The organism is Candidatus Binatia bacterium, assembly GCA_029243485.1.
Classification (GTDB): Bacteria; Desulfobacterota; Binatia; order UBA12015; family UBA12015; genus VGTG01.
The window spans coordinates 1-57,671 of sequence record JAQWRY010000003.1 but is presented as its reverse complement, the minus strand read 5'-3'; the positions used below and the strand labels follow the sequence as shown (position 1 = coordinate 57,671).

Below are 57,671 nucleotides of genomic sequence, written 5' to 3'. Positions count from 1 at the left end.
GTGGATGAAGCTCGCGGCGGCCGCGCAACCCGACCGCTACGCGGTCGGCGGATCTGCGATGCCGATCGGCTCCGCGCCCGTGTCCGACGAGATCCTCGACCTCTTGCGCGTGTGGATCTTCGGCGGCGCACCGGAAGTCGGAACCGTCGATCAGACCGAGCGATTCATCGACGGCTGTCTACCGGACCCCACGCCTCTGAACATTGCGCCCCTGGATCCTCCCGCACCTGGTGAGGGCGTTCAGTTCGTCATGCCAACCTTCCCTCTGGGCCCCGGACGCGAACGGGAGGTCTGCTTCGCCGCCTACTACGATTTCAGCGATCAAGTTCCGGCCGAAGCGCTGGACGAGACGGGCACCCGCTTCCGTTGGCAGAAGGTCGTCGCCGGACAGGACCCGCAGAGTCATCACCTCCAACTCCTGTTCTCGGGCCTGATCGACGCCGAAGTCACGGACTCCGTGTTTGGCGAGTGGACCTGCAAGGGCGGCCCCCGCGCGGGCTATACCTGTGATCCGCTCGACATCAGCAGCTGCGGCGACGGAATATGCGGATCCGTCGTGGAGGACTCGATCGCGTGCGCCGGATTCGGACCTCCCACCCGCCAACTCGACGGCCAAAGCGGCCAGTTCGTCGTGGCAAATGCCGGCCAGCCCCGCGAGGAACGCGCCTTCCCCGACGGCCTGTACTCCGAGATTCCGCTGGCCGGCGTCTACTTCTGGAACTCGCACTCGTTCAATCTCACGACTCAAGTCACGTCGATGGATGCGCGCATCAACTTCCACTTCGCGCAGCAACAAGACTTCGAGATGATCCGCATCCGCGCGATCGACAACATCTTCATGCCGAACAACCTCCCATACACCCGAGAGCGGTTTTGCGCGGACTACGTCGCCCCCCGCGGCGCCCGTCTGTTCATGCTGAGCTCCCACACCCACGGTCGCGGCGAGCACTTCACGATCGAGCACAACGACGGCACCCTTCTCTACGAGAACTTCATCTACAACGAGCCGACGGAGCGCTACTTCAATCCGGCTCTCAAGTTCGATTCCGCAGATCCCGCCGAGCGAACTCTCCGCTACTGCGGCGTGTTCAACAACGGACTGGGCCCAGGCGACGAGCCCGACCCGACGCTCGTCACGCGTCGATCGAAGACGCCGGAGAACGCATTCGCCCCGTGTGTCGTCGTAGCCTGCGCCGAGGGGCGGTTCGGGGAGCCCTGCGCGGGTGTCGGAGACGACGCGACGTGCGACTCCTCACCCGGATCGGGCGACGGCAGCTGCGACGCGTGTCGGATCTCCGGCGGCGTCAGCACCGAGAACGAGATGTTCATCATGACCGGCCAGTACTACCTGGTCGTCGTCGATTAACCCGCCCAGTTCTGCCGGCCGACCGGGTCGGTCGACCGAGCGTGCTCAGCGCCGACGAATGGAAAGCCGGCGGGAATTGCTTACCCGGAACGGGGCCGAAGTCTGTTCGCCCCTCTGCACCTCTCCATCGCGCGCAACGACGCGCACGCGAGCCCGCGCCGTCGCGGCTCCGGGCGGTATGGTCCAAACGTACCAGCGCTGATCCCCTTCGAGGTCTCCCACCAGCTGTTCCCAGGTCTCCCCGTCGTCGAGCGAGAACCACACCTCTTGAGAGATGATCGCGACGTCGTCTTTCGCAGACCACTGGATGAACATCGCGCGCCCGGTCGCGTACGACGCAAAGCCGCTCGGGCGCCAGATCCGCGACACTTCGGGCGCCTCACTCACGGGCGCCTCTAGAGTTACGGCCACCAACCCTTCGTTGTTCGTCATGTCGTCGTCTTCGAGAAGCCCCTGCGGGTTCCAGTGGACCCTGAGCGTGTAGTCACCGGGCGGCACGTCGGTGACGTCGATCCACTGGCAGTCGATCTCCCGCGGGTAGTGGTCGGCCCAACCCACCTGCAGGCCCTGGTTCTCACAGTAATAACGGCGTCCCATCCGGGTGCTCCGACTCGATGGCGTCGTGTCTTCGAGGCAGAACCCCTGCTTCCGTCCCGGCGCGACGAGCATACCGTCATCATCGAGCAGCTCGTAGATCGAGGCCTGCGCGAAGTGGAAGTGACCGTGGCACTCGCTGAACTCGAACAACTCTGGGAGATCCTCCGGGTTTCCGAGGACGAGATCCTCGTCGCCTCGGTTATGAATCAACGCATCGAAACGCAGCAACCTTCGGATGCCGGGCCCACCGACGCATGCCTCACTCGGATCGAGGACACAGTTGCCGGAGACCGGCGCGAACTCGTCGCGTCGAATGTGTTCCTGCGGAGGATGAAACACGCGGTTCTCGATGAGGACCGAGCTCTCGATCCGCTCGACGTCCAGCTCCAACTCCGGACCGGCCCATGCGTGCACGGGTGCGAGGAGAGTCGACAGAGTGCCGGCGAGCACCAGGGCGTGGCGCATCGGAATCATCGCCATCTATAGAACATACAGCTCGCAGAGCCGTCAACGGACGACGTTCACCGGGGCTCCGGCGAGAAACGCACGCACGTTGTCGACGGTCGTTTTCATCAGCCGCCGACGCGCCGCCAGCGTTGCCCATGCGATGTGCGGGGTCACGATACACCGAGGAGCCGAGAGCAGGGGATTGTCCGACGCTATCGGTTCGCTCGAAGCGACGTCGACCGCCGCACCTCGCAGGACGCCGCGCTCGAGAGCGTCAGCAAGCGCGTGCTCATCGACGAGGGGGCCGCGCGCCGTATTGATGAGGAACGCCCCCGGCTTCATTCGCGCGAGTCGGCCTCGACTGACGAGTCCTGCGTTGTCGGCCGTGAGCGGGCAATGCAGACTCACGACGTCGGCGCGAGAGAACAGTTCGTCGACGTCGCACCATTCGAACGGTTCGTACCCGGGCTCTTCGCGACCACCGCCGGGGCGTCCACTCGCCAGCACCGGCATGCCAAAGGCATGTGCCAGCCCGCCGACCCGCCGACCAATCGCACCGAACCCCACGACACCCATCGTGAGACCACTCAGCTCGACGGGAGAGGTGCTCCAGAAGCAGAAATCGGGAGAGGCATTCCAAGCGCCTTCCTGGACCGCTCGGTCGTGCTCCCCGACGCGAGAAGCGAGTTCCAGGACCAGCGCGAGCGTGAACTGTGCGACCGACTCGGTCCCGTACGATGGGACGTTCGAGACCGGGATCCGCCGTGCCGCCGCGGCACCAACGTCGACGACGTTGAATCCGGTCGCGGTCACGGCGATGAAGCGCAGCTCCGCCAATACGCCGATCATCTCAGCCGACAACGGGGCCTTGTTGGTTACGACGATGTCGGCGCCACGCGCGCGCTCCTCGATCTCGCCCAGTGTCGACCGGTCGTGCACTTCGAGGTCTCCGACGCGCGCGAGGTCGTCCCACGGGTTGTCCCCCGGATTCAGCGTGTAGCCATCGAGAACGACGATGCGGGCCATCAGTCTCCTCCCACGTTCACGACCACCGTCTCTTCGAGGAGGATCGGAGAAGGGAGCGGCTCGTAGGGCCAAGGAACGGCTCCCGCGTCGGCGAGCAGCGCGGTGACAAACGCATTCTGCCGCCGTCGCGCCTCGGCCACGGGCACGTCGCGATTGAGAATTGCGAACGTGACCTTTCCGAACCGCCTGGTGCGAGCTACCCCCGCGAGCGACGACGCGCCGAGCGAGCCGTACGTCCCGGTTTTCCCGACGACAGAGCCCCGCAACTCCGGCGACGAGAAGCGCCGCTGCAGCGTCCCACGATCGCGCCCCGCGACCGGCAGAACGTCTGTCAGCACCAGCCCGTGCTCGCGGAGTTCACGCTCCAGAGCCTGGTACAAGGCGACCGCCGCGCGCGGGCTCAGCCGATTGGTCTTGCCCGCCCCCGCCGCGTTCGTGATCACGATTTCGTCCGCCATCGCCTTTGGCACGCTCGCGCGCGCGACACGCTGAACCGCTGCCGGCCCTCCGACTCGATCGGAGAGCGGATGGAAGATGTTGTTCGAATACCCGTTCAGTTCCTTCAAGATGCGTGGCAGCGGGGGCGACAAGTGGACGAGAATTGTCTCCGTCGCCGGAGCGGAAGCCGCCTTATTGTGTTCGAACACGACGGAAGGCTTGCCGTCCGAACCGCGCCGCTCGTTCGCCTCGCGCCGAGCCGCCGAGGAGATCTTGCCGCGGAGCACCGCGCCGAATCGCTTCCCGGCCGGGTCGGGCTTCCAGTCATAGTACAGCGGCCCTTCGACGCGGAGCCTCCCGGCGACCCGACGGACCCCGATGTCCCCGAGTTCGCCGAGGATGTACGCCGCACCCTGTGGAAGGAGAAAGGGATCCCCCGCCGATTCGACGACCAGATCTCCCGGGATCACACCCGCCTCGGGCGCCGCCCCGCGGAGTTTCGTCACAAATCGGTAGTCGGGTCCGAGGGTCCGCAGAAGAGCCAGCGTCGAGGGCACCTTGCTCACGGACGCCGGATGCACGGCGCGGTCCGCCGCCACCGACGCCAAGACCGTTCCATCTTCGGCGACCGCAAACACGCCCTGCCCAGTGCCCACGAGGCCCTCGGCGAGCGCCTGATACCGAGGTGCCTCCGCCGACACCCCGGCCCGTGCAGAAGCCGGCGCCCCGCCGGACACGACAATCAACGCGGCGAGCGCACACCAGAGGAACGTAGTTCGAGTCACGCGTCCAATTCTCAGGGGATCAGTCCGGCACGGCGACCGGCCGCGATCGACGCGACCGCTTCGATGCGCCGAACGGCGCGCTGCGCCTCTTCGGCGAACGCGGCACGACGCGCCGCCAGGTCCTCACCACCTACGTCCACGAGTCCCCGATTCTTCGCAAGCTTGAGTGCGGTCTCGAACGAGACGCGGGAGACCGACTCCGCACTATGAATGCGGCGCTGCAAGACGTACTGCTTTCCGAGACCCACGCAGCTCGTGAGAAACGCGCCCTCATCGAGTTCCTTGTCCGTAGGCTGTTGCTCGAGCGCATCGGCGACGACTTGATACGCCTCGACGTACGGGCGTAACACGCGATGCGAAAGGAGCGGCCGCATCCGACGGGCCAACGCGTGGATTTCATCCGGGCCGAGCCCCATGGCGCGGCTCCATCCGTCCGCCCGCAGGTCGAGATCGGCACCGAGTTCGGCGCGAAAATCTTCCTTCTCGGGAAAGAAGAACTCGAACTTGAGCAGATCGCGCAGCCGAAGAGCCTCTTCCAAGAACTCCGTCCGTGCATCCTCGACCTCCGGCTCGGCCGCCCGAAGAAGGGCCAACTCGGCAATGGCGCCCGCGAGGAAGAAGTGGATGATCGTGTTGCGATAGTACGCAGCCGTCAGGTGTTGATTGGTCCCGATCGCGTAGACCGGCTCCGGGCCCTCGGCGAAGCAAGAAACCACCCCGGAATCGACGAGCGCTTCGAGCGCCCGCTGCAAGCCGTCGTCGGAGCCCAGTTCGAATTCGTCGGTGACGGGGACGTCGCACTTTTCAACGTACTCGAGCATTGGATCGAGTACGAGCCTCGTTTCCCCCAACGAGAGGGCCCGGTCGCCGACGCCGAGCAGGCCCAGCGTGACGAGAGACGTGGCCGTAACCGGAGTCACGCGGTCGATTCGGACCGCCACCTCGAAGGCCAGCTTCTGAATTGCGAGGTTCTGTTCCTCCACGGGCGGCTCGCAGGCCACATCGGGCGCCCCGAGCGTTTCGCGCAACGACACCGGATCGCCGAAGCTGATGTAGATCTGGCCGTAGCGACTCCGAAGAGAACGAATCATCTTTAGGAGCCAGCCGAAGCTCTCCTTCTCCTTCTTCGCGCCGCGCTGCTCGGCGACGTAGTCGCCCACGTCCTGAATCTGGTCGTAGGCAATCGAGACGGGGATCAAGTAAACGTCCTCGGCCTTCCCGCGCTTGTAAGCCTCGGCGACGTACGCCATGAGTCCCATCCGCGGCGGCAGGAGTTTCCCCGAACGAGAGCGTCCTCCCTCAATGTACCACTCGAGGGAGAACCGCTTCTCGATCAAGTAGTCGACGTACTGCCGCAGCACGAACTTGTAGACCGGGTTGTCCTTAAACGCCCGGCGGATGAAGAACACGCCGCTGCGGCGAACGAGCGGCCCGATCGGAAAAAAATTCATGTTGATGCCACCGGCCGTGTGGTTCGGCGGATGGCCGTTCTCGTGCAGCGCGTACTGCAACACCAGGTGATCTAGGTTCGACTTGTGTGAGGGGAGGAACACGAGCGGGTAGCGCTGCGTCAGTTCGTAGATCTGCTCGAGTCGCTCCCGATCGTAGTGAAGCGCATCTCCGTACCCCTGCGTGTAGAGCGAATGGATCAGGTGGGCGCAGAGGTCGATGACGTGCGGGCTGTGCGTCGCCGCGATCTCGCGGAGATAGCCCCCCGCCCGTTGTCCGACCTTCTTCTCCGTCTGTCCGATCTCGCGCGCGAGCTTCGCGACGCCCACACGGAATCCGGCTCGGGCGAGGATGTCCTCGCGGACGAGCTTCGGCACCTTGTACTTCTGGCCGCGCAATCGCCGCTCGGCCCGCTCGAGCGCCAGTGCGGCCTGACGCTCGACGAACTCGGCGAGGCTGGTCGTGTGCGAGACGTCGGCTCCGCTCTGATGACGCCACCGATCCCGAAGGTCCGACACGGTGGCCGGCTCGCCGCACACGACATGGCAGAGGTGAGGCGATCGGTTCCGGATCCAGCGTTGGCGTAAAGGCCCGGGGTCCCGCGGATCGCCGACCGTCAGGAGCTCCCTCACCGGGTTTTCGCGCTTGCCCTCGACCTTCTCCCGGTCCCACGCGACGCGCAGGGGCGCGAGCAGAGCTTCGTCTCCGGAAGCCAGCACGGCTTCGAGCGCACCGTCTCCACCGTGGCGCGCTCCCCGCCTGCGGGACGGCGGCAGATGCACCGTCTCCACGGGCGGGCTGGAGCCGTTTTCGGGTCGGTGCTCCGCGATCCAGTCCGCGAGCACCTGGCGCTCGAGACCGCTGCACGCATCGAGGAGGAACACGACCCGCTGCCCCGGCTCCCCGGACCACCCGCGGGACTCCGAATGCGAAATTTTGCCGCCTCCGGTCGACCCGGAGCGGACCTCACCCGTCGTGCTCATGCCCCCCTCTTGGAACAACCTCGGGCTTTAGTCCAGGCTGGAAGCCTTTCCTCATCCGAGCGACCGCGATAGCGTCCCGCAGACGGCTTTGGCGACGAGAACTGCATGTCGGCGTACCCCGAACTCACACGCGAGATCGAACAAAGTGAAGAAGGCCCCGAGATCGCGGCTTTCTTCGATCTCGATCGAACCCTGATCCAGGGATTCTCCGCTCTCACCTTCGTGCGCGACGGGGCGATGCACGGCCAGTACGGCCCGATCGACCTCGCCGAGCTCGCGATGGCGGCCGCGAGTTTCGAACTCGGTACGATCGACTTCTCGTCGTTCCTCACCGGCTTCGCTCGACTGCTGCGTGGGATGTCCGAATCGGAGTTCGAGAAGGTCGGGCGCCGCGTCTTCGAAGAAGACCTCGGTTCCCGCATTCACCCCGAGGCGCGCGCGATCGTCGATGCGCACCGGCGCAGAGGGCACACCATTGCCGTCGTCTCGTCAGCCACGCGCTTCCAGGTGGAGCCCGTCGCGGACGACCTCGGAATCGAGCACGTGCTGGCCTCGCGCCTCGAGGTCCGAGACGGCCTCCTCACCGGCGAGATCATGAGCCCGAGTTGTTACGGCGAAGGCAAGGCGATTGCGGCGCGCTCTCTCGCCGAAACTATCCCGATCGATCTCGAACGAAGCTATTTCTACACGGACTCGGACGAAGACCTGCCCCTGCTCGACATCGTAGGAAACCCGCGCCCGACAAACCCCAACGGCAATCTCGCGAAGATCGCCGCGCGACGCGATTGGCCGGCGATGCAGTTCACGCACCGAAGCCGGCCAGGGATGGCAGAGGTCGTTCGGACCGGCCTCGCCGCCGGAAGCCTCATCCCTTCGCTCCTCCTCGGCCTACCGGCAGCCTACCTCACGGGAGATTGGCAGCGCGCGGTCAACATCACCGCGTCGACGTGGGGCGAACTCGCTACGACATTCGCCGGTGTCGAAGTCCGGGTGAGCGGAGAAGAACATCTCTGGTCTCATCGCCCCGCCGTGTTCATCTTCAACCACCAGAGCGGGCTCGACATGCTGCTCATCTGCAAGCTCCTGCGACGTGACTTCGTCGGCATCGGGAAGAAGGAGCTGCAATCGAACCCGATCCTCGGTCCCCTCATGTCGTTTGCCGGCACCGTGTTCGTGGATCGGACGAATCATGACAAGGCGATCGAGGCGCTCGGCCCCGCGGTCGACGCGCTCCGACAGGGGATCTCACTCGCGATCGCACCCGAAGGAGCACGAACGACGACGCCGCACCCCACGCGGTTCAAGAAGGGTGCGTTCCGCATGGCGATGGAGGCGGGCGTTCCCATCGTGCCGATTGTGCTGAAGAACACGCTCGACGCGCTGCCGAAGCACTGGTTCTTCGTGCGGCCCACGACGATCGACGTGGAAGTCCTACCGCCGGTCGATACGAGCGACTGGAAGCACGAAGATCTCGCCGAACGCATCGCCGAGATCCACCAGAGCTACGTCGACGTCCTCGGCTGAGGAACACGGAGGAATCGGCGTCAGCTCGTCGTGAGCCATCTTGGGCCAAGCTCCTAGCGACGACCGGCGTCGAGCAGCTTGCCGACCTCGCGGATGGCGACCTGGCGCTCGAAGTACGACGCCGCCATCACGCGGCTCCGAAGCTGGTCCGGCGCGATCTCGAGGGTGTCGCAGACGTTCATGTAGGAGAGCGGCCAGCTCTCGTCCTTCGAGGTCATCCAGCAGCGAGCTTTCCGGTACATCCGCTGCTCCTGCTCGCGACACGCGCCCCGATACTTCAGGAAGTCCACGACGGCGAGTTGCAGGACGGCCAAGGCGAGGCGCGGTCCGGGGGGCAATCGGGGGCTCCGGGCCCAGAGGTCCTGGAACTGGGACGGAAGGGCGGTGTCCGGCTGGAAAAGCTCGGCGTGACGGTCTTCGATCAGGACGGCAGCGGCTGGGGGCATCACGTAGTCCTCATGATTGTCGAGTCGAGTGGGGGAGTCTCTCTCGCTACCGGATTCGATGCCTGACCGTCTGCTTTGGGAAAATCGTTGCGGTGCGCTTTATGCCCCTCGGGACGAGAAACTTGACTGCCGCCATAAAATCTTGAGAAAGCTGGAGAAATGAGAGCCGGAAAGAACTTTCTCCTCTCCGCCTGCCTCCTCGGATTGGCCGCCTGCGGCGATACGAAGGTGGCGGGCATCGCCCCCGCCGTAACGCTCGCGAATCTGAACCTGATCCATGGGATCTTCTGCCCGCCGGACAGCGACGCCTGTCGGCTGCCGGACCGCGTCGATCTGATGTTCGAGTTCGTCCGCGGCAGCGGCTGCCCGGACGTCGTCACGCTGCAGGAGATCTGGCCGCCGAGCGTTGCGTTGATCGAAGAGGGCGCGGGCGACGTCTGTCCGTTCCCCTACGAGGTGATCCTCGGCGCGACCCAGAGCGGCGTGGACGACGAGCTCGTGCTCTCCCGGTACCCGGCCGAAATCGTGGAGCAGCAGGAGCTCTACCTCGGCTTCCGGCGGGTCCTGCTCACCCGAATCGATCATCCCAACGGCCCCCTCGACGTGTACTCGACACACCTGGCTTCCGGAGCGGACGGTGGACCGAACCCGTGCGGGGTCGATTGTCCTCCCGAGTGCGTCCGCGCCGGCGCCCCGACCGTACGGGATTGCCAGGCCGTGCAGATGGCCCGGTTCATCGAACGGACCCACGATGTGCCCGAAGCCGCCCTCGCCGCGGGCGACATGAACGCCCCGCCGGGGTCATTCACCTACCATCAGTTCGTCGATCGAGGGTGGATCGACACCTACATCGCCGCCGGGAACGCCGAATGCGACCCCGAAACGGGTATCGGCTGTACCTCGGGGCGCGACGGCGACACCCTACCCGAGCTCGAGTCTCCGGAGCTGAACGTGAACCGCCGGATCGACTACGTCTTTCTGATTCCGGCCGCCGACGACGCCGCGTGCCAACCGGTTCTGTTGCCGGCGAACGGCCTGGGTCCAGGGACGCAGCTCTGGGCCGAGGTACCGAATGCGTTTTCGCCCTCCTGCGGCCCGTTGCCCGACCCCATCTGCTGGGCCTCCGACCATACGGGGGTCCAGGTCGCGTACGGCTGCTGAACTGACTCGACGGGGTTTGCGGCGGGGTTCGGAGGTGCCCACCTTCTTTCGGCCCGCGAAATCCGGCAGGATGAACGCGCGTCACCAAGGCCAGGAGAGAGAATGATGCGGAGCGGTTGGGCACTCATTGCAGTGATCGGGTTGGTCGTAGGCAGCGCGCCCTACGCGGCGGCACAGTCGCAGGGCTGCACGTACGAAGGCCAGCGCTACGAGGAAGGCATGACCATCTGCCAAGCCGGCCTGAAGCAGAACTGCGTAAACGGCACCTGGCAGAGCCTCGACGGGGCTCGGTGCGGCGCCGGGGACGATCAGCAGGTCGAGCCGTCGGAGGGTCTGCAAGTGCTCCCGCAGGGCGGGTTCGCCGAGGATTAGCCGGGGGCCTGCGTGCCGGCTCAGGCCGGTTGCCGCGGCTCTTCGCGATTCAAGACGAGCAGCAGGGCGGCCGCGACCAGCGCGAGCGTGAGCCCGCCGAAGGCGAGCGCGTCGAGCAAGGGATCTCCGCCCAACTCCATGTGCATGGCGGCCGGTACCGAGCCCACACCCTCGAATGCTCCCACTGCGATATCACCGTTCATCTCGTCCACTCCCGTTGCGTCGCCGTCGATCACGCTACGACGGGACTGCAACTCCGGGGCCAGCCGTCGCTGCCGGAACTCGGGGAGAACGAGGGTCCTCTAGCGCCTTGGACGTCACAGACGTGACGGAGCGCCACAGCGGGTAACGCACCCCAACCCCGACGGCGGTCCGATTGACGGCGCGTCGCTCCGCGGACTATCGATCGGCAGTGCCGGACGAACGCAACGTGGCGCCGATGCCGCCCCGGGTCGACTCGCGTCTGCCCTGGGTCGGTGCGGGCATCCCGCTCCTCCAGAACCCGACCCGGTTCTTCGAGGAGCAGCGTCGCAAGCTTGGGGAGACGTATCTCGTGGACGCCTTCGGAAACCGGCTGTTCTGCGTCTTTTCCCCCGAGGGCGTGCGGCGGCTGTACGAGCTGCCGGAGGACGAGGCGAGCTTCGGCATCGCCACCTTCAACCTGCTGAAGGCGAAGGTGCCGATCGAGATCTTTCTCGGCCGCCGTAACCGGCCGCACGACCTCTTCGGAAACCAGGAGGTCGAGCGGTACGTCGACGTGCTCGAGGAGGCCGTCGACCTAGAGCTCGAGGAGCTCGGCGACAGCGGGCGCTTCGAAGTCTTCGACGAGATGCGACGCCTGGGCCACCGACTCGGGCTTGGGGCCTGGGCGGGTACGGAGGCCGCGTCGCCCCGCTACCTCGACCGGCTGATTCCCCTTTTCAACCGTCTCGACAGCGCCGACTCCTTCGTCCAGCCCATCCAGGGCTTGATCGCGCAGGCGACGAAGCAGGCGCGGGAGCGACGTGCGCAGCACGGGATCGAGGCCATCCTCGGCGAGATCCTCGCCGAGAGATGCCTGCGGGAGAAGAGGCACGGCGACTTCCTGGATCAGATCTGGGACTCGTTTGCAGACGTGCCGGAAGACGAACGGCCGGTGCAGGTCGCTCGCGACGTAATGGTGCTCCACATGGGCGCGCAATCGAACCTCTACGCCGCGCTTGCTTGGACCTTCGTAAACGTCATCTTGCGACCGACGTTCCTCGAGCGCATTCGCGACGGAGACGACGTCCTCCTCGAGAAGTGCGCCAACGAGTCGATTCGCATGGCGCAGCGATCCATCACCCTTCGGCACGTGCTAGAGCCGGTCGAGATCGACGACGGGCGGCAAACCTATCGCGTCGGCCCGGGCGTGTTGATCGCAACCATGCTGTCCGTCACGAACGTGTCCTGCGCCGCCGGCCTCGAAACGTTCGAACCCGATCACTACCAGGGCCGCCGCCTCGCCCCCTCGGTCGACGTGCCCACGAAAGAACTCGTCAGCACCTTCGGCCACGGGCGACACTCCTGCCCCGCGCAACGCTTCGCGATCACCGCAATTCGCATCTCCACCCGCCGCCTCCTCGAACGCTTCGACTTCACCCCGGAGTTCAGCGCAGCCGAACCCAAACGCCGCCAACTCGGCGGCGTCGCAAGATCGGAGCGACCTTGCCCGGTGAGGTACGCACGGCGGCACAGGGGACGTTGAGTCGACTTTGGGAGCGGGTCGGGGACTACGGGGTCGTCTTGTTCGAGGCATTGGGGACACACTGAAGTGTGTCCCCAATGCTCTCTATGCTCCTAAAACCTGTACGAGAGTTCCGCGCCCCAGGTGCGCCCGACGGCGAAGTAAACGCTGTCGAAACCGAGGGGGGCTACGGGGATGGAGTCGGTCTTGTAGCGCTCGTCGGTGAGGTTTCGGCCCCAGAGGGCGACCTGGGCGCGGTCGTCCAAGAAGTCGTAGGAGAGGCGGGCGTTTAGGAGGCCGACGCCCCACTGGTTCGACGACTCGAGTTCAGGACCGTTGATGTGAACGGAACTGCGGTAGTACCACTCCACGCGCGGAGTCAGCCATCCGGTGAGCCACTCCGCCCCGCTCGTAATCGGTAGCGAGTACTGCGCAGCCAGGAACGTCGTGAACTCCGGGACGTTGTTGAAGCTCTCGCCGCGGCGGTCGAGGGGCGAGTCGTCAATCTGGCTGGTCGACAGAAATTCGTCGTACTCCGAATCCAGGAGACCCACGTTCCACGTCAGCTGCAATCCGTCAGTCGGAAGACCGAGGAACTCGATCTCCGCCCCTTTCACAGTCGAACTCGCCGCGTTCGCGTTGATCGCCTGGATCATCAGACACGTCGGATCCTCCGGCGTTGCACACGGAACCGAGATCAACGTCAGCACCTGCTGATCCGTGTAGTCCGCCAAGAAGAACGATGCGTTCGCGGTCAGCCGCCGATCGAACCAGACCGTCTTGAAACCAATCTCGTACGACTTCACGTGCTCGGGGTCGAACGTTGGCGGCGGCTTGCCGGGAGGAAAGCCACTCCCCGTGCGCGCGTTGAAGCCACCGCCCTTGAAGCCCGTCGAGTACGTGAAGTAGCCGAGCAGATGATCGAGGGGGGCGGGCATGTACTCTTCCGGCAGCGTCATCGACAAGCTCGCCATCGGCGTCCACGCTTCAAAGTCCTCACGGTCGTCCGTGTCTTGCGTGACCTGGCTCCGCAGCACGGGCGCGCCCTTCGGTGATTCGGGATCCAGGAGCTCGTAGTTAAAGATCCGATACCCCTGGCTATCCTTCGTCCAACGAACACCCCCCGTCAGCCCCATCCAGTCCAGGACGTCGTACGTCGCCTGGCCGAAGACGCCGATCGTGTAGTTGTCCACCTCGCGGTTTGCGACACTCTGCGCTCCGGGAACGAACGGCCCGTCGTAGAACGCCGCTGTCCCACTGTTCTCCTGCGCGTCGTCGGACAGATAGTACAATCCGCTCACCCAGGAGAGACGGCTGTCGAGCGCATGCCCGTTGACCTGCAACTCCTGGCTGATCTGTTCGGACTCGAATGGCTCCCCGTCGATTTCGAGCGGCCCGCCGGCGATGTTGATCGCAAGGACGCCGTTCTGCGAGGCGTCGAAGTCACGCCGGGTCGAATCGGTCTGCCTGCGCCACGCCGTGATCGACTTCAACGTCAGCTCATCGATCGGCCCCAGCTCTCCGATGTCGTACTGGAGGGTCCCCCACACGCCGTAGCTCTCGAGGTCCTGGATGCCGTGCACGTCTTCGTAGACCGTGTCCGGCGCCGCCGCCTGCGCAGCCTTGCAGTTGTCGGCGAAGCCCGGCGAGAGACTCTGCGTCGCCACGTCGCGCACGAAGAAGCAGTTCGCCCCTCGCGGACGAGCGTGGTTCTTCGTGTAGTTTCCCGAGACATCGATCAGAAGATCGTCGAGCAACTGAAAGCGGAGCGCCCCCTGAAAGTTCACCGAGTTCTGATTCGACCAGTACTCGTCACGGAACTCGTTGTACGTGTAGCCGCGGTTCTTCAGCGAAGCGAAGGACCAGCGCGAAAGAACCTTGTCCTCGTAGAGCGGCAGATTCAGCACCGCGCGTGTATCTATTCGCCCAAGATTGCCTGGACGCACCAACGCCCAGCCCTCCAGCTCTTCGGAGGGCTTCACCGTGGTGATGTTGATCGCGCCCCCCGCCGTGTTCTTCCCGAACAACGTCCCCTGCGGCCCGCGCAGCACTTCGATCTGCGCGAAGTCGACGACGTCGAGCACGCTCCCGGCGGCACGCGCCATATACACACCGTCGACGTAGATCCCGACACCAGGCTGGTTCGTCATGATGGTGTCGTTGATTCCGACACCTCGGATGAACACCCGAGCCGTCGTCGACGTACCGCCAGCCGAGTCGAACTGAAGGTTCGGAACGAGTTGGGTGATCTGGTTGATTCGGGTGATTGTCGAGTCGCGAATCGCGGCCTCGTTGAGCGCCGTCACGGAGACGGGCGTGTCCTCGAGCAGTTCGTCGCGGCGTCGCGCGCGAACCACGATCTCCTCGATCCGCCTTCGCTCGTTGGAATCAACGCCCGGAACCGGTTCGCCCGCCGGAACGGCCGCCTGAGCCGCCGCCGCATCGACTTCATCCTCTGCGCCGCCGCCCGAGGCCTCCGCCTCGATGGCCCGAATCGCTTCGTCGGTGGCCACCTGCGCGATCGCAGGGGTCGCCAACGAGGCGATCGCAAGAAAGATCGGTATCAGCCTCATCGCAGCCTCCAAAGTTCGCCTTCCTAATCCCATGGATGAACCCCGGAGGTCGAACGATCAGCCGAAACGGCCGGAACTTGCGACACCGCCACTGGAGGGGCAAAAGGTCATCAACCCGCGCGCCGTGGGTGCACTACCAGGAGGACTCTCGATGCCACTCGATGAAGACGTGAAACAACTTCTCGCCGTGATGGCCCCCCCGGGCGGGCCCGAACTGCACGAACTCGGTGTCGAAGCCGCCCGCGAGGGAATGGCGGCCGCGTTCCTGAGCGAGACTCCGGAAGAAGTGTCGAGGGTCGAAAACCGAACCTTCGCCGGCCCCGACGGTGACGTCGCCCTCCGTATCTACTGGCCCGCGGGCGACGGCCCGCACCCGGCCCTCGTCTACTTCCACGGTGGCGGTTGGGTCTTGTGCAATCTCGACACCCACGATGGCCCCTGCCGATCTCTCACGAATCAGGCCGGCTGCGTCGTGGTCTCGGTCGACTATCGCCTTGCGCCCGAGAACAAATTTCCGAAGGGGCTCGACGACTGTGAGGCCGCAGTTCGGTGGACGGCCCAGAACACCGCCGAACTCGGCATCGACCCCGAGCGTATCGCCATCGGCGGCGACAGCGCCGGCGGCAACCTCGCCGCGGCCGTCGCCATCTCGAACCGCGAGAACGAGGGGCCGTTCCTCTGCCACCAGCTGCTCGTCTACCCGGTCATCGACTCGCGACGAAACACGCCTTCGTACCAGCAGAACGGCGAAGGCTACTTTCTCTCGGCTGCTGCGATGAAGTGGTTCTGGGAGATGTACCTGAACGACGAGTCCGACGGCGAGAACCAACTCGCTTCGCCGATCCGCGCCGACGACCTCACGGACCTTCCGCCTGCGACCGTCATCACTGCCGAATTCGATCCCCTCCGCGATGAAGGCGAGGCCTACGCCGAGCAACTCGCCGCCGCCGGGGTACCTGTCGACTCGAGGCGGTGGGATGGAATCATCCACGGGTTCTTCGGAATGAGCGACATGCTCCCGAAGGGGAAGGAAGCCATCAGCTACGCCGCCGCCCGCCTTCGCGAGAGCTTCGGCGGCAGCTGAGCAGGGCTTCTTCGGAACGAACGGCGGTGCGAGCTTCGAGAACGAAGAGCAGACCCTGAAGATCGCCCACCTGCGGAACCTCTATCAGAAGGTCAGAATATTCGGCATGCCCGATGTCGGGTTCTTCAACGGCGGCAACAATGGGCATACCGGCGCTCAGCGACGCCGACGCCAACGAAGGCGAGTGCGGCGGGCTGCGGCGGAACGCAGACGTGCGGCGACGGCCACGGCGCCGCCAGCCGGAGCGAGATCTGTGACGGCACAGACGATACGACGTGTCCGGGTGTCTGCTCTGCGAGCTGTGGCTGCGGTGTGTGTCCGAACCTGCCGGATCCGACGTGTCTCGACGCCGGCAAACACAGCCTCCAGGTCCGCGACAGCACGATCAACGAGCGGGACGTCTTCAAAGCCAAGGCGCCCTGACCGGACGCTCCGACTTGCCCCCTTCGGAGGCCGCCCCTATGGTCGGCCCCAAGCGGGCAACAGATGCATCGGATCTCGAAGAACACGCGTGGGATGGCCTTCATGGCCGCCGCACTGCTCGCGATCGCCTCGGGATGTTCCGATGCAGACCTCGGCTCGACGTCGAGCCCACGGGGCGATTCGCCCATCGCGTTCACGGTCGCGGCCGACACCGAAGGCGACGCGTTCCGCATCACCCCGGCGACAGCGCTCGCGGGAAGCCGGGTCTACGGCGTGATCGTGACGACGTCGATTACGGACCCGAGTGGCACCGCCCTCCGGCGCGCACCGGACTTCGCCCGTCGCACCGGACTCGGGGCGACGGGAGGCGACGGCCCCGAAGCGCTCTACGACGACGATCCCGAAGCGATCGGGAACCCCTATCCCGAAGAACGGCTCGTCCGCGCCGACGGAACGATCCACGTTCCCGACCGCTACGTGATGCGCGCGGTACCCGACACGGCCAAGCTGGACGCGGCCCGGGCCGCGCTTCGTCGCGGCGCGAACCAGCTCGAACGACTCCGTGGGTTCAGCACCACCGCCCCGATTCGAATCGCCGTGTCCGCGCCGGTCGACCTCGCCAGCGTCGACGCCCAGTCGCTCCTTCTGTTCGAACGCACGGACGGGGCAATGGACACCGCAGGACTGCTTCGCGCGGGAGAGAGCCTCGGCGTCTCTCCAAACGACGTCGCGATCGCTTTCTCGTTCCCCACGCAGCCCATCGCGGACGATCTGATCTCCGTGCAGAACGCCTTGCGCGAACGAGCCCGCAACCTCAACCAACAGGTCACGCTCGTCGATCCGGACTCGCGCGACGCGCTCGCCATCGGCGTCTTCGGCGCAGACGACCCGGAGTTCGCGGCGTTCTTCGAGGAGGCGACGGCCGTCGCGGCCGTCGCCGTCGGCCTGCTCGCTTCGCCCGACTTTCGGGGCGTGGACGGCATCTGGAACCCCGCGTGGGTCTCCGGCGCGGAGGCTGCCCCGGAGACCGAACTCGACTTCGTCCTCACGCTTCCCACCACGGGGAGCTCTCCCTACCCCGTCGTACTCCTGCAGCACGGATTCGGAGGCGACAACGGAATCGTCTTCGATCTCGGACCGGCGCTGGCCGAGCTCGGTCTCGCCTCGATCGGGATCAACGCGGTCTCGCATGGAACGCGTGGAAGCCCGCTCGATCTCCTGCGCGCGCGCCCCTTCCTAGCCCGGGACATCTTCCGACAGAGCATCGCCGACCAGATGGCGGTCCTTCGTGCGATCGAAGCCGGCATCGATGTCGACGGCGACGGAAGCCCGGATCTCGACCCGACCCGGATGAACTATCTCGGCATCTCCCTCGGCGGCATGCTCGGCGCGACGCTCGTCGCAGTCGAGGAGATCCTGCCGGTGGCCGTGCTGAACGTGGCCGGGGGCCGCGTGGCGTTCCTGGGCCAGTCGATCGGCCTCCGCGACCTCGTGGGCGGCGAGCTCTCCGCTGAGGTCGGACTCGACATCGACGACCCGGACTTCGAGATCTACCTCCAACGCACTCTCGAGACGGGCCAGCATGCGATGGATCCCGTCGACGGATTGAACTTCGCGCGCCGGTGGTTCCTCGATCCGTTCGACCCCGAGAGGGCCCACCGGGTCCTGCTGCAAGAAGGCATCGGCGACGAACTCGTAGACAACGAGAGCACCGAAGCCCTCGCAACCGCGGGCGGACTCCTCGCGAACCAGCCGATGAGCGACCCACACGGTGTGTCCGGCCTGTGGCGCTTCGATCCGCCGGGTGGTCACGGGATTCTTGCCCGCGACGACGTTCAGGCGCAGGCGTTCCGCTTCCTCGCATCCGACGGAACCGAGATCATCGACCCCGCTCCGTGACGAAGCCGCCCCCCCCCGCGTCGCCTCCGGGCATCGAGGTGGGCCGCTCACACGCCACAACCCTAGTCGAGATGCCCGTGTGGTCGAAGCGGTTGCCCACCATCACCCCGTCCACTACATCCATCTCAACGCTCGACCACTGTGGTTATGGCTCGGAAATCGCTCTTGTTTCTCGCCCTCGTCGCCACGGTTTTTCTCGTTGTACGCGGGGCCGGAATCGACTTGGCCTCGATGGTCTCGGAACTGCGCCCCGGCAGTGGCGCGAAGTTCCCCGAGAAACGCGCTGCTCCGAAGCTCCGCGCGCTACGATCCCTGGGCAACAACGCCGACAGCTTCGTCCCCGAGCAGCTCTTCGAGGACCTAGAGTTCCGCAACGTGCTGTTCGCCACGCAGGCACGAGAAGACGAACCGCTCTACATCCTCGAACAACAGGGCGCCGTCTGGGCGCTCTCAACGGACGGCAGCGGCACTAGGACCAAGGTCCTCGACCTCGAAGACCGCGTCTTCTACGAGCACGGCAGCGAATCCGGCGCACTCGGACTCGCGCTGCGCCCGGACTCGAACGAGCTGTATCTCCGCTACGTCACCCAACGCGACGGCATGCTCTACGACCGCGTGTCGCGCTTCGACTGGCAGGACGGCGAGGTCGACGCCGCGTCCGAAGAGGTCCTGATCGACCAGCTGCATGAATGGCACCGGAAGCGGAAGTTCGGCGAGCACTTCGGCGGAGGCCTCGTCTTCGGACCCGACGGCTACCTCTACGTCGCGCTCGGAGACGAAGGCTGGGTCCCCGAGCGGGACAGCCCCCAGAAGATCCACAAGGACCTATTCTCCGGCATCCTGCGCATCGACGTCGACTGCACTCCGGGCAAGAGCCATCCGCCACCTCGGCAACCCGAATCCGGCACGACCCGCGGCTACTGCATTCCCGACGACAACCCGTTCGTCGGCGTTCCCAACGCGCTCGAGGAGTTCTACCTCATCGGCTTGCGAAACCCGTACCGCTTCTCCTTCGACCGCGAGAGCGGCCAGCTGTGGCTCGGCGACTCGGGGTCGGACTTGGCCGAAGAGGTCAACATCGGCGTGCCCGGCGGGAACTACCAGTGGAGCTACCGCGAAGGGGTCGACAAATACACAGCGAGTTTCCTCAAGGGGACGAAACCGCGGCCCTTCATCGGCAAGGAGCAGCCTCCGTTGTTCGCCTACCCGCACGGGAACGGCAACAGCTGCATCATCGGCGGCTACGTCTACCGCGGAACGGAGCACCCCGACCTGGTCGGGCGTTACATCTTCGGCGACATCAACTCCGGGCGGATCTGGGCTCTGCTGTCCGACGGCGCCGGCCAGGTCCTGAGCGTCGAACGTGTCGCTCAGGTCACGCCGTACTCGCTCCTCTCCTTCAGCGAGCGGGCTGACGGTGAATTGCTGCTCGTCGGCCGCGAGTCCCTCGGCATCTCGAAACTCAGCGAAACCGATCGGGACCAACGACCCCCGCCACCGCTCTCGAAGACGCGGCTCTTCAAGGATCTCGTGACTCTCGAGCCCGCGAACGGCGTCGTCCCATACGAACTCAACGTCCCCTCCTGGTCGGACGGGGCGGTAAAGCGTCATTGGGTGGCGATTCCCGGAAACGGATCGAACACCGGCGGCAAGGCAAAGCGCGATCGCGTACTGTACCGCCGCAAAGGGCCGTGGGGCTTCCCCGCCGGCTCGGTCTTCATCCAGCACTTCGAGCTTCCCATCGACGAAACGGACCCGAGCCGCACGCAGCGCGTGGAGACCCGCATGCTCGGGCTGAGCCGGCGCGGGGGTGCGTTCACGGCCTCGTACCGATGGAACGACGACGGCACCGAGGCGTTCCTCGTCACTGAACGCGCGACCACGGAGGTCGCCGTCCGAACGAAGGACGGCGGCAAACGGATCGAGTCGTGGACGCATCCCGCGCCGTCCGATTGTCTCACCTGCCACCACCTGGGCGCCGGCTACGTCCTCGGCGTGAACGCTCGCCAGCTCGATCGGACGACGACCTACGGCGAAGACGGCACGGCGACCCCCCAACTCGAAGCCTGGGGACAGGCCGGCATGTTCACGATCAGCGAGCTCATGCTGCGCGAGCCGGATCAGAAGGCGTTCACCCGCCTCAAGACGCTCGCCCCGCCGGACGCGGAGGGTGCGAGCTTGAACGGCCGCGCGCGGTCGTACCTCGATGCGAATTGCAGCTTCTGCCACGGACCCGCCGGCGCCCTGTTCGACCTACGGCGCGAAGCCGCACTCGATCCCCTGCTCGATCGCCCCGTCCGGCACGACTTCGGTCACGAAGGCGCACGCCTGATCGTACCCGGGGACCCCGAACGTTCCCTGCTGTACCAGCGGCTCGCGTCCGAAAAGCCCAGTAAAATGATGCCCCCCCTCGGCCGGAGTCACGCCGACCCTGCGGGCGTCGCGCTCATCCACGAGTGGATCGAGCAGATGAAGCCCACGAACTAGTAGGCTGTTGAAAGCTCGGTCCGGAGTTCTTCAGCGACCTGCTACGGCTGATCTCGCGGGACGGCCCGATCGTCGGTGAGGTAGCCCAGCGCCTGAAGGTTGCGACGGGTCTCCTCGCTGATCCCGGTAGGCTCGGTCGGCTCCTCGGGCGCAAATCCAGCCACGATCTCCTCGACGCGGCGACGCATCGCGGCTGTCCGCTCCGGATCGCTCGCCGCGAGATTCGTCGTCTCCCCGGGATCGGCCCGCAGATCGTAGAGCTCGTCGAGCGAGTCCGGGAGAGACAGAATGTACTTCCAGTCCCCGACGCGAATCGCCTTCTTTTCGTAGCCGTACGCGATCGACTCGCTGAACACCTCGCGCTCCGGCGCCTGCCCGGAGGTGATCGCCGGGACCAGACTCGTTCCTTCCATCGTCGTCCCGGGCGGAAGCCCCATGACGTCCAACACGGTGGGCGCGAGATCGCGCAGCCCGACCGCGCCCTTCACCACCTGCCCCGCCGGGAGATCTCCTCCTGCCATGAGAAAGACCACGGAGAGCAGCTCCTGGTAGAGGCTCTGGCCGTGGCCGAGGCCGTAGATGCCGCGCGGATCCTCTCCGTAACGACGATGCGCGTCGGCGTGCTCCCAGAACTCCTCGCCATGATCGGAGAAGACGACGACGAGCGTGCGACCCGTGAGATCGAGCTGCTGCAGGGCATCGAACACGACGCCGACTTGTTCGTCCGCAAACGACGTCTGCGCGTCGTAAAGCGCCGGCCCGAAGTTGTCGTAGATGTACCGATAGCCTGCCTTGTCCCGATCGCCCATCGCCTCGAGGACAGACGCATCGGTGAACCGCGCCCGATGCTCCTTCGGCAGCAGGCGATGGTGCTCGTGCGGGTCGGTGTAGTGAAGATACAGGAAGAATGGGTGCTCTCGATTCGCACGCAGGAAGTCGACGCCGTCTCGCGAGATCCGATCGGCACTCGCATGTGCGTAGGAGAAGCCCTCGAAGTGGTCGTCGATCCCGTAGCCGGTGAACGCGTTGGCAACGAAGGCCTGCGTCACCTTCCCGCTTCGGCGCAAGATCTGCGCGAGGGTCTCCACGTCTCCGAGCCGCACGGGCACGTCGTCCGTGAGGTCCTTCAAGTCACCCGGCACTCGCGCGCCGTGCTGCGACGGGTAGAGCGACGTCAGCACGGTCGACACGGACGGCAGCGTCCACGGCGCGTGACTCGTCGCCTCCTCGAACAGGACACCCCGCGCGGCCAGCGCCTCGAGGCGAGGCGTCGTCGGCTTGTCGTATCCATAGACCGAGGCGTGATCCGGGCGCAGCGTGTCGATGCCGATCAGGACGAGGTTCGTCGGCGGCGCCGGGGGCGGCCAGAAGAACCACCCCAGGCCAAGCACGACGAGAACGAGAAGCGGCCACAGCACGCGCACGGGCACACGGTACTCAATGCCTGCACGAGCGCCAACAACGCGCTCGTCAGGGGCGCGCCGCGAGGCTCTCAATCCAGTCTCGGACCCGCGCGACGCCGGCATCGTCTCCATCGACTCCGAGGCTTGCAAGAGCCTCCACCGAGCCGATGCTCTCGCGAGTCCGCTACGCCTTGCCCCCTTCGCTCGCCGCCTTCTCCCAAGCTTCGTCGTCGACGCGTTGGTCTCTCTTAGTCAACTATATCGTTCATATTCAACAATCAGGGACTATTTGTGGTCAGACCCGGCAACGTCGGCCTCAATCTCGCGCCAGGACGCCACCCGGGTGACCAGCCGCAGCACCCCCGAGTCGAGCCCGGTGACGTCTCGATTCCACGGACGATCGAGGAGGAGGACCGCGGTGCCCGTCGTCTTGACGAGAAAGCGCGCCATCGAAAGGGAATCTTCGACGGCCACGCGATACCGGCGCTCGGCGAGGCTGTCGAGCGGCACCGCTTCGGTCAGGTGCGCCTGGCGACCGTACTTATCGACCGAGGCGAGCGACGCATGGGGCATCTCCATCCGATCGAGCCAACGACGCGTTGCCGCGAGCGTTGCCGGCGGACGACCTGTCACAATGTGCACCTCGTGGCCGAGGGCGTCCCACGCCGCCAAGACTTCGGCGGCGTCTTCGATCGCAAGCATGGACTCGATCGCGGCATCCTCGTGCGCCGCGTCGAGCAACCGATCGCGCTGCGCCTCCGACAGGCCAAACGACTCGCCCAGATCGAACGAGCGGCAGTCCTCGTAGGCGATCTCCTTGGCGAAGAGATCACGCGCCATCTCCAGGAGCATCGCGGTCGTGTCGGCGAGGACGTCATCGACGTCGACGTAGATCGGAAGCAGAGTGCGCGCCATCACGGAAGCTCGGGGACGGGCTCGTCCGAGTCCTCGACGGCGCCGATGGCCCGAAGTCGCGCAACCTCACCCGCGCCGAGACCGAGGAGTTCGCCGAAGACATAATCGTTGTCCTCGCCCACAGCCGAGCCCGTTTGCGGCGTTCGTCCCGGGGTCGCCGTGAAGCCGAGTGGGATGCCGTTCGCGACGACCTTGCCCTTCAGTTTATGATCAATCTCCTCGAAGAACCCGCGTGCCGCGAGCTGAGGGTCCCGCCGGTGCTGGTCCTCGGTGTTCTGTACGACCCCCGCCGCGATTCCGGCCGCCTGAAGACGATCTTGCAGGTCGTAGGCGTCGACGTTCGCGGTCCATTGCGACACGAGGACTTCGAGCTCACCCACGTGGACGAGCCGGTCCGCAAGAGTCGCAAAACGCGGATCCACGGCCCATTCCGGCTGCTCCGCTACGCGGCACAGAGTTCTCCATCCCTCGTCGTCGAAGATCGCAATCGCACACCAGCGGTCATCCCCCGAGCACGGGTAGCAGCCATGCGGCGCGCCGTAGCGAGAGCGATTGCCCACCCGTTCCGGATCGACGCCAATCGCCAGCGCCTCCATCATCACGTCTCCGTACACCGACACCATCGCCTCGAGCTGCGACAGGTTCACGCGCTGCCCCTCCCCGGTTCGACGGCGGTGCTCGAGGGCACAGGTAACGGCGAAGAGACCGTGCATCGCACTCACCGAGTCGGGGTATGCGAAGTGCGTCATGGCGCAGGGCCGATGCGCGAAACCGGAGCTCTTGGCGAGCCCGGACGCCGCTTCGAGGTTCGGCCCCCACGTGACGTACCGCCGACACGGACCATCGTCGCCGAAACCGGACGTGCCGAACATCACTAGATCCGGTTTCACCCGGCGCAGCTCGTCCCAACCGAGTCCCAGCTTCTCGAGCACACCCGGCGTGAAGTTCTCCACGACGACGTCCGCGGTTGCGATCACCTGCTTGATGAGGTCGACGGCATCGGGGTTCGTAAGGTCGACCGCCACGAAACGCTTGCCGGCATTCCAATCCGTGAACCAGGGAGACAGCCTGGATTGAACCCCGAGCTCCGGCGCCCACGGCGGCACGTACTGGCGGGTCACGTCCGGATGGCTCTTCGACTCGACCTTGATGACCTCGGCCCCGCACCACGCCATCGCACGACCAATCCACGGGCCCGCCATTCCCATCGAGAACTCGATCACCCGGAGTCCTTCGAGCGCCTGGGCAACCGCGACCTCCACCTCCAGCCGCGGCCCTTCCTCACGCTGCTCCGCGAACACCTCGTCGTTGTGCTCCCCCACGGTCGGGGGGCGGCGACGAATCGCAGCGGGCGTTCCTTCGTGGCGATACGCTGAACCCGGAAAGCGGAGCGCTCCCCCATCACCCAGGTCCACGTCCACGAAGTACTTCCGCGCCGCGAGTTGCGGATCGGCGACGACTTCCGAAGCCGTCTGCATCGGCGTCAAAGCGAGGTGGCGCGCTTGGCCCTGATGATAGATCTCGGCCACGGAGTGCTTCGCGGTGAGCTCTCCGATGAACATGTCGATGAGCTCGCGATCCTCGATCCGGTTCGCGGACGGGCCTTCCCACAGGGGATTCAGAATCGCTTCCTGTCCCGTCTCTTCGAAGACCCAGCGCGCCACGCCCTTCCAATGTGCGGGGCGGTTCACCATCAGATAGACCAGCCCGTCGGTGCACTCGTAGGCACCCGACGGCACGGACGCGAAGAGCCCCGTGCCCGCTCGCTTCGGAATGATCCCGTCGTCGAGCCACTTGCCCACACCTGTGATGTGGCTCACCGCGGCCACCGTCTCCACGGCCGAGATGTCGACGACCTGCCCACGCCCCGTGCGGCTCGCGTGCAGCAACGCGATCATCGTGGCACCCGCGGCGTTGGTCGCGGTCATGACGTGCGCGTGAGAACCCGCGAGGCGGACCGGCGGATCGTCCGCGTAGCCCGTGACCATCGCCGCACCACCGAGCGCCGTCGCCACGAGATCGGACGACTTCCAGTCGCGGCGGGGACCCGTCTGACCGAAACCCGAGATAGACGTGAGCACGGTCCGACGATTCCGTGCGTGGAGGGCTTCCCATCCGATCTCGAGCGCTGCGAGTCGCCCCGGCGCCTCGCCCTCGATCACCGCGTCGGCGGAAGCCGCGAGATCGAGGAAGCGCGTTCGGCCCTCTTCGGTTTCGAGGTCGAGCGTGATGCCGCGCTTGCTCGTATTCGCGTACAGGAACCACAGCCCGCCGTTGGGATCCGACTTACCCTTCCAGAACGGCGGGAGATCCCGCATCGAGTCGCCGCCCGGCGGCTCGATCAGCAGCACGTCGGCACCCATGTCCGCAAACAGCTTTCCACAATACGCGGTCTTGTGGTCCGCTAGTTCGAGAATGCGACGGCCGACGAGAGCGCCGGAAGCGGAAGGAGCCGGCACGAGCGGTCAGGCCGGCGCGGAACGGAGGTCGGGTGGCCCGTCCCCGTCGAGCACGTGCGCCGCGATGAGTTCCTCGCAGTAGTGCGTATCCCACCACGAAACTTGGAGCTGCTTCGCGCGCCGAAAGTAGAGTTGAATGTCGTACTCGACCGAAAATCCCATGCCGCCATGAATCTGCTGGGCCGCCTTCGTGGTGTCGCGGAAGGTCTTGCACGCAAACGACTTCGCCATCGGCGCCAAGCGTGCGACGGAACGGCCCGCGTCACGTGCCCAGGCGGCCTCCTGAACGAGTACGCGACCGCCGTCGATAGCAGTGACGGCGTCGGCCATGTAGTGCGAGAGCGACTGGAACGCACCGAGCGGCTTGCCGAACTGGTGGCGCTCCTTCGCGTACGCGACGGTCATCTCCAGCGCCCGATCCGCACCGCCGATCGCTTGTGCGGCGAGAAGGATCACGCCGTCGTACATCCCGCGCTTCCAGGTCGCCCAACCCGTCCCGGCTGCACCGATCCGGTCCGCTTCTGAAGCGCGAACGCCGTCGAGGCGGACTTCGAACTGCGCGTCCGAGGCCATCGTCTTGCTTTGCACAAGTTCGACGCCGGGTGCAGCGGGATCGACGAGAAAGAGGTCGATAGCCTCCGCCGGGGTGCCCGTTCGCGCAAGAACGACCAACCGGTCTGCGATCTTGGCGAAGGCCACGTGGCTCTTCGTGCCGGACAGTGAATAGCCGCCGTCCACCGACTTCGCTTCCAACTGGACGCCTCCGGAATCGAACCCGCTGCGCGGTTCCAACCAGGCAGGTGCGAGCACCGCCGCACCCGATGCGATGCTCGGAAGCCACTGCTTCTTCTGCGCGTCGCTGCCGGCTTCGAGGAGGGCCCCGGCTCCGAGGACCGCACTTCCGAAGTGCGGCGTGGGCGCCAGGGCGCGGCCGAGCTCCTCGTAGAGAAGGACGGCCTCCTGCATTCCCTGCGCGGCGCCACCGTACGCCTCGGGCAAGCGCAGACCAATGAGCCCGAGTGCACCGAGCTGCCTCCAGAGATCCGCTGCGCAGCCGGACGAGTCGTCCTCGAGTGCCCGCACGACCTCGTACGACGCGTACTGCTCACAGAGCCCGCGAACGGTCTCCCGCAGAAGGTTCTGCTCGTCGGTGAACTCCAGGTCCATGTGCTGGGTAGAGCATATCTCCCAGGCGATTTCCCGCCTCGCTCGTCACCTCCCCGCGTCGACCTCATAGATCGAAATGGTCGGCTCTGGACGCACGACCCCCCCGAAACCACCGAGCCGCCGGTTCGCACCTAAGCCGGTTCGCCTCCTCGCCCGCCTCGAACGCGGGCCATTGCTCAACATCCCCGACCCGGGGTCCCCCGGGTCGATTCTCCCCAAGCGCCACCAGACGCTGTACATGGTTCAGAGTACCGACCACTGGCTCCCCATCGTCAACGGGCACACCCGGTTCATGCCGGAGTGGCACAAGGCACTCCGCCGGCTGACGGCGGAGCCACCCCACCCCAAGAACCTGCGCACGCTCGTAGAGCGCACCGGTATCCGGTGGATCCTCGAACACGGCGAGGCCATCTCGAAGGTGAAGTACGAGCGGTGGAAGACGCTGGGCCAGAAGAAGGTCCTGCTGCGAATCCTGAGTGAGGACGCAAACCTGACCGTCTTCGGAACGCCGCTCGGTCCGCCGACCGTCCAGCGGTTGGAGCGCGACATCGAACCCGGCGGCCATATTCTGGTCGTTCTCCCCGCGGAGGCACCTAGCGAACAGGGCTCCTATGCGCTGGCCCCGCCTTCGTCAGCACGAGGGTGCGGAACTAGCCTGGGCGAGGGTCACGGCCGAAGTCGAGGATCCGAAACCCGTCGACTGAGCCCACATCCGGGTCAACATGGAAGCCGCCCGGCCCTTCGGATAAAACCGCGTCATGCAACGCACCATTCCAGGGGCCGTCCAAGAGGCTGCCGAGCAGTTCGGAAGCGCCATCGCGATCGAAGAAGGCGACACCCGGCTCAGCTTTTCCGAGCTCGCGGACGCCGGCGTCCGCGTCGCCCGGGCCTTCATCGCCGCCGGGATCGGGCCCGGCGACCGGGTCGCGATCTGGGCGCCGAACATCCATGAGTGGATCCTGGCCGCCATCGGCCTGCACTCCGCCGGTGCGACACTGGTGCCGCTGAACACCCGACTGAAGAAGGCGGAGGCCGCATACATCCTTCAGTCGAGTGGCGCCAAGCTCCTGTGCACGGTGACCGACTTCCTCGGCGTCGACTACGTTGCCGAGATCCAGCAGGAAGACATCCCCTCGCTCGAGGGCATCGTCGCGCTTCGTGGGTCCACAGCGGGAGCGACCGGGTGGGACGAATTTCTCGCGCGCGGTGAATCGGTCCCCGAAGAGAAGGCACGAGAGCGGGCCGCCGCCGTGTCGCCCGACGATCTGTCTGACATCATGTTCACGTCCGGAACGACCGGGAAGCCCAAGGGCGTCATGACGACGCACGGCCAGAATACGAAAGTGTTCCTCGCGTGGTCCGGCATCGTCGGACTCACCGCCGGCGACCGCTACCTCATCGTGAATCCGTTCTTCCACGCGTTCGGCTACAAGGCGGGCTGGCTGTCGTGCATCCTGCGCGGCGCGACCGCGCTGCCACATCTCGTCTTCGACGTCCCGCAGGTTCTCGCCCGCATCGGCGAGGACAAGATCTCGATGCTGCCCGGACCGCCGACGCTCTATCAATCCATCCTGGCCCACCCCGACCTGGCCAAGCACGACATCTCGAACCTACGCCTCGCCGTCACCGGCGCCGCCGCAATCCCCGTCGAGCTCATCCACCGGATGAAGACGGAGCTCGGGTTCGACACGGTCATCACCGGCTACGGCCTCACAGAGTCGTGTGGAACCGTCTCCATGTGCCGGGAAGATGACGACGCCGAAACCATCGCGACGACCTCCGGACGTGCCATCGACGACGTCGAGGTTCGTTGCGTGAACGAGGCCGGCGAAGAGGTCGCGCGGGGCGAACCCGGCGAAGTCGTGGTGCGCGGTTACAACGTCATGAAGGGCTACCTCGACGACCCCGCCGAAACCGCGAAGGCCGTGGATGCGGACAACTGGCTGCATACCGGCGACATCGCCATCATGGACGACCGCGGCTACCTCAGAATCACCGACCGTATCAAGGACATGTTCATCATGGGCGGCTTCAACTGCTACCCGGCCGAGATCGAGAATCTCATGTTCAGCAGCGGGGACTTCGCCCAGGTCGCCGTCATCGGCGTTCCCGACGCGCGCATGGGCGAAGTGGGAATGGCCTTCGTCGTACCCGGCCCGGGCAAGGCGCTCGAGCCGGACGGCGTCATTACCTGGTGTCGTGCGAACATGGCCAACTACAAGGTCCCGCGCTTCGTCGAAGTCGTATCCGAACTCCCGGTGAACGCCTCCGGGAAGGTCACCAAATTCGTTCTGCGGGAACGGGCGAAGGAGGTCCTCGGCGGCTGAAACGCCGCGAGGACCCGACGAACGTTTTGGATCTCGATCCCCTTCTTCGCGCCGCGCGCCTCGACGCCCCGGCCGGCCCCCGGATCGACGTACGAGGAGCGGACCCCGTCCTCCCCACGCGCTACCCGGCAGGCGAAGCCGCCGCAGCCGCCCTCGGCCTGACCGGGGCGGCGGCCGCGCAACTGCACGAGGCCCGAACGGGGGAGGCGCAGAAGGTCTCGGTCGACGTCTCCGGCGCCGCAATGAGCCTGGTCAGCTTCGTCCTGCAGAAGGCCTCGAGCGGCGTCGACCTCACGCGGCACCACAATCCGGCGAGCGGGCTCTACGAGACGCGGGACGGCAGGTGGATTCATCTGCACGGCGGCTTCCCGGCACTCGCGCAAGGCGCGGTCGATCTACTCGGCTGCACCCTCGACGCGAACGCGATCGCCGACGCGGTGCGCGCCCACGACGCTGCCGAACTAGAAGACGCGATCGCGCTGCGCGGCCTCTGTGGTACCGTCGTCCGCACGACCGAGGAATGGGCAGAGCATCCCCAAGGAAGGGCCCTCGCGTCGCTCCCCGTGATCGAGATCGAGCGCATCGGCGACGCGGCCGCGCGACCACTCCCCCCCGGAGATCGCCCGCTCGATGGTGTTCGCGCCCTCGATCTGACGCGAGTGCTCGCGGGCCCAACCTGCGGACGAACTCTCGCTTCCTACGGCGCGGACGTCCTGCGAATCGGCGCGGAGCGCGTGCCGAGCATCGAGCCGTTCGTCATCGACACCGGCCACGGAAAGCGCAACGCGTTCCTCGATCTCGACCGCGACGACGATCGCACGAGACTCGACGAGCTCGTGGAGACCGCAGACCTGTTCTGCCAAAGCTACCGCCCGGGCGCGCTTGCCGCCCGCGGCCTCTCGCCGACCGAGCTCGCCGCGCGACGGCCGGGTATCATTGTCGTGTCGCTCGATTGCTACGGCCACGTCGGCCCCTGGGCCCATCGCCCCGGCTGGGAACAACTCGCGCAGTCTGCGACGGGCATCGCCGACTCCGAAGCGCGCGACGGCCGGCCCGCGCTGATTCCCGCCGCCGCGACGGACTACACGACCGGCTACCTCGCGGCGTTCGGTGCCATGACCGCACTCTCCCGCAGGTGCACCGAGGGCGGCAGTTGGCACGTAAAGGAGTCCCTCTGCCAGACCGGGATGTGGCTCACCCGTCTCGGTACGATCCACGACCGCGACCAGGCTCGCGGCTTCGATCGGCCCGAACGCTTCGTGGCCTCGTCGGACACGGCGTGGGGTCGGCTAGAGCATCTCGCGCCCATCGTAGAAATGGAACACACTCCGGCACGGTGGGACCTTCCGCCGTCGCCCCTGGGAACCCACTCTCCCGAGTGGCTTCGTTGAGGAACCCCTTCCAGTGACCCAAACACCGAAACGCGATCCCCGAATTGTCATTATCGGCGCCGGCCCCGGCGGCCTCTGCATGGCCATCCACCTGAAGAAGGCCGGCTTCGAGAACTTCGTGATCCTCGAGAAGGCCGCTGGCCTCGGGGGCACCTGGTTCCACAACCGCTACCCCGGCTGTGCGTGCGACATCCCCTCGCATCTCTACTCCTACTCGTTCGAAGTGAAGCCCGATTGGTCGCGCCCTTACGCGCCGCAGCCGGAGATCCTCGAGTACCTCGAAGAGTGTGCCGAGAAGTACGCGATCAAGCCCTACTGCCGCTTCGACTGCGAGGTCCGGGGTACGACTTGGGATGAAGACACCGCACGGTGGACGATCGAGCTCCGGGACGGCGAGCGCCTCGAAGCGGATGTCGTCGTGAGCGCCATCGGCATGTTCAACGAGCTGAACTACCCCGAGATCGAAGGCCTCGATTCGTTCGAGGGCACGCGCTTCCACTCCGCCCGCTGGAATTGGGACCACGATCTGTCCGGGGAGAGGGTCGGCGTGGTCGGCAGCGCTGCGAGCGCGGTGCAATTCGTTCCGCAGATCGTGAAGGATGCCGCGCGCGTCGACTATTACCAACGCACCGCGAACTGGGTCATGCCCAAGCAAGATGACCCCTACCCCGAAGACGTTCTGGAACACTTCCGCGCCAACCCGGATGTGGCCCAGGGCGTGCGCGACGAGATCTTCAACCGCATCAACAGCGGCGGCCCGCAGACCTTCGACTTCATCCAGCCGGACATGGAAGCCGCGTGCCACGGGAACATCGCGCTGGTCGAGGATCCCGAGGTTCGCGCGAAGCTCGTGCCGACCCACCCCTGGGGCTGCAAGCGACCCCTCTTCTCCAACGACTACTACCCGGCCTTCAATCGTCCGAACCTGGAGCTCATCACCAGCGGGGTCGAACGCATCACCAAGAACTCGATCGTGGCGGTGGATGGTACGGAGCGCGAGATCGAGACCCTGATTCTCGCAACCGGGTTCAAGACGACCAAGTACCTCTCGGCCCTCGACGTTCGCGGCCGGGGCGGCGTCACGATCGAGGAGGCCTGGAGCGACGGTGCCCAGGCCTACAAGGGGGTCACGACCGCGGGCTTCCCCAACCTCTTCATGCTCTACGGACCGAACACGAACAGCGACTCGCTAATCACGATGATCGAGTACCACGTCGAGCACGCGATGCTGCACATCCAGCGCATCGCCGACGAGGGCCTCGCGTGGGTCGACGTGAAACCGGAACCCATGGCCGAGTACAACGAAGAGCTGCAGCGGGAGATCGCGGCGGTCAAGGTCTGGTTCGCGGGGTGCACCGACTACTACCGCGCGCCCAGCGGGCGCATCGTCACGCAGTGGCCCCGAACCATGGGCCAACACCACGAGATGCTCTCCTCGCTCGACCTCGACGCCTACGAGGTAAAGCGGAGCCCGACCGACTCCTCCTAGGGCCGCCCGGCCTCACTTTGCACCGCCGGTGGCGCCCCGATAAACCCCGCTGATGCAGAATGACTCCACGCCCTACCTTCAGGCGGGCGGCTTCTGGGCCCTGATCGAGGCCCGCGCCGCAGCGACCCCCAATGCGCTCTTCACAGTCGACGAGAACGATCGGCGCGCCACCTTCAAAGAGTACCGCGACGCGGCTGAGCGCTGCGCTGCGGGCCTTCAGGCCCAGGGGGTCGGCACCGACTCGATGGTTTCGTGGATGCTCCCGACGAACTGGGAGTCCCTCGTGCTCGTCGCAGCGCTCTCGCGGCTCGGGGCCACGCAGAATCCGATCCTCCCGATCTACCGCCACAAGGAAGTGGGCTTCATCACAAAGCAGGCGAAGAGCAGCCTGCTCGTCGTCCCCGGTCCCTGGCGTGGATTCGACTACCCGGGCATGGCCGCCGAGATCGCGGCCGATCGAGACGGGCTCGAGGTGATGGTCGTCACCGACAGCATCCCCGACGGAGATCCCGCAACCTTGCAACCGCCCCCCGCCGAAGTCGACGACGGCGGTGCTCCCATTCGCTGGCTCTTCTACAGCTCCGGCACGACCGCGGACCCAAAGGGCGCGCGCCACACCGACATGACCCTCCTCGCCGCCGCGCGGGGCATGAGTGGCGTCCTCGATCTCGCCTCGGACGATCGCGTCGCGATGGTCTTCCCGTTCACGCACGTCGGTGGTGTCGTGTGGGTCTACTCCGGGCTGATGTCTGGGTGCTCATTCATCGTGGTGCCTGTCTTTGATCCCGCAACGACCGTCGACGTCCTCGCGAAGAACGACGTGACACAGGCCACGGCCGGCACGGCCTTTCACCAGGCGTATCTCGCAACGCAACGAAAGCGGCGCGAAGCCGGTGACGAGGCGCCACTCTTCCCGAGCGTGCGCAGCTTCCCGGGCGGCGGCGCGCCGAAGCCGCCGCAGCTCCACTTCGACCTGAAGAAGGAGATGGGCGGCGCCGGAATCGTCTCCGGCTACGGCATGACCGAGTGTCCGATCCTGGTCATGAACTCGGTGCACGACCCCGACGACAAGCTCGCCCACACCGAAGGCCGCCCCTGCCCCGCAGAGGTCGATCTGCGCGTTGTTACGAGCGACGAGTCCGTCGCCGGGCCGACCCAAGAGGGTGAGTTCCGGGTGAAGGCCCCACAGCTCTGCAAGGGCTACCTCGACGAAGCGCTGAACGAAGCCGCGTTCGACGCGAACGGCTACTTCCGCACCGGAGACCTCGGATACCTCGACCGGGACGGGTACGCCGTCATCACCGGTCGACTAAAGGACGTCATCATCCGCAAGGGTGAGAACATCAGCGCCAAGGAGGTCGAGGACCTTCTCTACACCCACGACAAGATCCAGGACGTCGCCGTCGTCGGGCTCCCCGATCCCGACACCGGCGAACGCGCCTGCGCGGTTCTTTCCCTCACCGATGCCGGGCAGCCGGTCTCGATGGACGAGATGGCCGCATTTCTGAAAGAAAAGGGCCTCATGGTCCAGAAGATCCCGGAGCAGATCGAGATCGTCGATCAGATCCCGCGAAACGCGACTGGAAAGATCCTGAAGCACGAACTCCGCAAGAACTACGAGTACACCAAACGAGGAGTATGAACCCGATGCGTCGTCGCCTGCTGCTGATCGCCCTCTTGCTCGTCCCTCTCTCGGTGCACGCAGCTGGGGGAGGCGCCGCCTCCGTCGACGATGCGCGTATCCGAAACGCGGACGCCGAGCCGCAGAACTGGATGACGCACGGCCGCGACTACGCCGAGCAGCGCTTCAGTCCGCTCGATCAGGTCACCCCCGAGAGCATCAACCGTCTCGTCCGCGTCTGGAGCTACAAGACGGGTCAGAAGCGTGGCCACGAAGCCACCCCGATCGTCATCGACGGCGTGATGTACGCGACGGGCGCCTGGAGCGTCGTGTTCGCGCTCGACGCCAAGACTGGCAAGGAACTCTGGCGGTTCGATCCCGAGGTTCCGAAGGCCGTCGGCGCAAAGGCGTGCTGCGACGTGGTGAACCGTGGCGTCGCCGTCTACGACGGCAAGGTCTTCGTCGGAACGCTCGACGGCCGGCTGATCGCCATCGACGCCAAGACCGGGAAGCCGGTTTGGAAGGTCGTCACCGTAGACCAGTCGAAGCCGTACACGATCACCGGTGCCCCGCGGGTCGTGAACGGCCGAGTCATCATCGGGAACGGCGGTGCCGAGTTCGGCGTGCGCGGGTACGTCTCGGCCTACGACACGAAGGACGGGAAGCTCGCCTGGCGGACGTACACCGTCCCGGGCAATCCGGCGGACGGCTTCGAATCCAAGGCTCTCGAGGAAGCCGCGAAGACCTGGTCGGGCGGCGAATGGTGGAAGATCGGCGGCGGAGGCACGGCCTGGGACTCGATGGCCTTCGATCCCGACCTGAACCTGCTCTACGTCGGCACGGGCAACGGCTCACCGTGGAGCCGCGTCCACCGCAGCCCCGGCGGCGGCGACAACCTCTACCTCTCCTCGATCCTCGCCCTGGATCCCGACACCGGGGAGTTGAAGTGGCACTTCCAGACCACCCCGGGCGACAACTGGGACTTCACGGCAACCCAGCACATGATCCTCGCCGACCTCGAGATCGATGGGAAGACCCGCAAGGTCCTCATGCAGGCGCCGAAGAACGGCTACTTCTGGGTGATCGACCGCGTCACCGGCGAGTTCCTTTCCGCGAAACCCTACGTCGAGGTGACGTGGTCCGACGGCGTCGATCCGAAGACCGGCCGCCCCCACGAAACCGGAACCGCGAACTACGACAACGCGATCGCGATGGTGAAGCCGACGCCGTTCGGCGGCCACAACTGGCAGCCGATGTCATTCAATCCCAATACCGGCCTCGTCTACATTCCCGCCCAAGAGGTGGTCGGCGCGTATCGCTTCAACCCCAAAGAGCTCCTCACCGACGAGCACTTCAACACGGAGACCGACCTCGCTGTTTTCGCCACACTCGTCCGCGAGATCGTCGGGGGCCATCTCCTTGCCTGGGATCCCGTGAAGCAGGAAGAGGCTTGGCGCCATCCCTACGCGATGCCGTGGAACGGCGGCACTCTAACCACCGGTGGCAACCTCGTCTTCCAAGGAACCGCGGACGGCCGCTTCATCGCACTGAACGCAACCGACGGCCGAAAGCTGTGGGAGTTCCACGCCGGCAACGGGATCATCGCCGCGCCGGTCAGCTACGCGGTCGACGGGGTCCAGTACGTGACGATCGTCGCAGGCTGGGGGGGTGCCTTTGGTCTGGTGGGCGGCGACGCCGCCCAACAGGCCGGGAACACCCCCGCCGAGGGGGTCGTCCACACCTTCGCCCTGTCGGATCAGGCCATCACGTCTGCTGTGATCGAAGAGATCATGGCGAGCCGCGACGGCACCGTGGCCAAGAAGGAGGACCTCTACCACCGCTGGTGCGCTCGCTGTCACGGCGTAACGGCGATCAGCGGCGGGGCTCTCGTGGACCTGCGCCACTCCGCACCCGACATGAAGAATGCCTTCGTCGCGATCGTGCAGAAGGGCATGCCCGGCGTGGGAATGCCCGCATTCGGGGGAATTCTGACGGAGGAAGAAATCAAGGAAATCCAGGCTTACATCGTCGGGCGGCCTAACTGAGCCGCCGCTACGGGCCCAAAACCCGATGGCAGGCCTGGCGCCGGCGTGGTACTTAAAGAACCTGGCTTTCGGAGCGCGGGCCCGCCGTTACTGCTGCGCCCCTCCACCCGCCGCACGCCCATTATGACGCAGATGAACCTAGAGACCCTCGAGACGCCTGTCCTTAGCGACGCCACGCCGCCCATGGTCACCAATGGCGTCAGCCAAGAAAAGCGCCGGACGATCCGGGCCCTCGCCCGCTCGATCCCGAAGGCGTGTTACGAGAACCCCACCTGGAAGGGACTTCTCTACCTCGGCCGCGATCTCACGGTTTACGCGCTCGGAACCGGCCTGCTCCTCGCCAGCAGCTCCGTGTCGCTGGTCCTCGCCGGTTGGTTCCTGACCTCGCTCGCGATTGCGGCGCTCTTCGTCATCGGGCACGACGCGGCCCACGGCTCGCTGTTCAAGAGCCCTCGCCTGAACTACTTCGTGGGCCAGCTCGCGATGCTGCCGAGCCTGCACACGTTTTCGGTGTGGGCTTACGGGCACAACCGCGTGCACCACGCATTCCCCGGTTGTGAGGGGCTCGACTTCGTCTGGCATCCCGTCACGCTGGAGGAGTACCAGAAGCTATCGCGCTGGGAGAAGCTGCGGCACCGCATGGACTGGTCCCTCTTCGGCGCTGGCACCTACTACACACGCGAGATCTGGTGGAATCGGCTCGTAAACATGCCACCGCCGGACAAGATGGAGCGTGCGTTCCTGCGCGACCGCATCGCCGTCACGACCTTCCTGGTGGTGATGTCCGTCGCCGTCGGTTGGTTCGGCTGGGCGCAGACCGGCACGATCGGTGGCGCTTTGTGGACCTGGACGAAGGTCCTGTTCGTTCCCTGGTTCATGTGGAACGCGCTGATCGGCTGGGCCGTCTACATCCAGCACATCTCTCCGCAGATGCCCTGGCACACCCGGCGTCGCTGGCGGAAGTACGCTGGCCAGGTCGAGACGACCTGCAACTACGTCATGCCGCTTTGGCTGAACTTCTTCTGGCACAATATCTTCGTGCACGTGCCGCACCACGTCGACCCGCGGATCCCGTTCTACAACCTCCCCGACGCGGCAAAGGCTCTGAACAAGGCCGATTCCGACGTGAGTCAGTCCTATCCGTACCGCTTCCGCGAGTACTTCGACTCCACGAAGCACTGCAAGTTGTACGACTTCGAGCGCGAAGCCTGGACCGACTACCAGGGAGCGAACCCGGTCACCGCTGCCGACTATCCGCCCCGCGCCGCTTGATCGCGTCCCACCGTGGCCGCTATCGCCATTCCCATGGACGATCTGGGCCGGCTCCTCGCACGGGACGACATTCGCCAACTCGCCTATCGTTACGCGCTCGCGATCGATAGCCGCGACATCGACACTCTCGTCGGACTCTTCGTCGACGACGTCCAGGTCGGACGAGACGTGTTCGGGCACGAGGCCTTACGCGCGAACTTCGAGTCACAACTGCGCGAAGTCGGCATCACCATCCTGTTCGTCGGGAACCACCTGATCGACTTCCAGGACGACGACCACGCGACCGGTGTCGTCTACTGCAAGAACGAGACGCAGCTCGGCGAGCAATGGATCCACCAGGCCATTCAGTACCGGGACACGTACGAGCGACGCGACCGGCGATGGCTCTTCGTTCGGCGCCGCCACCTGCTTTGGTACGGCAGCGACGTCGGCGCCAACCCGCTGCCCCTCCCCCCGGCCGAGTGGCCGAAGAACCAGGTCGGGATGGGGACGATCCCGCAGAGCTGGGAGAGCTGGCGCACATTCTGGAAGTGAGCGCTCCGAGGCGGCCCGGGAGCCCGAGTCGCCGCGGTCGAGCTGGCGCGGGCTGCCTCTAGGGTACACCAGGCCGGAGCTCTGCGAGTACCACACACTTCGACACCCCCCTATCGACGGCCGCCCCGCAAAGTTCAGAGAAGCTCGGCGTACTCATCGAGGACGGGCAGAACCTCGTCCCGCGCGCCGGCCGGAAGTCGAAGCACACACTCGGTGCAGCCGGATTCCCGATAGTAGTCGAGCTTCCCCGGCTTTGGCAAAACGCCCATCGGCACGACGTGCAAGTCCTTCGGATCGCGCCCCCGCTCCTCGACCGCGCGATGCAGCTCCTCCAGGGACTTCCTGATGCCGGCGCCTCCGATCGGCAACCAGCCATCAGCGAACTCCGCAATGTGCGAGAACAGCCTCGGCCCGGCGCCGCCGCCGATGAGAACCCGAGGACGGGGCCGTTGAATCGGCTTCGGCCACTGCCAACTTGGCTCGAACGAGACGTACTCGCCGGAGAAGCTCGCAACTTCGTCCTTCCACAGAGCCTCCATCGCGAGCATGTTTTCACGCACGAGAGCGCGGCGCCGCTTCACGTCGATCCCGTGGTTCTCCATCTCTTCGTGGTTCCAGCCGTACCCGATGCCGAAGACGAACCGCCCTCCGGACAGGTGATCCAGCGTGGCTATCTCCTTGGCGAACGTGATCGGGTCGTGCTGTGCGACGAGCCCGATACCGACACCGAGGAAAATGTTCTCGGTCACCGAAGATGCCGCGCCCAGCGCGACGTAGGGATCGAGGCTCCGCTTGTACTCCTCGCTCAAGACCTCTTCACCCGTCGGCGCTGGTGTCCGGCGACTCGTCGGGATGTGAGTGTGCTCGGGGATGTAGAACGAGTAGAAGCCGCGCGCCTCCGCCTCGCGGGCGAGAGCCACCGGATTCATCGTCTGGTCCGTCGCGTGAATGGTGATGCCGATCTTCACGAGCGCGCCGCCTTTGCGTTCTTCGCCCACCCGCGATCGTACGGAGACATGAACACCACGCGGAGGCTCATCGACTGGTGCTTCCAAACGCCATCTTCACGCTCATAGCGGTCGTCTTCCACACCCACCATCCAGAAGGGACGATCGCCGGGCATCGTACAGGGAGAGAGAATGTCCCAGCGGCCGGTCGCCGTGTCACCGGCGACCTCGATCTGAGGCTTTACGAAGAAGTGCCAGCTGAACGTCAACGTCGACTCGAGGAAACGGGTACGAATCTCCTCCCGGCCGCGGCTCATTCCCAGTGCGGCTCCGTCCCAAACGGCATCGACAGTGAACAGCGCGGCGATCTCGTCTGCGATGCCCGCCACGCGGTCGGCTTCGAGCAAGCCCTCGTCCCCGAAACGAGAATCTACGAGCTCACCGTAGCGCGCCTTCAGTTGGCGGATGGCCTCGGCGTCTTCGAGCGCCAGAAGGCGAGCCTCCAGAGCCTGGATTCTGTCTTCCATCCCCATGGCATAGCGTTCTTCACTCCTCCGGATCCATCAGAGCGATGAGCCCCAGGAACCCGACGTTGCTGAAGAGGAGCGGGGCCATGAGAGGCGCCCCCCGCAGGAGGCGTTCCTCCACCAGTTCGCCCGCCGGACCCACGCTGCCCCCTAGATGCAGCAGGCTTCCCAACGGACCGACCAAGAGCATTGCGACCATCGCCGCGGCGGACCACCCGTAGTCCGATCTCGTCGGCCGCTCGAGCGCGCCAAGCGTTGCGGCGGCCGCAGTCGCGAAGATCCCGACGCCGACCGGGACGAAGAGCCAGACGTCCGAGTAGTGCAGGTGAGCCGATCACCGACGTCATGCGTCGTCGCACTCGAGCCGAAGCCGCTGAGATGAAAGACGGCGCACGTCGGCGCACGGAAATCGAGAACGGTGAGCGTCCCGGGCTTCGCGTCTCAGTACCACTCATGCCCTGCGTCGCGTACGAGATCCCGTGCTTCGACTCCTAGTAGATCTCCCATTGCGGGTAATCTCCGGCCCTTCCATGTGGAAGAGCGCGTTGCGCTGACAGTCCGGAATGAACTCCTAGACCTGCGCGGCGTGGCACTTCTGGCAGATCGCCGTCGTCGGCGACGCGAGAACGTTCACGCGTTCCACGGCCGGCGGGACACCGCTCTCCCCCGAGCGACCGACGGCCACCATCACGAGCGCGAACCCGAGAAAGACGACCACCGACACAAGCGCCACGATCAACACGCGACTCGTTCCCTGTGCGTCCGACCCCTTCGATTCCGCCATCACGACCTCCGCTGTCGTACGAATTGCAACGATCCGACCCCAAAAAACCGGTCGGCCGCAAGATCTATCGAACAGTGGTTCGGGGTCTGGCAGGATGGGACCCGAGACTCGGATGCAGGATCACCGCTACTCGTTCGAAATCGAAGCAACGCCGGAGGAGATCTGGGCCATTTTCTGGTCTCGTCGCAACGTCGAGCACGGCGACGTGAAGATCGAAATCCTCCACCCTGGCGATGCCGACGGGAACGGCCTCGTCCGACGCACCTGGTTCCGCGTGCCCCGCTACCTGCTCTCCGGCGGGCAAGCGCGCTCGTGGGAGTGGCTCACTGAGGTGAAACCGTTCGAGAGCTGGCGCTACGACGCGGTTGGAAGACCACTGTGGTCCGAAGCAAGCGGCTCGACCCGGCTCGAAGACCTCGGCAACGGTCGAACCCGTGTGCACTTTCGCGAGACCTACCACGTCTTCAACCCGATCTTGCGCTTCTTACTCGAGCGGCGGGTACACCGCGCAATCTCCAAGGACAACGACAAGCTGATCAAGGCCGCCGTCGAGCGTGGTATCGCCGCCCGGCGCAAACGTGCCGCCTCCCCCGCAACTCCGAGGTAGCCCCTCGCCCCCCGGGCCGGCCGAAATCGGCAGAAGCTCCCATCCCCCCACCGCGAGCCGTAAACTCGACGCGGCGCGAAGTGGGCCGTATAGACACCGCTGGGAGGACTGCGGATGCCATACAAAGTCATTCAATGGAGCACGGGGAACGTCGGACGCTACGCGCTGCGCGCGATCATCGGGCACCCGGAACTCGAATTGGTCGGAGTGCTCGTACACAGCGAGAGCAAGGCGGGCCGAGACGCGGGAGAGCTCGCCGGCATCAGTCCGACCACCGGGATCGCGGCAACGAACGATGTCGAGGCGATCCTCGCGACCGACGCTGACTGCGTCTCCTACACGGCCACGGCCGATCTCCGGCCGATGGAGGCCCTGGCCGACATCTGCCGCATTCTCGAATCCGGCAAGAACGTCGTCTCGAGCTCCATCGTCGGGCTCGTTCATCCGCGCTCGATCCCCGAGATGTCGCCGAAGATCGAAGCCGCGTGCGAACGGGGCAACAGCTCCTTCCTCACGAGCGGAATCGACCCCGGCTTCGCGAACGACGCGCTGCCGCTCGTCCTCACCGGGCTCGCGGAGCGCTGGGACCAGGTCCGCATCCAGGAGATCGTGAACTACGCGAACTACGATCAGCCCGAAGTGCTGTTCGAGACGATGGGCTTCGGCAAGCCGATGGACCACACACCGTTGCTCCTGATCCCCGGCTCGCTCACGTTCGCATGGGGCGGCACGATCCGCGTCCTCGCCGAGGGTCTCGGCGTCGAACTCGAGAAGATCGAGGAGATCCACGAACGATGCGAAGCGACGAAGCCCATCCAGATCGGCGACCACACGGTCGAGCCCGGCACGATGGGCGCACTGCGGTTCGAGGTGCAGGGGTTCGTGAACGGACGTCCGGCGCTCATCGTCGAACACGTCACCCGGCTCGACGATGACCTTGCGCCCGAGTGGGCGACTGGCAAGGGCGGCTACCGAATCTTCATCGAGGGCGTCCCGCGGCTTGAGTGCGTGCTCAACATGGAAGACGAGCACGGTGACCACGCGGTCGGCGGGGTCATCCTCACCGCGACCCGCATCGTGAACGCGATTCCCGCCGTCTGTAACGCGAGAACCGGTCCCCTGTCGGCACTCGATCTACCGCTCATCACCGGCAGGGGACTAGAGCGCCGGGACTGACCCGTTTAGGGGACGTCATCACGTCGACACTCTGGATGTTTGCCGCCGCGGCCTGCCCGACCACGCTGCTCGTGACCGAAGCGCCCGGCCAACGACTACTGCGGCTGAGCCCGACGAAGGGACCGCGGCGATTGAGCGCTACTTCCGCCGCGCTTGCACAAACCAGCCGGCGAGCCGGTCTGCCCAGGCCGTAAAGGCCTCGGCCACGCCCTCCCAATCATCGGCGGAGCCCTTCTCCTTGCCGGGCGGCGCGATATACGTGTCGACGGCCGCAGCGAGGAGCTGCCGGTTCGCGGCGTCACGCGCCTCGATCTCAATCATCGCGACGTCGGCGTACGCCTTGAGCTCGTCTGATATCTCATCGTCGGCCGGCATCGGCTGGCCCGCCACTTCAGCGGTGATGATGGAGATCTGGTCGTCCGCGGCCAACGCCTCTGTGATGGCCAGCGACAACCGGAGAACCCCTGGTCCGGCCTCGTCCACGATCTGGAAATCCTTGGACAAGCGGTCACGGACGGCACGGTCGAGAAGCGTCGCGACCTTCGCCAGCTCCTCCTCTTGAACCTCGTCCAGCGAATTCTCGCCCGAGCGCCAGATCGTGACCGGCGGCAGCAACACCTTGCCGTAGGACGACCAGTCCGCATTCGGGTTCGTGTAGAGGTACCCGCGCTCGACCGGCTCGAGGGCCTCGTAGCTTTCGAGGAAACCCGACATCTTCGCGTTGTCGAGCCGTGCGGTCGAAGCCGTGCAGGCGGCGGCCAACAGAACCGCGCCCATGGCGAGAATGGCGTTTCGAGAGAATCCCATCTCCCCGGTCGGTATCACCGACGGCTTTTCGCCTCCAGAGCCGGATGATAGACGCTCTATATGCGAATCGTCGCTCTCGTCCTCGTTCTCCTCGCGGCACCCGTTGCGGCGGAAGCCGCCATCTTCCCCGGCACCTCCGATACCGGCTGGTCCTGGTACGACAAGAGCGACTGCTGCGCCGATGCAATCGCTCTGGCACAAGAGGACAGCATGTTCCGGTGCGAGCGCTCCGGCGGCTTCCCAAGTGCCCGTTTCGGCCTGCGGCGCGGCAACTGCAAGTTCCGGACGAACGTCGATGCCTACGGTGATCGGATCTACCGTTGCTGGGGCAATGCAAAAGTCACCTGCAAGTAGGCACGACGGGCCACGCTCCATGATCGCCTCGCTGATCTGCGCGCTCCTGCTGGCTCCGGGACCCGCCCTGGCTCACGCCCCTCCGAAGACACCGAGGTCGAGGAGGACCGGTGAGCCTTCCAGATCATCCCCTATCTCTGGCTGCCCACCGCGAGCCGCAGCGTATCGCTCAGTGGGGACAGCGCGGACATCGACATCGGACTCAGCGAGGCCGTGGACCTCGTGGGCGAGACCGGCCTCGGCGGGGCGCTGCTCCGCGTCGAAGATCGAGTTCATGGATCCGATCGTCGGCGGCTGCGGCGCCGGCTCGAACCTCGCTTGGAACATCGTGAGCGGTCTGCGGCGGGACATGCCGTGGAAAATCTTCTCGGCCGGCCTGGTCACCTTCGCCGGCTACCGAGCGTACTACCCCCGCGCCTCGAAGGAGTCCGAAGGAGCGACGACCCCCCTCGCCGCGCAGCCCGGAAGCCCCGCGATCGGTCTCGGAGTCGAGTTCTAACCGCCAGCCCTCATGCCAATTCCGATCCTCGACACGCTACGCTCCGTCCTTCGGTTCCGTTCCTTTGAATGGGACCCGGTCGTCCGTCGGCTGAACCGGTGCGCCAGCGTCGAGGACTTCCGCCGGATCGCGCAGCAGCGGCTCCCGAGCGGCGTCTTCGACTACATCGACGGCGCGGCCGAGGATGAGCGCACCCTCGAGCGGAATAGCGCCGCTTTTCGCGCTCTCGGGTTCCGACCACGCGTCCTGCGGGAAGTGGGCGAGCCCGGGTACGCCACGACGATCCTCGGCCGCGACGCGACGATGCCCCTGATCTGCAGTCCCACCGGCTTCGGCCGCACCGCCCATTCCCAGGGAGAACTCGCCGTCGCCCGCGCCGCCGCCAACGCCGGCATTCCGTACACGCTCTCGACCTTGAGTACGCGCTCCATCGAAGACGTGGCCGCCGTCTCGAGCGGATCAAAGTGGTTCCAGGTCTACGTGTGGCACGATCGGGAACTCGTAAAGGAGATGGTCGAACGCTCCGCCGCAGCCGGGTACGAGGCCCTCCTGCTCACGGTGGACACCCCCGTGTTCGGACGCCGCGAACGCGACGTGCGAAGCGGCTTCTCACTCCCTCCGAAGCTCGGTCTCGACACCATCCTCGACGGCATTCTCCACCCTGGCTGGACGTTCGACTTCCTCACGGCGGAGCCCATCATCTTCGCCAACGTGGTCGGCCGCGAAGTGGGCGATGGCTCGACCCCGGTCGCCCTCGCCGAGTACATCAACACGCAGTTCGACCCCGGCCTCTCCTGGCGTGATGTCGAGTGGCTCCAGTCGATCTGGAAGGGGCCGATCGTTCTGAAAGGGATCCAAACCGTCGAAGACGCGCGCATCGCCGCGGACACGGGAGTCTCTGCCGTCGCCCTCTCGAACCACGGGGGCCGACAACTCGACGACGCGCCCACGCCGTTGGAACTCCTCGAGTCGGTCGCAGGCGCGGTCGGGGATCGCGTCGAGGTGTACTGCGACGGCGGCGTGCGACGAGGGAGCGACGTCGTAAAGGCGCTCGCCCTCGGAGCCCGGGCCTGCATGATCGGTCGCGCCTACCTCTACGCACTCGCCGCGGGAGGCGAGCGCGGCGTCGACCTGCTCTTTGGTTGGCTCGCCGAAGGGATCGGCCGAACCCTCGCGCTCACGGGCGCCGCATCGGTCGACGATCTCTCGCGGGAACTCGTGGAGTGGCGGCGGCCACTCTCCCCCGAGTGACGCGATCGGTGTCTACGCAGCCCGATCGTTCTTGTTCTCGGAACGGGTCGTGGAGGCGGGGCGTCGCGTGAACTCGAGTGCGCCATCCTCCAGCGATCCGAGCGCAACTGTCCAGATGTCCACCATGTAGTTCTGGTACGCCTTCCACGGTAGGCTCTTCGCCTGCTTCGGAAACTGATCGATCGAGCGCTGGATGTAACCCGAAGTGAAGTCCAGCATCGGGTCGAGATCGACCTCTGCGTGACGAGGTCGCGGGCAGCAGATATCGAAGCCTTTCGCGTCCATGTGGTTCAAGAGCCGGCTGACGAACTCACAGGTCAGATCACACTTCAGCGTCCACGAAGCGTTCGTGTACCCGATCGACATCGCCAGATTCGGCACATCACTGAACATCATACCCTTGTAGGTCAGGCTGTCGGAGAACTTGACGAGTTCCCCGTCGACGGTGACGTCGACCCCACCGAGAAGCTGCAGATTCAGACCGGTCGCCGTTACGACGACATCCGCCTCGAGCTCTTCTCCCGACGTGAGCCGAATGCCGTTCTCGGTGAACGTCTCGATGTGATCGGTGACGACCGACGCTTCACCCGACTTGAGCGTCTTGAACAAATCGCCTTCGGGGACCAGACACACGCGCTGATCCCACGGATTGTATCGCGGAGTGAAGTGCTTCTCGATGTCGTAGTCGGCCCCGAGGTGATCGCGGACCTGCTGGATCAGCATCTTCTTGGCCCACGCGGGGTAGCGACGGCACAGCCAGAAGAAAAACGACATGAAGAGGACGTTTCGCGCGCGCACCAAGGAGTACACGAGCTTGGCGGGAAGGTACTCGCGCAGCCTGTTCGCCATCCCGTCCTGGCCCGGCGCGGCCACGACATACGTCGGCGAGCGCTGCAGCATCGTCACGTGCGCGGCCGTCTTCGCCATCGCGGGGACGAGCGTGACCGCGGTCGCCCCGCTCCCGATCACGACGACGCGCTTTCCGGCGTAATCGATGTCCTCTGTCCACTTCTGCGGGTGCGCAATCCGCCCGCGGAACGCGTCTACTCCCGGGAAGTCCGGCGTGTACCCTTTGTCGTAGTCGTAGTAGCCGGAGCACATGAACAAGAAGCGGCACGTGAACGTGCAGGACTCACCCGTGCCGACGCTCTCGGCCTCGACGGTCCAACGAGCGTCCTCCGTCGACCACGATGCGCTCTTCACGTGGATGCCGTACCGGATCTTCTGATCGATGCCGTTCTCCGACGCGGTCTCGTTCAGGTAGCTCAGGATCGACGACCCATCCGCAATCGCCTGCGGGTCCGTCCACGGCTTGAACGAGTAGCCCAGCGTGTACATGTCCGAGTCGGACCGGATGCCGGGGTAGCGAAAGAGATCCCAGGTGCCCCCGAGGTTCTCCCGACGCTCGAGGATCGCATAGGTCTTGCCCGGGCAGTTCTTCTGCAGGTGATAGCCGGCTCCGATCCCGGAAATCCCCGCGCCCACGACCAGTACGTCCAGATGTTCCTCGGTCATGATCTCATCTCCCACATAACAAGTACGGAATTACCCTCAGTCGTTCAGAAAGACCTTCTTCGGAACGAGACGCAGCGCCGTGCGCTCTTGCTGGTCCAGAATCTTCGTGAGCGCCTCATCATCGAGCCCCGCCGCCTCGGGCCGCAGGCGTGTCATCACGCGACGGATGACGTCCCGTCGCTCCGGGTCCTCCGCAATCGCTTCGACCGTGCCGTAGATGATCAACTGCTTGCGTCCGTCGTGAACGAGCAACGCGACATCGGGTTGGCGCAGGATGTTCTTCCATTTTGCCGTGTAGCTCTTGATTGAGATCGCGATATCCACGCCGTCGAACTCGTACGCCACCATCGACAGCTGCGGCGACCCGTCCTTCCGACCCGTACCCAGAACCGCCCAGACATGGTCTCGGAGATAGGCTTCTTGTTCTGGGTTGATCACCTTCGTTCCTTCCTCAGCCCCAAGGACCGGTACTGCCGGCGCGGTGACCAGAGCCACGAAGGCCAGCGCGAGCAGCTTGGCCGCCCGCGATCCGGGCTGCCAGGCTCCCCCCAACGGGAGGCCTCTCATGCGTCGGAACATTCGCACATGATACAACTTCGAGACGCCGGCGATCAAAGAAGAGATCCATGCTGCTTCACTGCAGTTCGTCCGGAAGCTTTCGGGGTTCAACAAGCCCTCCCGGGCCAACGAAGCCGCCTTCGAACGAGCGATCGAGGCGGTAGCCGCAACAGCAACTGAGCTGCTGGAGAACCTCGTGACGGATTCCGCCCCACGGGATCGTGAGATGGAAGCACAGAAGGCTCGCGAGCGGACCGCCCGGCGCTTCGGCGCCCGGCCCTAGCGCGCCGGAAGCGACATGGCATCAATGCCTTGGCCCCTCCAAGGCGGGGCGTTCGCTACTTCCAGGCGAAGACGGGTTGCTCGAAGTGAGCCACCCGCGTGTCTCGACCGTGCACCCCGACCTCGCGTAACTGATAGATCACAGCCGCTGTCGGTGCATGAATATGCGTCCCGACGAGCGGAATCGAAATCACGGGACGATCGCTCTCGGGAATGCTCCGCAGGCCCGGGACATCCGGCTTCTCGAGCTCCGTGAGCGGCACGCGGTACAACTCCGACACCTCGCTGGGGTCGGGTGCCAAGGCCGCACCGGATCCACCCCACAGCACGACCGGCGTAATCACGAACCCGGAGCGCGTGGGATAGTCGTCGAGTCGTCCGAGGATGGCGTCGGGCTCGAGCGTAAGCCCGACTTCCTCACGCAGTTCGCGCAACGCCGCCTGCTCGACCGTTTCGCCAGCATCGAGACTTCCACCCGGGAGAGCCCATTGGCGCGGATGATCTTTCAAGCGCGAGCTGCGACGCGTCAGGATGAAGCACGCGTCGCCGGCGGCGTCATCGATCAGGGTCAGCGTGACGGCGGCATGACGGCGACCTTCCAGAGGCGCCGCCTGCTGGTCGAAACCCTCGAGGTTCTGTCGAACGCGCGCGCGAAGATCGTCGGTGAGGCGGATCGGAGACTCGGACACCCCCCTGCTTTACGGTCCGGCCTCCGGCCTGTCGAACACCGAACCCAGCGCTGCGACGAGAATACCGCACCGCCGCAGGCCGATCGAGAGGTGTGTCGCCGCCTTGCAGTGCGACCCGCCTCGTGGAACCGTCGCCCCCATGCGGATCCTCGTTGCAGTTCTCCTCGTCGCTCTGGCCGGTTGTGCCGCCACCAAGCCGCCGCAGCCGCAGGCCGGCGCAGAACCGCATGTGGGCGACGAGTGGTTCGTTTGGCGGGCGGAGACTCTCGGGATCTCAGTCGACGACGCCAAGAAGCGCGACGCGGCCCTACCAGATGGCACCGACGGGACCGCGCCCGCGGACGGCACGCTCGACACCCACACGCAGATGGAAGCCGCCATCCTGTGGAACGAGGAATGCGCCCGGTGCCACGGTGCAAACGGGGTACCGCCTCCGGCCGCCGAAGAGCAGGTCCAACCCCGGGCATGGAACGGGATGGGGCCGAGCATGGGCTTCTTGATGGGCGGCGACAAGATGCGCGCGGGCATCTACACGACCATCTCTGCCGGCAAGGGGACGATGGCCGGGTGGGGGGACTGGCTCACGCGCGAACAGATGTGGGCGCTCGTCGCACACATCGAATCCTTCTGACGAAGCGCGGCCCGGCCGTGCGCGATCAGATCTTGCGCTCGCGACCGGCCCAGTACGGATCGCGCAGCCGACGCGTGTAGATCTTCCCCGAGGGATGGCGGGGAAGCTCATCCACGAAGTCCACCGAGCGGGGCACCTTGTAGCCGGCGAGGCGCTCGCGACCGAAGGCGAGGATGTCGCGCGTGAGATCGTCGGAAGGCTCACGCCCCGGCACGAGTTCGATCGCCGCCTTCACACTCTCGCCCCACTCATCGTCGGGGATGCCGAACACGGCCACGTCGGCCACTGCCGCATGCTCCTCGAGCACCTGCTCGATCTCCAGCGGATAGATGTTCACGCCGCCCGAGATGATCATGTTGCTCTTACGATCCGCGAGGAACACCCAGCCCTCGGAGTCGACCGAGCCAACGTCGCCCAGAGTGAAGACTCCCGGCTCGAGGTACGCCCCGGACGTCTTCTCGGGATCCCCGTGGTACTCGAAGACCACATCCTGGGTCTTGTGCCGACAGTAGAGATCACCGACCTCGTCCGGCGGGAGACGCTTTCCTTCGGAATCCACGGAGAAGACTTCAAAGGCCGGTAAGGTCCGCCCCACCGTCCCGGGGTGTCCCTGCCATTCCGTCGAATTGACCAGCGTGTTCACGCCGCCCTCGGTTCCACCCCAGTACTCCACGAGCAGCGGGCCCCACCACTCGATCATCCTGCGCTTCACCGCGATCGACACCGGCGCGGCACCGTGCAGTACCAGGTCCAGGGCGGGGGCCTGAAAGGCTGCACGCTCGTCCTCGGGAAGACGCAGGAGGCGGACGAACATCGTCGGTACGAGGTGGGTATGCGCGACCTCGCGTTCGCAAAGCGCGGCGAGGGCCGCCCTCTCCTCCCAACGCGGGAGAAGGATCAGCGGTGCGCCGTTTGCCATGTCGTACACGGCGAACATCAGAGGCGCGGCGTGGTACATCGGTCCGGTGATGAGATGCGGGCCGCTGCCGTCCAGCCCGATGTTACGACCGAGCACCTCGTGGTGGGCCAGCGTCGCTCCGAGCGCGCCCGGCCGAGTCCGCTTCACACCCTTCGGCCTACCCGTCGTACCGCTCGTATAGATCATGTTGCCGCCCGCGGGGCCGCTCGGATCGAACGGCTCGTCAGACAACGCAGCGAGCTCACGGTCGAGTTCCTCACCGACGCGAACGATGCGGCAGCCGGGATGGTCGAGCGCGATAGCACGCGCTGCCTCCTCGTGAGCCACATCGACGAACAGAACACGCGCACCCGAGTCGCCGAGCGTGTAGTCGATCTCGTCCGGGGCAAGGTGCCAGTTGATCGGTGTGATCCAGGTTCCGGCGACGATCGACGCGACGATCAACTCGATCCCCTCGACCCGATTGCCCATGAGCGTGGCGACGTGCTCCTCGGGGCGAATACCCAGCTCATCCCGAAGGAGATGCGCGAGACGCACGATGCGGTCCCCCACTTCGGCCCAGGTCCGCTGCCTCGTACCGTCATCGAGTGCGAGGCCCTCAGGGTTCGTGCGCGCGAAGTCGAAGATCACGTCTCAGGCGCTACCAAACCCCGCCCATTCTTGCTCTAGAGCACTGGGTGCGGCCCCTCGCCCTCGCGGCTCTGTTCGTCCTCGTGAACCTCGGGCTCAAGCTGACGGACCTCGACGCGGACAGCCTGTGGATGGATGAGGCGATCACGGCGTTCCATGTCCAACAATCTCCCGGGAACATCCTGGAGTACGCGTCACGACAGCAAAACCCGCCGGCGTACTTCCTCCTGGCACACGGCTGGGCATCGCTGTTCGGCCTCTCCGAGGCCGGCCTCCGCTCGCTGTCGGCTGTTTTGAGTTCGCTCACGGCCGGGGCCCTCTTCCTTCTCGGTGCTCGCTTTCTCGGAACCTTCGCGGGCGTCGTCGCAGCCCTGCTCTACACGCTCTCTCCCGCCCAGATTCACTACGCACAGGAGGCACGTGCGTACGCGCTCGTCGGCCTGCTATGCGTCGCCTCGTTCGCCCTGTTCTTCGATCTGCTCGAGAGCGAAGGAAAGCGTGGGGGCGTCCGACTCGGGGTCGTGAACGCACTCCTTCTCTACACCCACTACGTCACGGCCTTCGTGCTCCCGGCGCAGGCCCTTGGCGTGCTCCTGTACCACCTCCACTCGAGAGGCACTCTTCGCACCTACGTACGGTCTGGCGCTCTCACGATCGGCCTCTTTCTGCCCTGGCTCCCGACGCTCCTACGCAATCTCGGCGATAGTGGTGGATCTTGGCTCGAGCCACCGACGCTCGGACTTCTCCCCCCGGCCGTCGTCGCGCTGGTCGGCAGCGCCAAACTCGCGATCGTCTCCGGCGTCCTCGTCACAAAGGGGATCTTCGACCTGTTTCGGAAAGGGGCCGCCCAAACCGGTAGGTACACGACGTACCTTCTGCTCTGGACCGTGGTCCCGTTCCTGGGCGACTTCGCAGCCTCGCAGATCGTACCCGCGTTCGCCGAGCGCTACGTACTGTACGCATCCCTCGGGTTCGTCCTGTTGTTGGGCCACCTCGTGGCGCAGCTTCACCGCGGACCAATCATTCCTGGTGCCGCTCTCGCTCTACTCGCTCTTTTGGCCCTAGACGTTCCAGACGCCAGCCCGAACCGGACAGAACACTGGCGCGAGCTCTCCTCGTTCGCTCGGGCCGAAAAGACCGATGGCACCGCGATCCTCGTGTCTCCGGTCTGGCAGTGCCTTTCGTTCGCCTACTACTTCGCACCCGAGGCATTCGCCGATCACGTGAACATCCGCGCCCGCTTGATCGAACGAGACGTGCACTGCCTCGATGCCGGCAGCCAGGACGACTCCACGCCGGAATCCTGGCCCGCGCGCGTGATCCTCGTTGTCGATACGAGTCGAAACCCGCCCTCCGCAGACGCGTTCTTCCCGGTGGGGGGCGCGACCGGCCATGAGCGGGTGGCCCAGCACCCCTTCGGACTTCTGCGCGCGGACGTGTACGAAAGGCCACCTTCCTTGCCTCTCTTGCAATGAATGGGACGCGGGGCTTCCGCTTCGCCGCGGGTCGGGTATACCTCCCGCGTGACCGCACCTACGAACGTCGCGGATCTCGACTCCGCCCTCGCCCGACTCGGCTACGAGAGCTTTCGCCCCGGCCAGCGCGAGGCGATCGAAACCGTACTCCGGGACGGACGCCTCCTCCTGGTCGCCCCGACGGGCGGCGGCAAGAGCCTCGTGTACCAGCTTCCAGCGACGCTTCTTCCCGGCACCACGCTCGTCGTCTCGCCCTTGATCGCACTGATGAACGATCAGGTGCGCCAGCTCGAAGAGCGCGGCATCGCGGCCACGTACCTCGCATCCACGGTCGAAGCGGCGGAATCGTCGCGACGTCTCGCCGCCATCGCGCGTGGCGAGTACAAGCTCGTCTACGTCGCTCCGGAACGCCTCGCCCTCCCCTGGTTCCAGAATCTGATCGAGAAGATCGAGTGCCCGATGGTCGTCGTCGACGAGGCGCACTGCATCAGCGAGTGGGGCCACGACTTCCGCCCCGAGTACATGCAGATCGGCTCAATCCTGCCCAAGCTCGGGTCGGCGAAGATCATGGCCTGTACGGCCACGGCAACGCCGCTCGTCCGCGACGAGATCCTCGCGCGACTCGGCCTGGGCCCCGACACGCCGCAACTCCTACGTGGTTTCGCGCGCCCCAACCTGCGGCTTCGCGCCCAGGAGATCGTCGGTAAGAAGGCGCGGCACGGCTACGTCGACGCGCTTCTCGAGGAGGCGCTCGGAAGCCCGAGCGCACCACGCGGCGCCGCAATCGTCTATTCCCCAACGCGCGCCGAGACCGAGAAAGAAGCCGACCGACTGGTAGCCGCCGGCTGGAAGGCCGATGCGTACCACGCGGGACGCGGCCGCAAGGACCGCGAGACCGTTCAGAACTCCTTCATGGACGGCGAACTCGACGTGGTCGTCGCGACGAACGCATTTGGCATGGGCATCGATCGCGCCGACGTCCGCGCCGTCGTGCACCTTGCGCCGCCCGGCTCGGTCGAAGCCTACTATCAGGAAGTCGGCCGTGGTGGTCGCGACGGCGAGGACGCTTGGGGCCTTCTGCTGGTCCCCAGCGACGACCCTCCACGCCGTCGACGACTCCTCGAAATGGACGGGAACGGCGGGACGGTCGACCCGGCGATCGTACAGCACAAGTGGGAACTGTACCTCGAGCTTCTCAACTGGGCGCAGGGCGGCAGTTGTCGCCACGATGCAATCCTCCGGTACTTCGGCGATGAAGCGGAAACCCTCGGAAACTGTGGACGCTGCGACGTCTGTCTCGAACTCGTCGCGACCGACGACCGCAGCGACGAGGAACGAACCGAGATCATCCAGAAGATTCTCTCTGCCGTCGCCCGCGTGTCCGGCCGCTTCGGCATGCGGGCCGCCGTGAACCTTCTACGCGGCGTGACGGACGAGCGCCTCGGACGCTCAGGCCTCGACAAGACCAAGACGTTCGGAATTCTGACAGAGCACCCCGACGAGTGGCTCATGCGCGTGATGAGTCGCTGCGTGACCGCGGGGTGGATCGGTTTCGAGGGCGACGATCGCCCACTCGTCCTCCTCACCCCCACCGGCCACGAAGTGATGATGGGCAGGCGCCCCGCGCGCGTGCTGCTCCCGGCGCCCGGTTCCGTCAAGCCGTCCTCGGGCCGGCCCAAGTCCCGCTTTAGGCGCCCCGCAGAGGACCAGCAGCCGCTCGATGCGACTGGCGAGAAGCTCTTCGAAGCCCTGCGTGCCTGGCGGCAGACGACCGCGCGCGAGGAGGGTGTCCCCGCGTACGTCGTGGCCCACGATCGAACGATGCGCGAAGCCGCGGTCGCCCGTCCCCGCTCCCACGAAGAACTCGCGCTCATCTGGGGCCTCGGACCGGCGAAGCGAGAGAAGTTCGGCGACGGAATCCTGGCCGTCGTGAAAGAAACGTCGGGCAACTAGGAGCCCTGTAGATTTCGTTCGAGCTGCCGGAGCTTGTTTCCCCTCGCGGGAAATCCGTTCGGGTGCACGTCCTCGAGCGACGTCACGCCCATCTGTCGACGTGCTTCCTCGAGAGGAAGTTCGAAGATCGCCTCGTAGTCTACGCAGGAGAGCGGCGGCGTATTGCGACCGTGCCGGTAGCAACGGAGGACGTAGCGCGTCCAACCGATCGGGCTCGAGGGCTTGAGCATCAAAAGATACGCGAGGAACAGCTTGAGCGGCAGCATCGGCATGTGTCCCGCGGTGTATGCGTCGACACCGACCTCCCCGATGATCGACCGATCGTACCCGGACACGACATGAAAGATGTCGTGGCTGTTCGCCATGCGCTTCACGAACCAGAGTTGATCGTCGCTCCAGCCGAACTGCGCCGCCTTCTCATCCAGTCCGGCGGCCTCGAGAAAGTAGCTCGCAGAGCCCATGCCCTCGCCGCCCAGGTATTCGAGGTACGCGTCGGCAAAGCTGCCCTTGCGCATCGCGGCCAGCCTCGGACGATCGACGAGGAGAGCGTTCAGGTCTCGGCGCGGCTCTTCGGCGAGGAGCCTTCGGCCGACCGGATCCTGTGCGAAGCGATCGAACTCGCGCTGCACCATCGGCCCGGCCAACGCGAGCATCCCCTCGAACCCATCGGAGAGACTCCCCTTCCCACCGATGAATCGGAAGAAGCACTGCAAACCGTGGCGCCACCGCCGCCGGAGATGCGGCGCCGGCGATCGAACCTCGGGGGCCATCGTCGCGCTGGACATGCAGACGCCCTACCACAGCTGGGTCGAGCCCCGACAGTGCCCCCTTGATGCGGCGCGTTGTCCGCGACACTTGATGCCGGCCACGGAACCCTCATAGGGATACACCGTCGCCCTGCTCGCCTGAATCATGCTTGAAAACGTCTCCCTCTCCCGCCGAGCCATACTTCGTCGGACGGCACGCCTCGGCATCGCGGGAACCTTTGCGATGTTCGGTGTCGGTACCGGCTGCGCCGAACGGCTCTCGTGCGACGACGTGAGCCATCTCAGCACGCCCGACACCATCCGGCGTAATTCGATGAAGTATGTCGCGGTCTCTCCCCAGGGCCCCCAGGAAAGCTGCGCGACGTGCAAGTTCTTCACCGCGGGGCCGGCGGACCAATGTGGGACGTGCAGTCTGGTTCCGGGCCCCATCCATCCCGAGGGCCGATGTACGTTGTGGGCGGCATCCTGAGCGCTTCGCCGGTCTTGCGACTCGTGCAGCTCGGCATCCTGGACTAGGCTCAGCGAATGAACCCATCCGTTGGTTTTCGCTCGCTTCGGATCGCAGGGGCGGGGATCGTCCTCCGCGGCGCCGGCGCCTCCACTCCCGATAACCCGTATCCGGAGAACTCACTCTCGTCTTTCCGCAAAGCGATCGCGCCAGGAGCGAACGGCATCGAACTCGATGTCGAACTGACGTCCGACGGACGGCTCATCGTGATGCACGACGATATGCTGGATCGCACCGCCACGTGTACCGGCTGCGTCTCCGCGTACACGCTCGCTGAGGTCCGCGAGTGTAACCTTCTCGACGGCGACGGACAGCCGACGATTGAGGTCCCGCCGCCCCTCCCCGAGTCCTACGACGCGGTACCGGACGATGCGCTGGTGAACGTCTGGACGGTGCCCCGTGCGGCGGACATGCAGAGCGCGACCAACGAAGGCGTGACCGCGATCGTCACCGACGAGTCTGCCGTTCTTGTCGGCTACGAATGACAAGCGGCACCGAAAGGACCCCGATGAAGCTCTACATGTTCCCGGTCGCCCCGAATCCGACCAAGGTTCGGCTCTACCTCGCAGAGAAGAAACTCGCGGGCACCGAGATTCCGGTCGAGGAGATCATGGTCAGCCTCCCCGAAGGGCAGCAGAAGTCTGCCGAGCATGTGAAGCGAAACCCGCTGGGGAAGGTTCCCGTGCTCGAACTCGACGACGGAACCTATCTGACCGAGTCCCTCCCAATGATGCTCTACCTGGAGGAGCTTTACGCCGACCCGCCGATGATCGGCACGACGCCGCAGGCGCGCGCGCAGACCCTCAACGTCGAGCGAATCGCCGAGCAGGGCGTTCTGTTCGCCATGGCGAAGATCGTTCACGCGACCGACTCACCGCTCGGTCTCCCGAAGCAACCCGAAGTCGCAGAACACTTCCGCAAAGTGTTGATCGGGCCGTGCAAGATTCTCGACGACCGGCTTTCCGATGGGCGCCCGTTTTTGATGGGCGACACGCCGACCATCGCGGACTTCACGCTCGCCGCGGGACTTCAGATGGGCCGCTTCAAGGAACTGGAACCCGACCCCGCCCTCGAGCATCTCGCTCGGTGGAGCACCGCCTACCGCGAGCGCCCCGCTGCAAAACAGGTCTTGATACTCTAGCGGGCTTTGTTCAGGCCGGGATCCACGTCGCGTGGAACCCGTGGGGGACTCGCCGAGGCATCTGCACCGAGCCGACCGGGCCGGCCTCGACATCCAACGCGTCGAGGACCACGAGTTCACTGCTCTTCGTTCGGTGATCGTAAACGAACGAGAGCAACCACCCCTCCCCTTCCCCGGGACCACCGGGAACGAAGAACGCTTCGTTCGCATGCTTCGTCGGCCCCGGATCCCAGGCGGTCACCCGACCCGTGCGATAGTCGATCCGTCCGATGCCGGCGAGGTCCGTCGTGTCCGGGTGCTCACGGGTGGTGACGAACCAACCGTAGCGATGCTGCCGCCCCGTGAAACGTCGATCGTGATTCGCGATCTCGAAGGCGCGATTCGTCACGATCTCCTCGCTGAAAGAAAGGTTCGCTCCAGCCGTGTTGACCTTCCATCGCCGAACGGAAAGATCGCTGTCGTTCAACGAATTTTCGCCGAAAACCTGATCGTGCCGACAGACGTCGATTACGACGTCGTCGCCATCGCGGAACGCGTTGACCTCGTGGAACACATAACAGTTCGGGATTTCGACCCAGCGAATCTCGTCGGTCGATCCGCCGAGGGGCATGATCCCGATGCGCGAGCCGTACTCCGGCTGCCACTGGAACGCATCAATCGGACTTTCGAGGGCCCGGCTGAACTCGAACACGACGGGCAGTTCCCAGAAAATCGCATCGCGATCCGTGATCGCGAACGAGTGGATCATCGTCGTGCGCTCGACTTCGACCGGCTGACTCGAGATCACGACACCGTTGTCGTCAGCGACCGAGTACGTGAGATACGGCGGCGCGAAGTAGTACCCGAAAAAGTGCATGTAGCCGGTCGCGGGATCGATCTTCGGATGCGCGGTGAATGACGTGCGGACAGCCCCATTGAAGTCGTGCGGCCCGAGGGTCGACAGATCCTTGGGGTCGAGCCGGTAAGCGCCACCGACTTCTCCGGAGGTGAGAAGCCGACCGGCGTGGTAGACGGCGCTCACGTTGCTCTGGCTGTTCTGCGGACCGGGGACGAGCCCCGAACTGATCCCTCCACCCAGGCCAACGCCCGCCTCGTAGTACGACGTGCGGATGTAACGGTTGCGGTACCAAACCGGCCGCCCGCGCTCGAAGCGGATGCCGTGCACCATTCCGTCTCCGAGGAACCAGTGCAGCGAATCCGAATTCTGCGGATTGGAACCGTTGCGAACGTACGTGCCGTCCAGGTCCGCTGGGATGTGCCCCGTCGTCTTCAGATCAAAGGCGTCGATCTCATCGAATGTGGGCGCGAACCCGTTTTGCAACCACCAGGGAACCGACGCGCCGACTTGCAGCGGCGGCGCCGCCGCGGTCGCGCCGTCCCCACACGCCGACAAGAGACCGGCCGGCAGACTCAGCCCCCCGGCCGCGAGGCCGGCGTATTTCAGGAACTGCCTTCGGTGGATCGAGGTCGAGCAGCCGGGCATTCAGATTTCCCTCAAGAGGCTTAGAAGCTCCGCGGTCGTGCACTTCAGATCTTCAATTGCCGTCATGTGCCCGAGTCCGTCAAGCACGGCGTGCTTCACATTCGGCAGACAGCGCGCCAGAAGCTCGCGGGGCTTGATGAAGATCACGTCGTGCTCTCCGAAGAAAACGAGATTCGGGTACTGTACCTTCTCCAGAAGAGCGACCCCCGGGTCCGGATCGTCGTAGACCGACCGCATGAACTCCGCGTCGTAGGCCGGGTTTCCGACGCTCAGGATCTCCTCGGTCCATCGCCAGCATCTCTCCGCGTCCGGGTAGGCGTTCAGTCGATTCAGAAAAGGGGCTGAATCCGCCTTCCTGTGCGCGCTGAATGATCTGAGAAACCGAGAATCGTTCGTACCCGGACGCCATCGGATTCCCGCTGGGATCGATCTTCTCGTATTGGTGCTCCTCGTACTTCGGTCGCAGAACCGATCAGACGGAGCGGTCGCGGACCCACGCGGTTCGTCCAGAGGCACCGTCCGACCATGACCACGTCGATCACGCCGTACCCGGCCGCCGCCAAGGCGGCGGAGACACCGGTTCGGCTCCAGTAGCTGCCGTTCTCCATGACGCCGTGGGCCGGGATGATGGCCGGGCCGTCACCTACCGCAGCCTCGTCAGCTACGACCCCCCGCCAATCACAGCCTGCGAGGGTAGGGACGTTGGTTAGTCTCGGCCTTTTTGTTTAGTCGCGGTGCCGAGCTTCCGAGTCCCGTTGTGCGACAACGACGCGACTAAAC

51 protein-coding genes and 1 pseudogene (1 of these 52 running past the window's edge) are annotated in these 57,671 nt (G+C 65.5%); 28 read left to right on the top strand and 24 right to left on the bottom strand.

Going from position 1 to position 57,671, the window contains the following annotated elements; translation table 11 throughout:
- On the top strand, window positions 1-1,366 hold the 3' portion of the coding sequence (locus tag P8R42_02345) for a hypothetical protein (protein MDG2303487.1). Its footprint begins 437 nt before the window's first position; 1,366 of the gene's 1,803 nt are visible here — the last part of the coding sequence; the start codon falls outside the window, past its left edge; it ends in the stop codon at window positions 1,364-1,366.
- 45 nt (window positions 1,367-1,411) lie between these two features.
- On the opposite strand, the gene P8R42_02340 is transcribed toward P8R42_02345, so the two are convergent.
- From P8R42_02340 to P8R42_02325, 4 genes are read right to left on the bottom strand one after another with little or no spacing between them, the layout of a single operon-like run.
- Window positions 1,412-2,443, bottom strand: coding sequence for a lysyl oxidase family protein (locus P8R42_02340; protein ID MDG2303486.1), 1,032 nt, complete (start codon window positions 2,441-2,443; stop codon window positions 1,412-1,414).
- Window positions 2,444-2,470: 27 nt separating this feature from the next.
- A complete protein-coding gene (locus tag P8R42_02335; GenBank protein MDG2303485.1) occupies window positions 2,471-3,436 on the bottom strand; it encodes a D-2-hydroxyacid dehydrogenase in 966 nt (321 codons plus the stop codon).
- A complete protein-coding gene (locus P8R42_02330; protein MDG2303484.1) occupies window positions 3,436-4,659 on the bottom strand; it encodes a D-alanyl-D-alanine carboxypeptidase in 1,224 nt (407 codons plus the stop codon). The genes P8R42_02335 and P8R42_02330 overlap by 1 nt, the downstream gene beginning before the upstream one ends.
- An 11-nt stretch (window positions 4,660-4,670) precedes the next feature.
- The gene (locus P8R42_02325; protein ID MDG2303483.1) at window positions 4,671-7,091 is read right to left on the bottom strand and encodes a glycerol-3-phosphate 1-O-acyltransferase; all 2,421 of its coding nucleotides are present in this window, start codon (window positions 7,089-7,091) and stop codon (window positions 4,671-4,673) included.
- A 105-nt stretch (window positions 7,092-7,196) separates the two neighbouring features.
- On the opposite strand from P8R42_02325, the gene P8R42_02320 reads away from it, so the two are divergent.
- Window positions 7,197-8,615, top strand: a complete 1,419-nt coding sequence (locus tag P8R42_02320) for an HAD-IB family hydrolase (GenBank protein MDG2303482.1) — start codon at window positions 7,197-7,199, stop codon at window positions 8,613-8,615.
- Window positions 8,616-8,668: 53 nt separating this feature from the next.
- On the opposite strand, the gene P8R42_02315 is transcribed toward P8R42_02320, so the two are convergent.
- On the bottom strand, window positions 8,669-9,061 hold the full coding sequence (locus P8R42_02315) for a hypothetical protein (protein ID MDG2303481.1): 393 nt from the start codon (window positions 9,059-9,061) through the stop codon (window positions 8,669-8,671).
- Window positions 9,062-9,220: 159 nt separating this feature from the next.
- Between P8R42_02315 and P8R42_02310 the strand changes: the two genes are divergently transcribed.
- A complete protein-coding gene (locus P8R42_02310) occupies window positions 9,221-10,222 on the top strand; it encodes an endonuclease/exonuclease/phosphatase family protein (GenBank protein ID MDG2303480.1) in 1,002 nt (333 codons plus the stop codon).
- Between the two features lie 105 nt (window positions 10,223-10,327).
- Window positions 10,328-10,594 (top strand): hypothetical protein, encoded by a 267-nt coding sequence (locus P8R42_02305; protein ID MDG2303479.1) that lies wholly within the window; start codon window positions 10,328-10,330, stop codon window positions 10,592-10,594.
- Between the two features lie 20 nt (window positions 10,595-10,614).
- Here P8R42_02305 and P8R42_02300 read toward each other — a convergent pair whose 3' ends face one another.
- Complete coding sequence (locus tag P8R42_02300; protein ID MDG2303478.1) at window positions 10,615-10,797, bottom strand: hypothetical protein; 183 nt, start codon at window positions 10,795-10,797, stop codon at window positions 10,615-10,617.
- 209 nt (window positions 10,798-11,006) lie between these two features.
- Here P8R42_02300 and P8R42_02295 point away from each other — a divergent pair, with 209 nt between their 5' ends.
- Window positions 11,007-12,320 carry a cytochrome P450 gene (locus P8R42_02295; protein MDG2303477.1) on the top strand — a complete coding sequence of 438 codons (1,314 nt, stop codon included), beginning with the start codon at window positions 11,007-11,009 and terminating at the stop codon, window positions 12,318-12,320.
- Window positions 12,321-12,412: 92 nt separating this feature from the next.
- Here P8R42_02295 and P8R42_02290 read toward each other — a convergent pair whose 3' ends face one another.
- Window positions 12,413-14,872, bottom strand: a complete 2,460-nt coding sequence (locus P8R42_02290) for a TonB-dependent receptor (GenBank protein MDG2303476.1) — start codon at window positions 14,870-14,872, stop codon at window positions 12,413-12,415.
- Window positions 14,873-15,023: 151 nt separating this feature from the next.
- Here P8R42_02290 and P8R42_02285 point away from each other — a divergent pair, with 151 nt between their 5' ends.
- From P8R42_02285 to P8R42_02275, 3 genes are all read left to right on the top strand, one after another.
- The gene (locus P8R42_02285) at window positions 15,024-15,956 is read left to right on the top strand and encodes an alpha/beta hydrolase (GenBank protein MDG2303475.1); all 933 of its coding nucleotides are present in this window, start codon (window positions 15,024-15,026) and stop codon (window positions 15,954-15,956) included.
- 486 nt (window positions 15,957-16,442) lie between these two features.
- Window positions 16,443-18,278 (top strand): hypothetical protein, encoded by a 1,836-nt coding sequence (locus tag P8R42_02280; protein ID MDG2303474.1) that lies wholly within the window; start codon window positions 16,443-16,445, stop codon window positions 18,276-18,278.
- Between the two features lie 165 nt (window positions 18,279-18,443).
- Window positions 18,444-20,765, top strand: coding sequence for a PQQ-dependent sugar dehydrogenase (locus tag P8R42_02275; protein ID MDG2303473.1), 2,322 nt, complete (start codon window positions 18,444-18,446; stop codon window positions 20,763-20,765).
- 41 nt (window positions 20,766-20,806) lie between these two features.
- On the opposite strand, the gene P8R42_02270 is transcribed toward P8R42_02275, so the two are convergent.
- The 4 genes from P8R42_02270 to P8R42_02255 form a co-directional block, all read right to left on the bottom strand.
- A complete protein-coding gene (locus tag P8R42_02270; protein ID MDG2303472.1) occupies window positions 20,807-22,195 on the bottom strand; it encodes a sulfatase in 1,389 nt (462 codons plus the stop codon).
- Between the two features lie 258 nt (window positions 22,196-22,453).
- Complete coding sequence (locus P8R42_02265; GenBank protein ID MDG2303471.1) at window positions 22,454-23,083, bottom strand: hypothetical protein; 630 nt, start codon at window positions 23,081-23,083, stop codon at window positions 22,454-22,456.
- Window positions 23,083-25,542: a CoA transferase gene (locus P8R42_02260; GenBank protein MDG2303470.1), complete on the bottom strand. Its 2,460-nt coding sequence runs from the start codon at window positions 25,540-25,542 to the stop codon at window positions 23,083-23,085. The genes P8R42_02265 and P8R42_02260 overlap by 1 nt, the downstream gene beginning before the upstream one ends.
- A gap of 6 nt (window positions 25,543-25,548) precedes the next feature.
- Window positions 25,549-26,709 (bottom strand): acyl-CoA/acyl-ACP dehydrogenase, encoded by a 1,161-nt coding sequence (locus P8R42_02255; protein MDG2303469.1) that lies wholly within the window; start codon window positions 26,707-26,709, stop codon window positions 25,549-25,551.
- A gap of 758 nt (window positions 26,710-27,467) precedes the next feature.
- On the opposite strand from P8R42_02255, the gene P8R42_02250 reads away from it, so the two are divergent.
- From P8R42_02250 to P8R42_02220, 7 genes are all read left to right on the top strand, one after another.
- The gene (locus tag P8R42_02250; GenBank protein MDG2303468.1) at window positions 27,468-29,036 is read left to right on the top strand and encodes a FadD3 family acyl-CoA ligase; all 1,569 of its coding nucleotides are present in this window, start codon (window positions 27,468-27,470) and stop codon (window positions 29,034-29,036) included.
- Between the two features lie 26 nt (window positions 29,037-29,062).
- Window positions 29,063-30,427 carry a CoA transferase gene (locus P8R42_02245; protein MDG2303467.1) on the top strand — a complete coding sequence of 455 codons (1,365 nt, stop codon included), beginning with the start codon at window positions 29,063-29,065 and terminating at the stop codon, window positions 30,425-30,427.
- 13 nt (window positions 30,428-30,440) lie between these two features.
- Window positions 30,441-31,916: an NAD(P)/FAD-dependent oxidoreductase gene (locus tag P8R42_02240; GenBank protein ID MDG2303466.1), complete on the top strand. Its 1,476-nt coding sequence runs from the start codon at window positions 30,441-30,443 to the stop codon at window positions 31,914-31,916.
- A 52-nt stretch (window positions 31,917-31,968) separates the two neighbouring features.
- Complete coding sequence (locus P8R42_02235) at window positions 31,969-33,558, top strand: AMP-binding protein (protein ID MDG2303465.1); 1,590 nt, start codon at window positions 31,969-31,971, stop codon at window positions 33,556-33,558.
- 5 nt (window positions 33,559-33,563) lie between these two features.
- Entirely contained in the window at window positions 33,564-35,582 is a 2,019-nt protein-coding gene (locus tag P8R42_02230) for a PQQ-dependent dehydrogenase, methanol/ethanol family (protein ID MDG2303464.1), read from the top strand.
- A 132-nt stretch (window positions 35,583-35,714) separates the two neighbouring features.
- Complete coding sequence (locus P8R42_02225) at window positions 35,715-36,854, top strand: fatty acid desaturase (GenBank protein MDG2303463.1); 1,140 nt, start codon at window positions 35,715-35,717, stop codon at window positions 36,852-36,854.
- 33 nt (window positions 36,855-36,887) lie between these two features.
- A complete protein-coding gene (locus P8R42_02220) occupies window positions 36,888-37,388 on the top strand; it encodes a nuclear transport factor 2 family protein (protein ID MDG2303462.1) in 501 nt (166 codons plus the stop codon).
- A gap of 134 nt (window positions 37,389-37,522) precedes the next feature.
- Here P8R42_02220 and P8R42_02215 read toward each other — a convergent pair whose 3' ends face one another.
- The 3 genes from P8R42_02215 to P8R42_02205 are packed head-to-tail and all read right to left on the bottom strand — an operon-like array spanning window position 37,523 to window position 39,061.
- On the bottom strand, window positions 37,523-38,356 hold the full coding sequence (locus tag P8R42_02215) for an LLM class F420-dependent oxidoreductase (GenBank protein MDG2303461.1): 834 nt from the start codon (window positions 38,354-38,356) through the stop codon (window positions 37,523-37,525).
- The gene (locus P8R42_02210) at window positions 38,353-38,862 is read right to left on the bottom strand and encodes a nuclear transport factor 2 family protein (GenBank protein MDG2303460.1); all 510 of its coding nucleotides are present in this window, start codon (window positions 38,860-38,862) and stop codon (window positions 38,353-38,355) included. The genes P8R42_02215 and P8R42_02210 overlap by 4 nt, the downstream gene beginning before the upstream one ends.
- Window positions 38,863-38,881: 19 nt before the next feature.
- On the bottom strand, window positions 38,882-39,061 hold the full coding sequence (locus P8R42_02205; GenBank protein MDG2303459.1) for a hypothetical protein: 180 nt from the start codon (window positions 39,059-39,061) through the stop codon (window positions 38,882-38,884).
- A 146-nt stretch (window positions 39,062-39,207) separates the two neighbouring features.
- Between P8R42_02205 and P8R42_02200 the strand changes: the two genes are divergently transcribed.
- The gene (locus tag P8R42_02200; GenBank protein ID MDG2303458.1) at window positions 39,208-39,357 is read left to right on the top strand and encodes a hypothetical protein; all 150 of its coding nucleotides are present in this window, start codon (window positions 39,208-39,210) and stop codon (window positions 39,355-39,357) included.
- Between the two features lie 76 nt (window positions 39,358-39,433).
- Here the strand turns inward: P8R42_02200 and P8R42_02195 are convergent, their stop codons facing one another.
- Window positions 39,434-39,646 (bottom strand): hypothetical protein, encoded by a 213-nt coding sequence (locus P8R42_02195; GenBank protein ID MDG2303457.1) that lies wholly within the window; start codon window positions 39,644-39,646, stop codon window positions 39,434-39,436.
- A 94-nt stretch (window positions 39,647-39,740) separates the two neighbouring features.
- Between P8R42_02195 and P8R42_02190 the strand changes: the two genes are divergently transcribed.
- Together P8R42_02190 and P8R42_02185 are read left to right on the top strand one after the other, a co-directional pair.
- A complete protein-coding gene (locus P8R42_02190) occupies window positions 39,741-40,253 on the top strand; it encodes an SRPBCC family protein (GenBank protein ID MDG2303456.1) in 513 nt (170 codons plus the stop codon).
- 114 nt (window positions 40,254-40,367) lie between these two features.
- A complete protein-coding gene (locus tag P8R42_02185; GenBank protein ID MDG2303455.1) occupies window positions 40,368-41,429 on the top strand; it encodes a diacylglycerol kinase in 1,062 nt (353 codons plus the stop codon).
- A gap of 138 nt (window positions 41,430-41,567) precedes the next feature.
- Here P8R42_02185 and P8R42_02180 read toward each other — a convergent pair whose 3' ends face one another.
- The gene (locus P8R42_02180) at window positions 41,568-42,236 is read right to left on the bottom strand and encodes a DUF3313 domain-containing protein (GenBank protein MDG2303454.1); all 669 of its coding nucleotides are present in this window, start codon (window positions 42,234-42,236) and stop codon (window positions 41,568-41,570) included.
- 60 nt (window positions 42,237-42,296) lie between these two features.
- On the opposite strand from P8R42_02180, the gene P8R42_02175 reads away from it, so the two are divergent.
- A complete protein-coding gene (locus P8R42_02175; protein MDG2303453.1) occupies window positions 42,297-42,590 on the top strand; it encodes a hypothetical protein in 294 nt (97 codons plus the stop codon).
- A gap of 72 nt (window positions 42,591-42,662) precedes the next feature.
- Here P8R42_02175 and P8R42_02170 read toward each other — a convergent pair whose 3' ends face one another.
- Complete coding sequence (locus P8R42_02170) at window positions 42,663-42,866, bottom strand: hypothetical protein (protein ID MDG2303452.1); 204 nt, start codon at window positions 42,864-42,866, stop codon at window positions 42,663-42,665.
- Between P8R42_02170 and P8R42_02165 the strand changes: the two genes are divergently transcribed.
- Both P8R42_02165 and P8R42_02160 read left to right on the top strand, forming a co-directional pair.
- Window positions 42,865-43,089, top strand: coding sequence for a hypothetical protein (locus tag P8R42_02165; GenBank protein MDG2303451.1), 225 nt, complete (start codon window positions 42,865-42,867; stop codon window positions 43,087-43,089). The two genes, P8R42_02170 and P8R42_02165, sit on opposite strands and share 2 nt — an antisense overlap.
- A gap of 12 nt (window positions 43,090-43,101) precedes the next feature.
- Window positions 43,102-44,340: an alpha-hydroxy acid oxidase gene (locus tag P8R42_02160; protein MDG2303450.1), complete on the top strand. Its 1,239-nt coding sequence runs from the start codon at window positions 43,102-43,104 to the stop codon at window positions 44,338-44,340.
- Between the two features lie 12 nt (window positions 44,341-44,352).
- On the opposite strand, the gene P8R42_02155 is transcribed toward P8R42_02160, so the two are convergent.
- Together P8R42_02155 and P8R42_02150 are read right to left on the bottom strand one after the other, a co-directional pair.
- The gene (locus P8R42_02155; GenBank protein ID MDG2303449.1) at window positions 44,353-45,855 is read right to left on the bottom strand and encodes an NAD(P)/FAD-dependent oxidoreductase; all 1,503 of its coding nucleotides are present in this window, start codon (window positions 45,853-45,855) and stop codon (window positions 44,353-44,355) included.
- Between the two features lie 36 nt (window positions 45,856-45,891).
- A complete protein-coding gene (locus P8R42_02150; GenBank protein MDG2303448.1) occupies window positions 45,892-46,422 on the bottom strand; it encodes a pyridoxamine 5'-phosphate oxidase family protein in 531 nt (176 codons plus the stop codon).
- Here P8R42_02150 and P8R42_02145 point away from each other — a divergent pair.
- Window positions 46,421-46,696, top strand: a pseudogene (locus P8R42_02145) (DUF2277 domain-containing protein). The gene P8R42_02150 and the pseudogene P8R42_02145 sit on opposite strands and share 2 nt — an antisense overlap.
- A 55-nt stretch (window positions 46,697-46,751) precedes the next feature.
- On the opposite strand, the gene P8R42_02140 reads toward P8R42_02145, so the two are convergent.
- Entirely contained in the window at window positions 46,752-47,384 is a 633-nt protein-coding gene (locus tag P8R42_02140) for a CoA pyrophosphatase (GenBank protein ID MDG2303447.1), read from the bottom strand.
- A 139-nt stretch (window positions 47,385-47,523) separates the two neighbouring features.
- Between P8R42_02140 and P8R42_02135 the strand changes: the two genes are divergently transcribed.
- Window positions 47,524-48,015, top strand: coding sequence for a cytochrome c (locus P8R42_02135; GenBank protein MDG2303446.1), 492 nt, complete (start codon window positions 47,524-47,526; stop codon window positions 48,013-48,015).
- Window positions 48,016-48,040: 25 nt separating this feature from the next.
- Here the strand turns inward: P8R42_02135 and P8R42_02130 are convergent, their stop codons facing one another.
- Window positions 48,041-49,564: an AMP-binding protein gene (locus P8R42_02130; GenBank protein ID MDG2303445.1), complete on the bottom strand. Its 1,524-nt coding sequence runs from the start codon at window positions 49,562-49,564 to the stop codon at window positions 48,041-48,043.
- 47 nt (window positions 49,565-49,611) lie between these two features.
- Between P8R42_02130 and P8R42_02125 the strand changes: the two genes are divergently transcribed.
- Both P8R42_02125 and P8R42_02120 read left to right on the top strand, forming a co-directional pair.
- Complete coding sequence (locus P8R42_02125; GenBank protein ID MDG2303444.1) at window positions 49,612-51,039, top strand: glycosyltransferase family 39 protein; 1,428 nt, start codon at window positions 49,612-49,614, stop codon at window positions 51,037-51,039.
- Window positions 51,040-51,087: 48 nt separating this feature from the next.
- Window positions 51,088-52,992, top strand: coding sequence for an ATP-dependent DNA helicase (locus tag P8R42_02120; GenBank protein MDG2303443.1), 1,905 nt, complete (start codon window positions 51,088-51,090; stop codon window positions 52,990-52,992).
- On the opposite strand, the gene P8R42_02115 is transcribed toward P8R42_02120, so the two are convergent.
- Window positions 52,989-53,777 (bottom strand): Coq4 family protein, encoded by a 789-nt coding sequence (locus P8R42_02115; GenBank protein MDG2303442.1) that lies wholly within the window; start codon window positions 53,775-53,777, stop codon window positions 52,989-52,991. The two genes, P8R42_02120 and P8R42_02115, sit on opposite strands and share 4 nt — an antisense overlap.
- Window positions 53,778-53,904: 127 nt before the next feature.
- Between P8R42_02115 and P8R42_02110 the strand changes: the two genes are divergently transcribed.
- Genes P8R42_02110 through P8R42_02100 form a run of 3 tightly spaced genes read left to right on the top strand, consistent with a single transcriptional unit; the run spans window position 53,905 to window position 55,408 of the window.
- Window positions 53,905-54,228 carry a high-potential iron-sulfur protein gene (locus P8R42_02110; protein MDG2303441.1) on the top strand — a complete coding sequence of 108 codons (324 nt, stop codon included), beginning with the start codon at window positions 53,905-53,907 and terminating at the stop codon, window positions 54,226-54,228.
- 56 nt (window positions 54,229-54,284) lie between these two features.
- Window positions 54,285-54,752 (top strand): glycerophosphodiester phosphodiesterase family protein, encoded by a 468-nt coding sequence (locus P8R42_02105; GenBank protein ID MDG2303440.1) that lies wholly within the window; start codon window positions 54,285-54,287, stop codon window positions 54,750-54,752.
- Window positions 54,753-54,775: 23 nt separating this feature from the next.
- The gene (locus tag P8R42_02100) at window positions 54,776-55,408 is read left to right on the top strand and encodes a glutathione S-transferase family protein (protein ID MDG2303439.1); all 633 of its coding nucleotides are present in this window, start codon (window positions 54,776-54,778) and stop codon (window positions 55,406-55,408) included.
- Between the two features lie 10 nt (window positions 55,409-55,418).
- Here P8R42_02100 and P8R42_02095 read toward each other — a convergent pair whose 3' ends face one another.
- Window positions 55,419-56,891 (bottom strand): carotenoid oxygenase family protein, encoded by a 1,473-nt coding sequence (locus P8R42_02095; GenBank protein ID MDG2303438.1) that lies wholly within the window; start codon window positions 56,889-56,891, stop codon window positions 55,419-55,421.
- Window positions 56,892-57,128 (bottom strand): hypothetical protein, encoded by a 237-nt coding sequence (locus tag P8R42_02090; GenBank protein ID MDG2303437.1) that lies wholly within the window; start codon window positions 57,126-57,128, stop codon window positions 56,892-56,894.
- Between the last annotated feature and the right edge of the window lie 543 nt (window positions 57,129-57,671).

Coding starts and splice junctions, on each gene's coding strand:
- P8R42_02235 (MDG2303465.1), top strand. CDS start 31,969: ATGCAGAATGACTCCACGCCCTACCTTCAGGCGGGCGGCTTCTGGGCC.
- P8R42_02090 (MDG2303437.1), bottom strand. CDS start 57,128: ATGCGGTCGGTCTACGACGATCCGGACCCGGGGGTCGCTCTTCTGGAG.
- P8R42_02155 (MDG2303449.1), bottom strand. CDS start 45,855: ATGACCGAGGAACATCTGGACGTACTGGTCGTGGGCGCGGGGATTTCC.
- P8R42_02280 (MDG2303474.1), top strand. CDS start 16,443: ATGCATCGGATCTCGAAGAACACGCGTGGGATGGCCTTCATGGCCGCC.
- P8R42_02335 (MDG2303485.1), bottom strand. CDS start 3,436: ATGGCCCGCATCGTCGTTCTCGATGGCTACACGCTGAATCCGGGGGAC.
- P8R42_02315 (MDG2303481.1), bottom strand. CDS start 9,061: ATGCCCCCAGCCGCTGCCGTCCTGATCGAAGACCGTCACGCCGAGCTT.
- P8R42_02150 (MDG2303448.1), bottom strand. CDS start 46,422: ATGAGAGGCCTCCCGTTGGGGGGAGCCTGGCAGCCCGGATCGCGGGCG.
- P8R42_02265 (MDG2303471.1), bottom strand. CDS start 23,083: ATGGCGCGCACTCTGCTTCCGATCTACGTCGACGTCGATGACGTCCTC.
- P8R42_02210 (MDG2303460.1), bottom strand. CDS start 38,862: ATGGAAGACAGAATCCAGGCTCTGGAGGCTCGCCTTCTGGCGCTCGAA.
- P8R42_02230 (MDG2303464.1), top strand. CDS start 33,564: ATGCGTCGTCGCCTGCTGCTGATCGCCCTCTTGCTCGTCCCTCTCTCG.
- P8R42_02105 (MDG2303440.1), top strand. CDS start 54,285: ATGAACCCATCCGTTGGTTTTCGCTCGCTTCGGATCGCAGGGGCGGGG.
- P8R42_02135 (MDG2303446.1), top strand. CDS start 47,524: ATGCGGATCCTCGTTGCAGTTCTCCTCGTCGCTCTGGCCGGTTGTGCC.
- P8R42_02170 (MDG2303452.1), bottom strand. CDS start 42,866: ATGAACTCGATCTTCGACGCGGAGCAGCGCCCCGCCGAGGCCGGTCTC.
- P8R42_02285 (MDG2303475.1), top strand. CDS start 15,024: ATGCCACTCGATGAAGACGTGAAACAACTTCTCGCCGTGATGGCCCCC.
- P8R42_02165 (MDG2303451.1), top strand. CDS start 42,865: ATGGATCCGATCGTCGGCGGCTGCGGCGCCGGCTCGAACCTCGCTTGG.
- P8R42_02100 (MDG2303439.1), top strand. CDS start 54,776: ATGAAGCTCTACATGTTCCCGGTCGCCCCGAATCCGACCAAGGTTCGG.
- P8R42_02175 (MDG2303453.1), top strand. CDS start 42,297: ATGCGAATCGTCGCTCTCGTCCTCGTTCTCCTCGCGGCACCCGTTGCG.
- P8R42_02190 (MDG2303456.1), top strand. CDS start 39,741: ATGGGACCCGAGACTCGGATGCAGGATCACCGCTACTCGTTCGAAATC.
- P8R42_02325 (MDG2303483.1), bottom strand. CDS start 7,091: ATGAGCACGACGGGTGAGGTCCGCTCCGGGTCGACCGGAGGCGGCAAA.
- P8R42_02180 (MDG2303454.1), bottom strand. CDS start 42,236: ATGGGATTCTCTCGAAACGCCATTCTCGCCATGGGCGCGGTTCTGTTG.
- P8R42_02200 (MDG2303458.1), top strand. CDS start 39,208: ATGCGTCGTCGCACTCGAGCCGAAGCCGCTGAGATGAAAGACGGCGCA.
- P8R42_02305 (MDG2303479.1), top strand. CDS start 10,328: ATGCGGAGCGGTTGGGCACTCATTGCAGTGATCGGGTTGGTCGTAGGC.
- P8R42_02115 (MDG2303442.1), bottom strand. CDS start 53,777: ATGTCCAGCGCGACGATGGCCCCCGAGGTTCGATCGCCGGCGCCGCAT.
- P8R42_02160 (MDG2303450.1), top strand. CDS start 43,102: ATGCCAATTCCGATCCTCGACACGCTACGCTCCGTCCTTCGGTTCCGT.
- P8R42_02220 (MDG2303462.1), top strand. CDS start 36,888: ATGGACGATCTGGGCCGGCTCCTCGCACGGGACGACATTCGCCAACTC.
- P8R42_02095 (MDG2303438.1), bottom strand. CDS start 56,891: ATGCCCGGCTGCTCGACCTCGATCCACCGAAGGCAGTTCCTGAAATAC.
- P8R42_02225 (MDG2303463.1), top strand. CDS start 35,715: ATGAACCTAGAGACCCTCGAGACGCCTGTCCTTAGCGACGCCACGCCG.
- P8R42_02205 (MDG2303459.1), bottom strand. CDS start 39,061: ATGGTCGCAATGCTCTTGGTCGGTCCGTTGGGAAGCCTGCTGCATCTA.
- P8R42_02250 (MDG2303468.1), top strand. CDS start 27,468: ATGCAACGCACCATTCCAGGGGCCGTCCAAGAGGCTGCCGAGCAGTTC.
- P8R42_02310 (MDG2303480.1), top strand. CDS start 9,221: ATGAGAGCCGGAAAGAACTTTCTCCTCTCCGCCTGCCTCCTCGGATTG.
- P8R42_02290 (MDG2303476.1), bottom strand. CDS start 14,872: ATGAGGCTGATACCGATCTTTCTTGCGATCGCCTCGTTGGCGACCCCT.
- P8R42_02110 (MDG2303441.1), top strand. CDS start 53,905: ATGCTTGAAAACGTCTCCCTCTCCCGCCGAGCCATACTTCGTCGGACG.
- P8R42_02185 (MDG2303455.1), top strand. CDS start 40,368: ATGCCATACAAAGTCATTCAATGGAGCACGGGGAACGTCGGACGCTAC.
- P8R42_02320 (MDG2303482.1), top strand. CDS start 7,197: ATGTCGGCGTACCCCGAACTCACACGCGAGATCGAACAAAGTGAAGAA.
- P8R42_02340 (MDG2303486.1), bottom strand. CDS start 2,443: ATGGCGATGATTCCGATGCGCCACGCCCTGGTGCTCGCCGGCACTCTG.
- P8R42_02255 (MDG2303469.1), bottom strand. CDS start 26,709: ATGGACCTGGAGTTCACCGACGAGCAGAACCTTCTGCGGGAGACCGTT.
- P8R42_02195 (MDG2303457.1), bottom strand. CDS start 39,646: ATGGCGGAATCGAAGGGGTCGGACGCACAGGGAACGAGTCGCGTGTTG.
- P8R42_02300 (MDG2303478.1), bottom strand. CDS start 10,797: ATGAACGGTGATATCGCAGTGGGAGCATTCGAGGGTGTGGGCTCGGTA.